We start from the raw sequence: 57,671 nt of genomic DNA, 5'->3' as shown, positions 1-57,671 counted from the left end.
GACTTGGCATCGAGCTGCCGCATGAGCAGGGCATCAACGAATGGGTCAACCTCGGCATGACCTTCCGCTACTTCTTCGTGCGCAAGACGATGTTCATGAAATACTCGCAAGGCATCATCGTGTGCCCCGGCGGCTTCGGCACGCTCGACGAGACCTTCGAGGCGCTCACACTCGTGCAGACGCACAAGGTGGCGCGCATCCCGATCGCGCTGTACGACACGGCGTATTGGAAAGGCCTGTTCGATTGGATCAACGGCACCGTCAAGGACCGCGGCCTGATCTCGACGCTCGACCCGTCGCTCGTGACGATCACCGACGACGTCGACGAGGCCGTCGCCGTCGCCACGTCGCAGATCGACTGACGTATGCGCGCATGCCGCAGCCGATGATAGAGACGATTGATAGATACGATCGATAGAGAACATCGATAGAGAGCCGCCCCCGCGTTGCAATGGTCGCGGGGGCGGCTCTCTATCGATGTTCTACACCAGCATCTGCGCTGTGCCGTTCAGCGCAGCACGGCGATGAACACGCCGTCGCCGGTCGGCGTCATCGCGCTCGTGAAACGCTCGTCATCCTCGATCCGTTCGAGCAGTTCGCGCATGAGCACCGCTTTCTCGCCGCGGTCGGCCGGATTCGTCAGGCCGCCCTTGGCGTGCGGCGCGCGCATCGCGAGCGCGTCGGTGAACACGATGGCGCCGCCGCGGCGCAGCAGTCGCGGCGCCTGTTCGAGGACCGGCATGTAGTTCGAGGCGTCGCCGGCCACGACGATGAGGTCGTAGTCGTTGCCGTTGAGCCGCTGGAGGAAGACGGCGGGTGCGGCGTTGACGGCGCGCAGCGTCGTGCGCGTCGTGTCGTCGATCGCGGAAAAGAACGTGCGGATCGCCGCGACGCCGGCCGCCGACGAGTCGACGGCGGTGAGTTTGCCGGCGCCGTCGAGGCCGTCGACGAGCTGCGCGGTCTCGACGAGCGAGCCGGTACCGACGACGATCGCGGACGTGGCCTTCGTCATCCGCGCGAAGGCGGCGAGCAGGAACCCTTCCGAGGCCGGGCACGGCGAGAGTTCGGCCTGCGTCGCCAGCTCGCGCGCCCGGCGCACGGACTGCGGCTCGCGCGCCGCCTCGTGATCCTCGATGCAGACCCACGCCTTGGCGTGGTTGTCGTATGTGCGTTTGTCCATCATCGCCGCGTCACGCCTCACGTTCCCTGACCTGTGCGATGAGCTGCCAGATCTCCTCGCCGACGTCGATGCCCACCGGGCATTCGCGCGAGCAGGCGCGCACCGATTGGCAAGCCTGGATGCCGTCGGCCGTGTCGATCGCCTCGAGCCGCTCATAGGTGGCCTCGTCGCGCGAATCGTCGATGAAGCGCGCCTGGTTGATGAGCGCGGCCGGCCCGACGAAGGCCTCGCCTCCCGCATACACAGGGCATGCGCCCTCGCAGGCGCCGCAGACGATGCACGTCGTCAGCGCCTCGTATTTGGCGAGCTGTTCTGGGCTTTGCAGGTATTCGAGCACGTCGACCTTGCCGTCCTCGGTCGTCGCGAGTACGCCGTCGGCGATCAGATATGGCTTGAGGCGTTTGATCTGTTCGAGCATCGGGTCGATGTCGGCGATGAGGTCGCGGTCGACGGCGAATCCGGGCAGCGGCGCCAGTTCGATGACGCCGAGGCCGGCCGCCGCATTGTTCGCTGTGTCTTCCGCCGTCTCGACGTCCGTCGTTTCGGCGTCGGCCGTCTCGGACACGGTGCGGCGGAAGCCTTCGGCGTCGACGACGCGTTCGGGCTGCGCCCAGTCGGCGATCTTCGCCTTGCACAGCAGCGTCGGCGTGCCGTTGACGGCGGCCGCGTCCGATCCGCACATGCCATGGCCGCACGAGTAGCGGAACATGAGCGTCGGGTCGACGGTGCGCTTGATGCGCAGCAGGCAGTCGAGGATCGTCTCGTCGCCGCGCACATCGAGCGTGTAGTCCTGCGTCCACTGTTTGCCGCGCGGACGGCGTGCGGTGCGCGCCGGCGAGTCGCCGAACGGCGACGCCTTGCGCGCGAAGGGGCTGGAGCCGCGCGCGCGGTCGCGTTCGCGCGCCGGCTTGGGGGAGAAGCGGTGCACGCGCAGCGTGACCGTCGTCCCGGATGATGCTAATTGAGCCATGCGTTGCCTTTCATGCCTGTTCCACTATAGACGCCGGGCGTTTTCAGTAGGAGCGCGCGCCCGGCTCGATGTCGACGACGTGCACCGGCTGGCGCAGCGGGGCGGCGCCGGCGGCCGTCATCGAATGGTTCAGGCATGTCGCGTCGTCGCGGTCGGGGAAGTCGGTGCGCTTGAGCGATCCGCGCGACTCGTGGCGCGCGTCGGTCGCGGCGATCATCGCCTCGGCGAGCCGTACGAGATGGCGCGCCTCCCAGATCGCCGTGAGCTCCTGGTTGAAGGTGCGCGCATCGGAATGCGGGCGCAGGCGGCGTGCGCGTTCGGCGATCGGGCCGTTGACGACGACCTGCGCGCGCGCGATCGAGCCGGCGTCGCACAGCACGGCGACGCCGCGCTCCATCGTTTCGGACAGGTCATCCATGACACGGTACGCGTTGTCGTCGTCGCCGTCCTTCGCGTCGGCGAGCAGCGTGTCGATGTCGGCGTCGCGCGCCGTCTTCGCCGCGTCGAGCGCGTCGGAGAGCGCCGGGTCTGCAGGCGTGCCGGCGGCGACCGGATCGTCGGCGACGCGCGCGGCGACGGCTTGGCCGGCGCGCGTGCCGAACAGGCATGCGTCAAGCAGCGAGTTGCCGCCGAGGCGGTTCGCGCCGTGCACGCTCACGCATGAGCATTCGCCGGCGGCGTACAGCCCCTCGACGATGTTGCGCCGTTCGCCGTCCCAGACGTAGACCTCGCCGTCGGTTGTCACGGGGATGCCGCCCATCGTGTAGTGGGCGGTCGGCTTGACCGGCACGAGGTCCTTCGTCGGGTCGAGTCCGGCGTAGTCCTCGATCGTCTCGACGACCTGCGGCAGCGCGCGGCGCATGCGTTCAGGGTCGATGCCGGTCATGTCGAGCCAGACGCAGTCCTTCGGGCCGTCTGGGTCGCGCGGGTCGGCGACGCCGCGGCCGGCATCGGTCTCGCTGCGGATTGCGCGGCTGACGACGTCGCGCGCCGCCAGATCGGCGTGGCCGGGCGCATAGGAGGCCATGAAGGCCTCGCCGTCGGCGTTGCGCAGCACGCCACCCTCGCCGCGCGAGGCCTCGGACAGCAGGATGCCGGTGTGAGCCAGTCCGGTCGGATGGAACTGCACGAATTCGATGTCCTCGAGCTGCAGGCCGGCGTCAAGCGCGAGCGCCATGCCGTCGCCGGTCAGGTCGTGGGAGTTCGACGTCGTGCGGAACAGACGGCCGGCACCGCCGGTCGCGAGGATCGTGTTGCGCGCGGCGATGGCGCGGGTGACGCCGGCGTGCGTGTCGAAGGCGATGACGCCGGCGGCGCGCCGGAGCGTCTCGTCGAGCACGAGGTCGGTCACGTACCATTCCTCGGCGAAGTCGACGCCGTAGTGCACGCACTGCTGCCACAGCGTGTGCAGGATCTGGTGGCCGATGCGGTCGGCGGAGTAGGCGGCGCGTTTGACCGGGCGCGCGCCGAAGTCGCTCGTGTGGCCGCCGAAGCGGCGCTGCGCGATGCGTCCGTCGGCGGTGCGCGAGAACGCGACGCCGGAACGTTCGAGGTTGATGACGGTCATCGGGGCGTCCTCAGCGAGCAGTCTCGCCGCGTCCTGGTCGACGAGCCAGTCGCCGCCCTTGACCGTGTCGTAGTAGTGCCAGCGCCATTCGTCCGGTTCCATGTCCGCAAGGCTCGCGGCGATGCCGCCTTCGGCCGAACCGGTGTGCGAGCGCAGCGGCTGCAGCTTCGAGACGACGAGGACCTTCGGTTCGACGCCGGCCTCGCGCAGCGCGCGGGCGGCGTCGCTGCGGTGGAAGCCGAGCGCGGCGGACAGTCCGGCCGCGCCGGCTCCCACGATCACGGCGTCGTATTGTTCTTCGATGTGCTTCGGGGTCATATCCGGTATTGTGTCACAAGGCATTCCGCGCCCGCGAGGCCGGCGTCCTACGGCTCGGGCGGCGTGGCTCGGGCCGTAGGCGCATGGCGCGGATGGCAGTATTCGTCAACGGCGCGCGCATCGGCCAGCAGGATCGCCCGGTGGTCGCGGATGAGTGCGTTGCATCCGGCGTTCGACGGGTTCGTCACGTCGCCGGGCACCGCGTAGAGGCGCCGGTTGAGCTCGTTCGCCCAGTTCGCCGTGTTGAGCGCGCCCGAACGCAGCCGCGCCTGTGTGACGGCGACCGACGACGCCATCGCGGCGATGAGCCGGTTGCGCAGCAGGAAACGGTGCGCCAGCGGAGGCGTGTCGGGGCACAGTTCGCTGATGAAGGCACCGCCGGCCTCGAGGATCGCCGCGAACAGCCGTTCATTGCACGAGGGGCCGATGTGCCCCAGACCGCCGGCGAAGACGGCGACGGTGCGTCCGCACCTGCCGGCGCACGACGACCCGGCCGCACGCACGGCGGCCCAATGGGCGGCCGCGTCGACGCCCATCGCGCCGCCCGAGACGACGGTGTGCCCGGCCAAGCACGCCTCCTCGGCGACCGCCGACGTCACCTCGCGCCCGTAGTCGTTCATGCCGCGCGAACCGACGACGGCGAGCGGCTCGGCGCATGCCGTGAGCGCGCCCGCGTCGCCGCGCACCCACAGGCACACCGGCGGCGCGTAGTCGGAACGCACGTCCAGATCGGAGAAACCGCCCGGCCACGCCTCGTCGCCGGGTGTGAGCAGTGTGTAGGCGCCGTCCGCCGTCAGCCATGCGCGCAGCGAGTCGGGATTCGCGCTCGGCAGCGACGCGAGGCGCGCATGCCAGCGTTCCACGGCCTGCACGAAGCGTTCGCGCGTGCGCGGCCGCAGCGTGCACCCCCAACGGGCGATGCCGAGCGCGAGGTCGCGTTCGAGGATCCGCATGCCTTCGTCGCGCCCCGGCTGCGGCATGTCCTGCATCGACATGACGAGGGACGTCAGGACGGCGCGCGCGTCGTCGGCGCCCTTGAGCAGCGCGGCCATCATGATGTCCGCGTCGTCGATGCACAGCGTGAGCAGGCAGCGGGCGAGCGCGTCATCGGCTTCGCCGGCCATCTTCAGCATCGCGTCGCTCATGTCAGCTCCTTCGTGCGCAGCGCGATCGCCTCGGTCATGTCGTTCGCATCCGGACGGCCATGGCCGGCGAGGTCGGCGAGCGTCCACGCCAGACGCATCGAACGGTCGGCGCCACGCAGACTCAACCGCTGCGCGCCGAGCGCCTCGTTGACGACGTCGAGGGCCTCCGTCGGCGTATGCGCGCGCAGCCACGTGCCCGACGCCTGCGCGTTGCAGCCCCATCCGGTCTCGGCGAACCGCCTGCGGGCGATATCGCGCGCCGCGACGACGCGTGCGCGCACCGCCTCGCTCGTCTCGCCGCGGGCCGTCGGCGCGACGCCGATGCGTGAGATCGGGTTGACCGGCACCTGGATGTCGATGCGGTCGAGGATCGGCCCGGACAGGCGCGCGAAGTAGCGGATGCGGTCGCGCTCGCGGCATGTGCAGCGTTCGCCGGTGCCGTAGCCGTAGCCGCACGGGCACGGGTTGGCGGCCATGACGAGCTGGAACGAGGCCGGGTAGATGGCCGTGCCCTTCGATCTGGAGACGGCGACGACGCCCGATTCGAGCGGTTCGCGCAGCGTCTGCAGCGCGCGCGGCGCGAATTCGGGGGCCTCGTCCATGAACAGGACGCCGCGGTGGGCGCGCGTGACGGCGCCGGGCTTGCCGATGCCGCTGCCGCCACCGACGAGCGCGGGTACCGTGGCCGTGTGGTGCGGCGCCTCGAAGGGCGGCACATCGGTGATGCCGTACGCGCCGAGCGTGCCGCACAGCGAGCGGATCGACGCGACCTCGAACTGGTCGCGTTCGTCGAGCGGCGCCATGATGCCGGGCATGCGCGAGGCAAGCATCGTCTTGCCGGTGCCGGGAGGGCCGACCATGAGCACATGATGACCGCCGGCCGCGGCCACCTCGAGTGCGCGCTTCGCCGGCTGCTGGCCGACGACCTCGGCCATGTCGCCGACCGGCATCGCCATCGTGCCCAGGTCGGCGCGGCCGTCGGCGATGCCGGGATCCTCGTCGCGCAGCGTGTACGCCGCATGTGCGCCGAACATCTCCATCAGTTCGCCGACATGGGAGACGTAGCGCGGCTCGACGCCGTCGACAAGTTCGGCCTCGTCGCGGTTCGCGCGCGGCACGATGACGTGGCGCAGCCCGGCGTCGCGAGCATGCAGCAGTATCGGCAGCAGCCCGTCGATGGCGTGCACGCTGCCGTCGAGGTTGACCTCGCCGAGCACAACGACACCGACCATGCAGTCGTGCGGGACGACGCCGCTCGCGCTGAGCACGGCGGCGGCGATCGCCAGATCGTGCGACGATCCGCGCTTGGGCAGCGAGGCGGGGGACATGTTGACGGTCACGCGCGTCTGCGGCCATGTGAAGCCGCTCGCCGCGCAGCCCGACTTGACGCGTTCGCGCGCCTCGCTCAGCGACGCGTCGGGCAGTCCGATGATCGAGAAGTACGGCAGTCCGGGCGAGATGAAGGCCTGCAGCTGGATCGTGAAGGCCTTGAGTCCGATGAGCCCGACCGACAGGGCGTTGCCGATGACCATCAGAACGCCCCTGGGATGTGGCGCACGTCGACGTCGTCGCCGGACACGCTCAGCGCGATCACGTCGAAGCGGATGGCGACGTGCGGAACCTTCGCGCCGCGCGTCGCGAGCCACTGCCCGGCCGCGCGGCGCAGATTGACCTGCTTGGCCGGGTGGACGGCCTCCTCGGGGGCGCCGAAGCGGCGTGTGCGCCGCGTCTTGACCTCGACGAACAGGATCGTGCGGTTCGGCGTGACGGCGATGACGTCGATCTCGCCGTAGCGGGTGCGGTAGTTCATGCCGATGACGCGCATGCCCCGGCATTCGAGCCATGCCCGCGCGGTCTCCTCGCCGGTGGTGCCGAGCTCGCGGGCCGACATGCTTGGCATCGCGAGGCGGGCGAGACAGGCGTGCAGCCGCGCGGCCGCCTCGCCGTCGCCGTCGGCGAACTCGTCGCCGATGAGGTCGCCACCGATGAGGTCATCACTGCTGAGGTCGTCGCCGGTCCCGAAGTTGGCGGCCTCGCCTCTCGCCGTCTTCGTCATCGGCGTGGTAGCCGGCGCGGCGCCGAACGCCGGCGCATCCCATATGTCCTCGTCGTGCTCGAACACGGTCCATGCGTCGCTTTCGGCGGTTCCGGTCCCCGTCCCGGCAGTCCATGTCCCGGTTTCGTCCATCGTGGTCTTCTCCATGTCATCCTCCTTGCGGCCGGCGCCGCGATTGCATGCGCGGCGTCACGAACGGTCGCGTCCATCGAAGCAGCGGATGGGGCGGCTGTGGATGACACGCCGGAAGGGTGTGTCGAATGTGGATGGAGCCGCCCGTTGTCCACAACGGGTCACCGCCGCTGTGGACAACGGATGGCCGAAGGCGGCGAAACGGCCTTGTGGCGCCGATGCGCGCCCGAGACGACGAAGGGGCCGTGTCCGGCACATCGGTCGGACACGGCCCCTGCAAGGCCTCTGGAGGAGGCGATCGCCGCCGGCGAAACCGGCGGGGGAGAAAAATCAGTCGACGAGGCTCGTCAGCTCGCCGAGGCTCAGCTCGAAGCTCACGCCGCGCTCCTCGTAATGCGGCTGGAAGCGCGTCTGCTCCATCGCGTTGTGCACGAACTCGCCGGCGAGACGGGCCGCGGCGGCCAGATCGAGGCCGGCCATGACGCCGCCGATCATCGCAGACGCGAAGGCGTCGCCGGTGCCATGGCACATGAACGGCAGCTTCTCGTGCACGCATTCGGTCATCGAATCGAGCCCGGCCTCGCGGTTCGCGACGAAGTTGCGGATGCGGCCGTCGTCATGGTCGATGCCCTTGAGCACGACGTTCTTCGCGCCCAGATCGAACAGGCGGCCGATGATCGCGCGCACCTGTTCGTCGGTGATGTCCTGGCCCGGATAGTCGCGCCCCGTCAGGATCGACGCCTCGGTGAGGTTCGGCATGAGCAGGTCGGCGCCTTCGACGAGCGCGCCCATCGCCTCGCACAGCTCGGCCGTGTACGTCGGATACATCTCGCCGGCATCGCCCATGACCGGGTCGACGAAACGCAGCGCCTTCGGATACTCGCGGTACAGGCGTTCGATGATCGCCACCTGGTCAGGCGAGCCGAGGAAGCCCGAATAGACGCCGTCGAGGTCGACGCCCTCCTTGCCCCACGCGTCGAGATAGGCGCCGAGCATATCGGTCGTGTCCTCCATCGTGAAGACCTTGTAGCGCGTATGCGCCGAGAACAGTGCGGTCGGCACCGGGCACACGTCGCAGCCGGCGGCCGACAGGATCGGGATCGCGGCGGTCAGCGAGCATTTGCCGTAGCCGCACATGTCGTGCACGGCGGCGATGCGGGGGATGTATTCACGGTTGCGGTTGTACAGGGTGATCTCGGTCATGGCGTCCTTCCTTGATGCGTGGCGTGCCGATCGGTCGTTCGTACGCCACTGTAGGACGACGGATCGCGTTTCGCATGTCGCGTACGGTCGTCGGGCCGCGGTTACGGCGTGTCGCGCAGGGCGGCTCGGGGCATCTGGCACACCACCCGTGCTCGTATGCCGCGCCGTGATAGACGGGTATAGGAAACGGCGATAACGCGGCGCTTGCACCGGCCTCGCGCCGCCCCGTACAGTCGGCCGTGGGCGGCGATTCTCGCCGCGGACGACCACCAATCACCACGACAACCACAACCACACAACAACGACCACAGACCACAACGACCCCGCGCACCCGGCGGGGAGCAAAGGACGGATACGATGACCGACGAGAGGAACCCACGCCAGCATTTCGAGACGCTGCAGCTGCACGCGGGGCAGGAGAGCGCCGACCCGGCAAGCGACGCGCGCGCCGTGCCGATCTACCAGACGACGAGCTACGTCTTCCACGACTTCGACCATGCTGCCGCGCGCTTCGGACTGGCCGACCCGGGCAACATCTACGGAAGGCTGACGAATTCGACGCAGGCCGTCCTCGAGGAGCGCATCGCCGCGCTCGAAGGCGGCACGGCGGCGCTCGCGGTCGCCTCGGGCGCCGCCGCCGTCGACTACGCGGTGCGCAACATCACGCAGTCCGGCGACCACATCGTCGCCGCGAAGAACATCTACGGCGGCACCTACAACCTGCTGCGGCACACGCTCGAACGAGACGGCATCCACACGACCTTCGTCGACCTCGACCCCGCCGCCTTCGAGGATGCGATCGGGGAGGACACGAAGCTCGTCTACTTCGAGACCTTCGGCAACCCGAACGCCGACTTCCCTGACTTCGAGGCGATCGCCGAGGTCGCGCACCGCCACGGGCTGCCGGTCGTCGTCGACAACACCTTCGCGACGCCCTACCTGTTCCGCCCGCTCGAGCACGGCGCCGACATCGTCGTCGAATCGGCGACGAAGTTCATCGGCGGCCACGGCACGACGCTCGGCGGCGTCATCATCGAAGGCGGCGACTTCGACTGGTCGGCCACTCCTGGCAAATTCCCGACGCTGACCGAACCCGACCCCTCCTACCACGGGCTCAACTTCCACGAGGCGCTCGGCCCGGCCGCATTCGTCACGCGCATCCGCGCGATCCTGCTGCGCGACACCGGTGCTACGCTTTCGCCGCTGTCCGCCTTCCTGCTGCTGCAGGGCACGGAGACGCTGTCGCTGCGCGTCGAACGCCACGTCGCCAACGCGCTCGACGTCATCGACTACCTCAAGACGGTCCCCGAGGTCGTCTCGATCTCCCACCCGTCGATCGAGGGGCGCGCCGACCACGAACGCTACGCAAAGACCTTCCCGAACGGCGCATGCCCGATCTTCACCTTCGACATCAGGGGAGGACGCGACGCGGCGCGCGTGTTCATCGACAACCTCCACCTGTTCTCGCTGCTGGCGAACGTCGCCGACGTCAAGAGCCTCGTCATCCATCCGGCCTCGACGACGCACGCACAGGAGTCCGAGGCCGAGCTCGCCGACCAGGGCATCCATCAGGGCACGATCCGCCTGTCGATCGGCACCGAGCACATCGACGACATCATCGCCGACCTCGACGGCGCCTTCCGGGCGGTGCGTGGGAGCGGCTACGCGGACTGAGCCTCCACAGCGACGACCACATGGGCGACCCCGCGGCGCATCCGCCGCGGGGTCGCCCATGGCGGCGTGTACGGCCTGTTATGCTGGATTAGGCGCACCCCCGCCGTTTGTCTGAAGCAGTGGATACGTTCACCTGTGGTGGACCGCTTCCCCGGACGCGAACGGCCGGGGCGCCGTGTCCGTTCCTGCTATCCCGATGGAGTATGGTGTGGCCGACATTATCACCGTGATGAATCTTGGATGGGCGTACGCGCCCGCGTCCGAAGGGGACGACGCGCGCACCGCGCTGCACGACGTGAGCTGCTACGTGCCGCGCGGCGGCGTCATCGGCGTGCTCGGACCGAGCGGCTCGGGCAAATCGACCTTCGCGAAGGCGCTCGTCGGACTCGTCCCGCACTGCACGGCGGGCACGCTCACCGGCTATGCGCGCATCGCCGACATGAACGTCAAAAGCACATCGGTGTCCAATCTTTCGCTGCGCGTCGGCTACGTCGGACAGGACCCGTGGGGGCAGACCGTGGGCGAGACGGTCGAGGAGGAGATTGCGTTCCCGCTCGAGAACCGCGGCGTGGCGCCCGACGAGATTCGCGCGCGCGTCGACGAGGTCCTCGCGATGCTGCACATCGAGGCGCTGCGCCACCGGCTGACGGCGACACTGTCCGCCGGCGAGCTCGAACGCGTCACGATTGGCTCGGCGATCGCCGCCGGCCCCGACGTGCTCATCCTCGATGAACCATCGAACACGCTCGACGCGCAAGGCTGCGCCGACCTGTTCGCGATCGTTGAACGCATGCGAGAGAACGACCATATGACGACGCTCGTCGTCGAACAGCGCACACGCGAGCTCGCGCGCCACGCCACCGGCGTCTTCCTGATGGTCGGAGGCGAGATCATCCGCCGCACCGGCGCCGACATCTTCGAACGCGAGGGCGCGCTGCTCGAATCGGTCGGCGTCGACGTGCCGCGCGGCGAGGCGCCCACGCTCACGCTCGCCGACGACGAGCCGACGGCCGCGCGACAGACCGCCGTCGTCTTCGACCACGTCGCTCTGCGCCATCAGGGTTCGGCGCCCGACGAGCCGCCCGCACTCGAGGACGTCACCTTCGCCGTCGAACGCGGATCCTTCGTCGGCGTCGTCGGCGCGAACGGCTCGGGCAAGTCGGCGCTGTTGCGGCTGCTCGACGCGCAGCTGCGCCCACAAGCGGGCCGCGTCACCGTCGCCGGCGTCGACGTCGCGCAGCGGCGCACACAGCAGATGGCCAGACTCGTCTCCTACGTCGGTCAGGACCCGTCCGCGACGCTGCTCGGCGGCACTGTACGCGAGGAGATCGCATGCGGCGCACGCGTCGGCGGCATCCGCGAAACGGACGCGAACGCGCGCGTCAACGAGATGATCCGGCTGTTCGACCTCTACGGCGTCGAGGACACGCCCGTTGCGCGGCTTTCGAGCGGGCAGCGGCGCGCCACGGCGCTCGCCGCCGCGCTCGCGTCGCGCACGCCGGTCATCGCCCTCGACGAACCGCTCGCAGGCTTCGACGTGCGGCTGCGCACGCGCGTGCTCGACGCGCTCGCCGAAGCCTGCGAGCGCGGCACGACGGTTGTCATGGCAAGCGTCGACGTGGCCGCCGTCGACGAATACTGCACGCATGCGGCACGGCTCGACGCCGGACGCCTCGTCGGCTACGGCCGCGTCGCGCACGGCGAGTCAACGCAAGGAGGCGCACGATGATGAACGGACGGTTCTGCACGCCGGGCGACGGCTGGCTGCATCGGCTCGACACGCGCGTGAAGATGCTCATCTCGATCCTGCTCGTCGTGCTGTGCGCATGGTGGGGCAACTGGGTCTTTCTCGCCGCTGTGCTCGTGCTCGAACAGCTCATGTTCGTCGCCGACCGCACGCCGGCGCGCTCCGTCGGCGGCGTGTGGGCCGTGTTCGCGCCGGTCGCCGCGCTCGTTGTGATCGTCATGGCGCTGTGTCTGAACGACTACGGCGACACGACGCTGTGGCAGTTCGGTTGGTGGCGCGTGAGCGCGCAGTCGCTGACGCTGTGCGGCGTCGTCGCATTGAGGATCATCGACATCGTCTTCGCGTTGATGCTCACCGTGCTGACGACGAGCAGACGCGACTGGATCCGCGCGTTGAGCGCATTGCGCGTGCCGTATCCGGCGGCGAGCCGCTTCGTCGACCGGCTCAACTGGCTGCCGCGCTGGCGGCAGGCGGTGCGTGAGGCGCGCCGCCGTCAGGACGTGCGCGGCGTGGCCCGCACGCCGCTGTCGCGCCTGCGCCGCTGGTTGATCGCGCACGACCTGATGGAGCGCTACGACGACCACGCCGTCATCGCCGAACGGCTGCGCGGCGTGTACATCGACCGCGGCGCGGTGCGGCGCACGCTGATGCGGCCGGCGCATATGCGGCCCGTCGATTGGCTTGTGGCATGCGCCGCCGTGGCGCTTGCGGCTGGAGTCGTCGCGATGATCATGGTCGGCTGGTGACGCGCGTCCGGCACGGTCGCGTTCGTTCACTGTTTCACTGTTCACGGTGCGGGCATCATCCTTACGGATGATGCCCGCACCGCTTTTCCGTCGCTCGGCCGATGCCGCCGACGCCGCGGGACGCCTAGCGTGGATGCCATCGAAACCACAAACGGCGCGGAGCAACCGCGCCGGCGAAAGGAAACGAAGATGGGCACTGCAACCACACAGATGACGCCGAACACCACGGCACGGCCTTTCACGGCCGCCTCGCCGCGCACGGCGATCGAGGCGATTGACCTCGTCAAGGACTACGGCGAGGGCAGCAGCGTCGTCCACGCGCTGCGCGGCGTCAACGTCGCCTTCGAACAGGGCCGCTTCACGGCAATCATGGGACCGTCCGGCTCGGGCAAGTCGACGCTCATGCACACGATGTCCGGACTCGACGGCGCGAGTAGCGGCCGCGTCATGTTCGAAGGGCACGACCTGACGAAGCTCGGCGACAAGCAGCTGACGATGCTGCGCCGCACACGCATCGGTTTCGTCTTCCAGAGCTTCAACCTGCTGCCGATGTTCACGGCCGAACAGAACATCCTGATGCCGCTCACGCTCGCCGGCGCGAAGCCGGACCGCCAGTGGTTCGACCTGCTCGTGCGCACACTTGGCATTCAGGACCGCCTCGCGCACCGGCCCAACGAGCTTTCGGGCGGCCAGCAGCAGCGTGTCGCGATCGCCCGCGCACTCATCACGAAGCCTGCGCTCGTCTTCGCCGACGAGCCGACGGGCGCGCTCGATTCGGTCTCGAGCGCCGAGGTGCTGAGCTTCCTCAAGAGCTCCGTCAAGGAACTCGGCCAGACGATCATCATGGTCACCCATGATCCGGTCGCCGCGTCCTACGCGGACCGTGCGATCGTCTTCGCCGACGGCAACATCGTCGCGGACGTCGACGATCCGACGGCGGCGCAGATGAGCGAACTGCTCATGCGGGAGCGTGAACAGGCGACGCGCGGAGGCGGGACGGTGCCTTTGCCGGTCCACAAGGCGCTGCGCACGCAGCAGCCCATGCGCTGAGACGCCACCGGGACGTCCATCGGAACACAAGGGAGGATATGACGATGCTATCGGTGACGATGCAGATGATGAAAAAGAACATGAGGATGCTCATCCCTGCGGGGATCGCGATTCTCATCGGCACGGCGTTCATCACGGCGACACTGCTATTCACGAACGCGCTCAACATTTCGCTCGTTGATCAGACGACGGGCAAATACGGCCAATCTAACTATGCGGTCAGCCTCGACGACGCGACGTTGCGCAGCGATGGGGAAGTGCCGTCGCTCACCGGTGCCGAGGTCGAGCGGATCGGCGGGATCGACGGTGTCGAAAGCGCCCGCCTCGACGTCAACACGAACATCATGCTGACCGAAGGCGATGCGCATGCGAGCGGCTACGGCATCCTCGGCGCCGAAGACGGCAGGATATTGCCGGTCAAGGCGTCACAAGGCCGTTTGCCGTCGTCGATGACCGATGATGAGATCGCGATCCCGGCCAAGACGGCCGACCAGCTTGACGCGCATGTCGGGGACACGGTCACCGTGCGCGGCACCTATGTCGACAGGCCCGTCGACATCACCGCGAGGATCGTCGGACTGACGACCGATCCGCACAACGTGTACGGGTACTACGGCGGCGCATCGGTGCTCTCCGCGGCGCTCATGACCAAGCTGTTGTCCGATCCGTCGTATGACGACCTGAACGGCTATGGCGCGTTCCTGTACGTCGACCCGGCCGATGCGTCCACAGTCGCCGGGAAGATCAAGGCGCAGCTGCCCGAACACTACCGGCTTATGACGCGCGAGCAGCTCAACGAGCAGGCGATCAAACAACTCAGCGATAGCGGCGGCGACGTCACGAAGCAGTTCCTGCTCGCGTTCGGTGTGCTTGCGATGGTCGTCGCGGCGCTTGTCATCGCGAACACATTCCAGGTGCTCGTCGCACAACGGCGCAAGACGCTCGCATTGCTGCGCACGATCGGCGCGACGAAACGCCAGCTGTACATCTCGGTCCTTGAGGAGGCCGGTATGCTCGGCTTCGTCGCCTCGGCGCTCGGCGTCGGCGCGGGCATCGGCCTCATGGCGATCGCCGCGCAGACGACGCGCCACCTCGACAACGGTCTCGGTATGCTCACGCTTGATGTCACATGGCAGTCGGTCGTCTATCCGATCGTCTTCGGCATCATTGTGACCGTGCTCGCCTCGGTTGGCTCGGCGCGCGCCGCGACGAACGTCACGCCGCTTGAGGCGATGCGTCCGATCGAGCTGAGCGAGAACAGGAAGTCGCGCACAGGCAGGGCGGTCTTCGGCGTGCTGCTGCTCGCCGGTGGCATCGCCGCGATGGTCGCATCGATCCCCATGGCCAAGCAATCCTCCGATTCGGCAAGCCAGATGGCGCTCCTGCTCGCCGTGCTCGGCTGTGGACTTGCGTTCATCGGCCTCGCGTTGACGGCGATCTTCTGGATGCCGAAGCTCATGAAGGCCGCGGGCGCGTTCGTCTCGCTCTTCGGGCCGTCCGCGAAGCTCGCGGACGCGAACATCCAGAAGAACCCGCGCCGCATCTCGGCGACCGGCACCGCGCTGCTCATCGGCGTCACGCTCATCTCGACGCTCGCGACGGGCGCCGCCGCCGCGAAGGCGACGATGAACAAAGCGCTCGATACACGTTATTCGGTCGACATCGTCGTGACCAGCGACGACCTCGTGCAGTCCGATACGCGCAAGGCCGCGGCCGAGCAGGGCATCGCGGCGTCGCTTGAGGCGCCGACGGCGATGGCCGTGTTCACCGATGGCAACGGCAACAAGGTGAGCACGCAGGTCATCGGCATCCCGGACGTCGCCTCGCTGCAGCGCGTGTTCAACATGAAGCTCGACAACCCGGTCCCGACACTTGGCGACGGTGACGTGATCCTGCCCGACGCGAACATCCAGACCGGCAAGTCCTTCGGCATCAAGGACGGCAAGGTCGAGATGACCGGCTACACGGTCCCCGAGGAGGGCGACGGCGAGCCGGACGGTGACGTCATCTACGGCAAGACGGTGACGCTGCGCGCTGAACAATACGGCTTCCACCGCGTCTCGCAAGGCGCCGAGGCCGTCGCGTTCGTCAACCGCGCGCTCTTCGAGAACGGCACGTTCACACAGACCGGCGACATCGCGATGTTCAAGGTCAAGCCCGAACAGGGCCAATCACTGTCCAACGTCGTCGAAGCCATCCAGAAGGACTATGCGGGATCGCCCACCGCGGTCTTCACCGGACCGGTCGCCGAACGCAGCCAATGGGAATCGATGGTCAACATGATGCTCATGCTGCTCGTCGCGCTGCTCGCCGTCGCCGTCGTCATCGCCGTGATCGGCGTCGCGAACACGCTGAGCCTGTCGGTCATCGAACGCACCCGCGAATCGGCGACGCTGCGCGCGATCGGCATGACGAAGGGACAGCTCAAGCGCTCGCTCGCGATCGAGGCGATGCTCATCTCGGTCGTCACGAGCATCGTCGGCATGGTCGTCGGCACGTTGTTCGGATGGCTCGGCATCTACATCGTGATGAGCTCGATCGCCGACGTCGTCTACGTCGTCGACTGGGCCACCTACGGCATCATCCTCGCGATCGCTGTCGTCTGCTCGCTGCTGGCGAGCGTGTTCCCGGCGCGGCGCGCCGTGAAGACACCGCCGGTCGAGGCGCTCGCCGAATCCTGATTGTGGCCGGCGCGGCGGCACCTTCCCTCTCCTCGCATCCACGCCGCGCCGGCCATCGTCATCGGTACGCTGATGACGGATTGCCCCTCCGCCCCGCATCGCGGGGCGGAGGGGCAATCGTATGCGCAGGGGCGTGCGCGGACGCTACACCAGATGGTTCTCGTAGGCGAAGACGACGGCCTGCACGCGGTCGCGCGCGTTGATCTTCTGCAGGATGTGCGCGACATGCGTCTTGACGGTCGGCAGCGAGATGAACAGCCTGTCGGCGATCTCCTGGTTGGACAGGCCGTGCGCGATTTCGACGAGGACCTCGCGTTCGCGTTCCGTGAGCGTCGCGAGTTCTGGGTCCACATAGTCGTCCGCCGCGCGCTCGGCCTCGGTCTGCGCGCGGGTGATGCCACCCTCCATCATCTTCTCGATGAGCCGTTTCGTCGCCGTCGGCGCGATGATCGCGTTGCCCTGGTAGACGGTGCGGATCGAGTTGAGCAGCGTCTCCGGTTCGGTGTCCTTGAGCAGGAAGCCGGAAGCGCCCGCGTTGATCGCCGACATCACGTATTCGTCAAGGTCGAAGGTCGTCAGGATGATGACGCGCGTATGGCGTTCGCCTTCCTCGTTCGCATGCGCGTATGCGGTGATGCGCGCCGTCGCCGTCAGACCGTCCATACCCGGCATGCGCACGTCCATCAGGACGATGTCGGGATGCAGTTCCTCGACGAGCTCAACGGCCTTTCCGCCATCGGAGGCCTGTCCGACGACCTGCATGTCGGGTTGTGAATTGATGACCATCGTGAATCCGACGCGGATGAGTTCCTGATCGTCGGCGATCACGATGCGGATTCTGCCATTGTCTGCCATGCCGTCCAGTCTAGCCGGACGGGTGCGCCGCGCTCAGCGCCGCGCGCGGTCGGATCCGTCCGTCCTTCTGAGCTGCTCGTTGAGCGGCCGCGCTGGTGTGAGGTTCGGTGTCCGGTCATGGTCGCCCTCATCGCTGAACCCGGTTTCGCGCAGTACGCTGAGCAGTTCGCGCATATGGGCGAGCGCCGTGCGTCCTTGTGCGCCGATCTGCGCGAACGCGTCGGTGATGAACTCGGGCGATGGTGTTCTGCCATGTGCGAGTTCGTCGTCGATCGTCGACAGTTCCGTCGTGGTCTGCTCGATGACCGCGTTGAGTGTATCGCTCACTTCCGAGCGGATGTTCGCGCTGATGCGGTCGCGTTCGTGGTTCGCCGCGATGATGCGCTGTTTGTCGCGTTCGGCTTCGAGCGCCTCGGCGCGCGCCTGGAGCACCTGTGGATTCGTCCCGCCGAGTTTCGTCCACGCGCCGAGTGCGTACGCCATGATGCAGAAGAACAATGCGAACGCGCCGTATTGGATGAACACGGCATCGGGGGAGCCGTAGAACCCCGCGTCGATCAGCTGCTGCGGCGTATGTGAGAGCCATGCGAACAGGCTCCGGTATCCTGCGACGTTCATCGCGCATCGCGCAGCGAACACCGTGCATCCGAGCGTGAAGAGCGGTACGACCCATTTCCAGCTGGCCGGTTTGCCGTAGAGAGCGACCGCGTATATCGCGAAGAGCACATAGAGGTCGGCCGTATAGAAGCCGGGGAGTGCGAGCAGTTGCAGCAGGCAGATGGCCGCGACGGTCACGGCGACGGCGCGTGGGAAACGCCTGCGCAGCATGAGCGGTGCGACGATGCACCATGTCACGAACACGCCGAGCGCACGCATCCGCGGGGAATTGTCCGGCGTGCCCAGGAACATGACCGGTTCCGCCAACGAGGTGAAGCATCCGAGGAGTGTGAACATGATGACGTCCATGAGCACATAGTGGCGTTGCGTCCAGCGCGACATCCTCGAGATCCAGTTGCGTGGACTATCGTCCTCGACCTGTTCGAACGGTTTCGAACGCAGTTTGTCGCCGAGTTTGACGAAGAACGGCCATACGATGCGTTCGTCGGACGCATGCCGCTGCGGTGGTGCTGTGACGCCGCTCGCTGTGATGTCGCCGTCTGTGACATCGTCTACGGTGCCGTCCGCGTCGTGCGAGACGCCGTCGCTGCCGGACGTCGCATCCGCCGCATGCACGGTGGTGTACCCGGTGTCGGCGTGCATCGCCTCCGATGCGGGCACGGACGTCTCGGATCCGCCGGTCTCCCCGTGTCCTCCTCGTCCGAGCGGGACGCTCGCATGCACGTTGAAGCCGCCGGAGAGCCGGGGTCCGGAGGCGACGGCGCCGCCGACCGCCTCGATGCGTTCGCGCATGCCGAGCAGGCCATAGCCGGGCTTGTGCCCGTCCAATGACGATGCCGCGCCACGGCCGTCGTCATCGATGTCGATCGTCAACGTGTGCACGTCCCAACGGACCGTCACCGTCACGTCGACATGCGCCCCCGCATACTTGCGGATGTTCGTGAGCGCCTCCTGCACGACGTGGTACATCGCGACGCTCGACTGCTCGCTGAGCGCGGACGGGCGTTCCTGTCCGATTGTGCGCACCGTGAGTGTCATATCGGGGGAGACGGCGCGCGCCTGGTCGATGAGCGCATCGATGTCCGTGATGTCCGCGTGCGGCGAGCCGCCGAAGACACCGAGCAGCCGTTTCATATCGTGCAACGCGCGTTCGGATTCGCGGCGGATCGTCTCCATCGTCTCGCGCGCGAGCTTCGCGTCGTCGCGCGCGGCGTAGCGGCCGCCGTCCGATTGGATGATGATGATCGACAACGTGTGCGCGACGATGTCGTGCATGTCCCTCGCGATGCGTGCGCGTTCCGCCGACGCCGCGATCTGCCGTTCCTCCTGCTCGCGTGCGACGATCGCGTTGTTGCGTTCGTTGAGCAGTACGACCGTCTGTTGGCGTGCACGCTGCCAGAACGCGACGATGATGGCCATAGCGAGCGGCAGCGAGATTGACACGAGCACGATGACGAACGCCTCACCGAACATGCGTCCGCATACGGCCTGATGGTCCGGGGAGAGGGCCGGGCACGCGAAATACGCGTTGAGATCATCCGCGCTGCGTGATGGGTGCAACGGCCCGAAGACCTGCACCCACGCGTTGACGAGCGACGTGACCACATCGAGGACACCCGCGGTGATGAGGTACCGGCGCACATCGGCGCGTTCGCCATGGACGATCGCCGCGCACAGCATCGGCACGGCCATGAAATCGGCGATGACGAGAGAAGGGCCGAACACCAGCTGGATGACGACGGTCACGATGAACCAACGTGCGGACGTGCGCGGGCGCACACGGTGCAATAGGTACGGCGCGGTCAGCAGCACGCTCCAGACGGTCGAGCACAGCGGCGCCCACCCCGACGACGACGGATAGTCGAGGAACAACCCTGCGCCATCGCATATGAACCCCGCGGACATCGAGAACCACAACAGCGTCAACAACGCCGTCTCAAGACAGTCGACGAGGAGCGCACGGTGCGCGCGGAACCACGGCACCGCGCGCGTGCGCAGCGAATCGAAGGACATGCGGCCCAGCGTAGCGTGCGCGCACACCGAGGGCAATCATCCGCATGGACGAGACCGGTCCATGTCCGCACTGCGGGCTGAGATGAGGACATGCACGCCACCGCATCGGCATACCCGGGGCGGGACGCACAAGCCAACGATACAGCCAAGGAAGGAAGCGCGTATGGGACTGCTCGCCGAATACTATCTGCCGGGACTGCACGTCGCGGAACATGCGATCGACGTTCCGCTCGACTGGAACGGGCACGAACCCGGCCGCGGTTTCGATGGCGCGCACATCAAGCTGTTCTACCGCGTGCTCACCGCGCCCGACCACATCCACGACGACCTGCCGCCGCTGCTGTTCCTGCAGGGAGGCCCCGGTGGGGCCGGCCCGCGCCCGCTCGACCCCGACTCCGACGGCTGGATCGGCGAAGCCGTCAGGCACTTCCGCGTCGTGCTGCCCGACCAGCGCGGCACCGGACGCTCCTCGCACATCGACTCCAACGTCATCGGCGCGATGGACGGCGAGACCGGCGCCGATTACCTCGCGCACTTCCTCGCCGACTCGATCGTGCGCGACTTCGAACACCTGCGCCGCACCGAGTTCGCCGGCAGCCTGTGGACGACGCTCGGCCAGAGCTACGGCGGCTTCCTGACGCTCACCTACCTGTCGCTGTTCCCGACGGCGCTCGCGGCCGCCTTCACGACCGGCGGCATCCCGCACGTGCCCGCCGACGCGACCGAGGTCTACCTGCACACCTTCCCGCGCATGCGGCGCAAGACCGAACAGTTCACCGACCGCTATCCGCTCGACCGCGCACGCCTCGACACGCTCGCCGACAAGCTCACCGACGAACACGTCACATTGCCCAACGGTGACCCCTTCACCATCGAACGACTGCAGACGCTCGGCTCGTCCTTCGGCATGAAGCCAAGCTTCGAACGCGTGCACTGGCTGCTCGACAAGGCTTTCGCCGCCAGCGACGGCAGCGCCTCGGAGACGTCGCCGCTGACCGACGAATTCCTCGCCGACGTCGTGACGGCCACGTCGACGAACGCGCTGTACTGGCCGCTGCAGGAGTTCATCTACGCGAACGGCGAACTCGAACGGCCGATCGACTGGGCGGCGCAGCGCGTGCGCGACACGCTGCCGGAGTTCTCGACCGAGGCGCGGCCGCTGCTGCTGACCGGCGAGGCCGTCTTCCCGTGGATGTTCGAGCAGGAACGCGCGCTTAGGCCGTTCCGCCCGGCCGTCGAGACGTTGATGGGGCGCACGCGCTTCGGCACGATCTACGACGAAGCCCAGCTCGCGCGCAACACGGTGCCGCTGCAGGCGGCCGTCTACTTCGACGACATGTACGTCGACTCGTCGCTGAGCCTCGACACGCTCGCGCGCATCGGCAACGCGCACTGGTGGGTGACGAACGAGTTCGAACACGACGGTGTGCACGGCGCCAAAGTCTTCCGCCACCTGTTCCGGGAGGCGCTCGACCGCGGCGACTTGCGCAAGCTGTTCTGAAATCGCATGAACTATCCTCGGCGTCCGGCGCCGTGTCCGCGGCGCGGCATGCGCGCGCACGCCCGCAACATGGATGCGCTAGCGTGGACGGCGAACAATGACGGCGCGCCGAGGGCGCACGGCAAGGAAGGAAGAACATGACGGACGCGTGCACGGTCGGATTCATCGGATTCGGCAACATGGGACAGGCGATCGCGCGGGGACTTGTCGAGGCGGGCACGCTCGACGGCTCGCAGATCGTGGCCTGCGCGGCCCATTGGGACAAGCTCGTCGCGTCGACCGGCGCGATCGGCGCGAAGGCGCTGCACGACGCGAAGGAGGTCGTCGACGCCGCCGACGTCATCGTCGTGGCGATCAAGCCGTACCAGATCGAGACGGTCATCAAGCCGCTCGTCGCCGACCTCGCCGGCTCCGACAAGTTCGTCGTGTCGATCGCCGCCGGATGGACGCTCGACCGCTTCGAGACGATGATGGGGGAGATGAGCGCGCTCATCCACCTGCAGTGCACGATCCCGAACACGCCGATGGCGGTCGGCAAGGGCGTGCTCGTCACGGAGACCGACAACACGCTCACCGACGCGCAGCGCGACGAATTCGAACGGATCTTCGGATCGATCGCGCTCATCGAACGCGTCGACGGCGCGCACATGGACATCGCGATGTGCATCGCCGGCTGCGCGCCCGCCTTCACCGACATGTACCTCGAGGCGCTCGGCGACGCCGGCGTCAAGTACGGGCTGCAGCGCGCGACCGCCTACCGGCTCGCCGCGAAGATGATCGAGGGCGTCGGCGCGCTGTATCTGGCCACCGGCACGCATCCGGGCGCGATGAAGGACGCCGTGTGCTCGCCGGGAGGCACGACGATCAAGGGCGTCGCTTCGCTTGAGGAGAGCGCGTTCCGCGGCGCGGTCGTCCGCGCCGTCGACGCGATCGAACAGGGCTGAGCGGCGGCCGCCGCCCACGGTCCGCGTTGACGAGCCGCAACGCTACAGTGGGCGGTATGTCTCTTACCATCGGAATCGTCGGACTGCCGAACGTCGGCAAGTCCACCATGTTCAATGCCCTCACCCGCAACAACGTGCTCGCCGAGAACTACCCCTTCGCGACGATCGAGCCGAACACCGGCATCGTGCCGCTGCCCGACGACCGCCTGCCGGTGCTCGCCAAGCTCGTGCACACCGAGAAGATCGTGCCGGCGACCGTCACCTTCGTCGACATCGCCGGCATCGTCAAGGGCGCATCGGAAGGCGAGGGACTGGGCAACAAGTTCCTCGCGAACATCCGCGAGGCGGACGCGATCTGCGAGGTCGTGCGCGCCTTCGAGGACGACGACATCGTCCATGTCAACGGACACATCGACCCGGCCGACGACATCGACACGATCAACACCGAGCTGATCCTCGCCGACCTGCAGACGATCGACAACGCGCTGCCGAAGCTCGAGAAGGACCTGCGCGGCAGGAAGATCGAGCCGGCATACATGGAGGCCGTCAAGCAGGCGAAGACGATCCTCGAGTCGGGACGCACGATCGACCAGGCGGCGCAGGCCGGCGAGATCGACAAGGACGACCTGTACGACCTGCATCTGCTCACCGCCAAGCCGTTCATCTACGTGTTCAACGTCGACGACACCGAGCTGATGAACGACGAGTTCAAGAAGAAGCTCGCCGATTCGGTCGCGCCGGCACCGGCGATTTTCCTCAACGCGCAGTTCGAGGCCGAGCTCACCGAGCTCGACGAGGCAGACGCCCGCGAGATGCTCGAGGACGCCGGGCTCAAGGAATCGGGTCTCGACCAGCTCGCGCGAGTCGGCTTCGATATCCTCGGCCTGCAGACCTTCCTGACGGCGGGTGAGAAGGAGGTGCGCGCCTGGCAGATCCACAAGGGCTGGACCGCGCCGCAGGCCGCAGGCGTCATCCACACCGATTTCGAGAAGGGCTTCATCAAGGCCGAGGTCGTCTCCTACGACGACTTCGTGGCCGCCGACGGCTCGATGCCGAAGATCAAGGAGGAAGGCAAACTTCGCCTCGAAGGCAAGGACTACGTGATGCAGGACGGCGACATCGTCGAATTCAAGTTCAACGTCTGAGCGAGCGTAGCGCCATCATACGAAAACGGCGGCATTCCAACGGTTCGTGGGTTGCGAACCATACGGAATCCGCCGTTTTCGCGTCTTTCGTTTCAGCCGTCGATGGCGTCGTGGGCGCGCGCGGCTGTGACCATCGTCAGCATCATGACCGACGGTTCGAGCGCCCGGACCATGTGCGGCAGACGCGTGGGGAGGTAGATGAGGTCGCCGGGGACGGCCTCGCGCTCCTCGTCGCCGCCCCTGACGAGCAGGCGTCCGCTGAGCGGCTGCACGAACACCGGCATCGCCGCCGTATGCTCGCTCAGCTCCTGACCTGCGTCGAAGGAGAACAGCACAACGTTGCCGCCCTCGGTGCGCATGAGGGTGCGCGACACCGTCGCCTCCGGCTGGACGCTCACCATCCGCGCGACGTCGTCAAGCACCTGCATCCGTGTTTCATCATCGGTCATCGTCATCGCTCCTTGCCCGTGTATCATGTCCGCCTGGTGCCGCCGCGCCGCCCGGCCTGCCCGCCGGTCGCGGTCGCGACGCATGACCACAGTGTAGCGTCGCGACCGTGACGCGCAAAGGCCCCGCGCATCGCTCAATGCGAAACGCGGGGCCGTGGTGCCGGATACGCGCAGACGGGCGGAGCGTCTGCGCGCGGCGTGATCACTCGGCCTGCTCGCCGCCGGCTTTGAGGCCGGTGCCGTCGCCGCTGGGCGCCTGCTGCGGCGGGAAGGGGTTGACCGGCTCGGCGGGCTGCGGCGTCTCGTTCGACTTTGATCCTTCGCGCTTGGCGGCCTGCTTGGCCGCGTCGCCCTTCGCGCAGCCGCAGCCGCATCCCGAGGTCTCGCCGGCCGCGTTCGCGCTGCCCCGGAAGTCGAGGTCGCCGTCCGAGGAGGCGCCCGGCGTCGCCCCGCCGTCCGTTGCGCCGGTGTTCATGTTGTCCGAATTGATGTTGGTGTTGGTTGTTGCAGTAGTCATGTCGGCTGCCTTTCTGTTCGTTGTCTCCCACTGTACGGGGCGTACATATGAGGGGCGTGTGCGAATGCTGCCAATATCATGGGGATGCGTTCAGGAGATCATCAGTCTTCGCGGTGTGCGATCAATCGAACCATGACATGGAGGGCGACATGTCATGGTTCGGCCGTTGCGCTTATCGAGAGAGCCGGTACGCGAACCGCTGCATGCGCGCAAGCACCTGCTCGCTCTCCTCGAGCCAGGTCATGCACACCGGGAACACATGGCCGAGCGTGCGCGTGGATGGCACCTTCTCGTCATGCAGTTCGAAATCGCAGCCGTGAACGGACAGCGAGGTCGCCAATGCGAGCGTTTCGGCCTCGATGAAATCGTCGCTGCTCGTCTGCAGGTAGAGCGGGGGCAGCGGGCACCGGGAGACGAGGGCGGCGGGGGACAGGAAGGGCTGCGCCGCGTCCAGTCCGGCGAAGAAACGGGCGCCCAGCGTAGCGGTCAGGCGTTCGCGCATCGGGGAGGCGCCCGTGACGTCGTAGACGCCGCTGATGAGCGCGCCGCCCGCGATCGGCAGCTCCGACGGCCGGGGAGCGCCGAAGGCCTGTGCGGCGTCGGCATCGCGTTCGATCGCCATCGTCAGCAGTGCGAGGCATGCGCCCGCCGAATCGCCCGTGAGGAACACGGCGTCGGGGTTGACCGGGAACCGGTCGAGATTCGCCCGGATCCAGCGCAGCGCGTCCTGGATGTCGGCGAGCTGGCCGCGCAGGTCGGTCTGCGGCGCCGGACGGTAGTTGAGGGAGAATACAGCGAAGCCCAGAGCCGCCAGATGCGTGCAGAAGTTGCGGTTGAGCTCCTTGTACCCGTAGCAGAAGCCTCCGCCGTGGACGTCGATGTACACCGGCAGCGTCGCACCGCCGCTAACGATTGCAGCATGGGGCAGATAGAGGTCGAGTAGATGGCCGCGGACCTGACCGTGGGCGCGGTCGTAGCCGCCGTCGGCGCGGTAGGGCACGTCGGCGATCACGTCGACCGATTCGGGATCGTGCCAGTAGGCCGCGCGCGGATAGTCGAACTCGGCCGTGTCGAGTCGTAAACGGCGGATTTTCGCGGCCTGTTCGGCGCCCACGGAACGCAGATCGTCGTCGATCTCGGTCCAGTAGCGTGCTATCGGCGCGATCGCGCAGTCGAGGTCGTCGCGTTCCATCGTCAGGGTGTCCAGGTCGGGGCATGTGAGCGAATAGGGCGTTGACATCGTATTCATCATGTTTGTCCTTTCCCTGCGTTCGGGCATACGTCTTTCATTATCGCACAGTTTCGGCGATTTTCCAACGTTTTGCGGCCCAAGAGCCCGTGCTCGCCGCCATGGGGGCCCATTCGCTGACGACGCAATCGGCGGATTCTGGGGTGTGGGCGGGGTACTACTGGGAGACATGAAAGAATTCTGTGAGAAATGGGGCAAGCGCATTGCCACCAAGGAGATGTTGCTCATCGTCATCGTCACGCTCGCGGCCACCGTCGTCGGCATGTGGGCGGCGCAGTTCCCGGGTCTGCAGATCCTCGGCGCGCTCATCATCGCGCTGTTGATCGGCATGGTCGTCCAGTTCCCGATTCGCGCGTGGTACACGAAGAACGATCCGCAGCGTCAGGCGCGTGTCAAGGACGCGGCCGGACTCATTGCGAACAAGTTCCTTCGTCTGGGCATCATCCTGCTCGGTTTTAAGCTCAATCTGCAGCTGCTGTTCACGACGGGCGCGAAGTGCCTGCCGCTCGCCGTCGTCATCGTCACCGTCACCGTGCTGCTCACCTACGGCATCTGCCGCTGGATGGGCGTCGATCCGCTGATGGCCATCCTCGTGGCCTGCGGCACCGGCATCTGCGGTGCGGCTGCCGTCATGGGCGTCTCCGGTTCGATCAAGGTCTCCCCCAAGCGTGAGGAGGAGAAGGAGAACGACGAGGTCACCGCAATCGCGATCGTCGCGATCATGGGCACGATCTTCGCGCTGCTCGAGATCGCGCTGCTGCCGCTCTTCGGCCTCACGCAGGCCCAGGAGGGCTTCGTCGCCGGCGGCTCGCTGCATGAGATCGCGCACGCGGTCGCCGCGGGCGAGGGCCTCGACGATCCGCAGCTCGCCGCGCAGCAGGGCGTCGTCGACGCCGCGACGATGGCGAACATCATCAAGCTGTCGCGTGTGCTCATGCTCGTCTTCGTCGCGATCATCGTCGCGGTGTGGTGGGACAAGAAGCACAGCGAGGTCCCGTCGGACGGCGGCAAGCGCAAGGTCGCCTTCCCGTGGTTCATGCTCGGTTTCATCGCGACGGCCGCAATCGGCACGCTCATGCTCAAGGCGTGGCCGGCCACCACCGGTTTCGTCAACGTGCTCGGCAACGACGTCGCGAAGATCTTCCTCGGCATGGCGATGGCCGCCTTGGGCATCAACGTCAACTTCAAGGCGCTCAAGAAGGGCGTCAAGCCCTTCGTCGCCTCGCTCATCGCGTCGATCGTCCTCGTCGCGCTGTGCATCGGCCTCGCGCTGCTGTTCTTCCCCGCGAAGTGACGGCCGGCTGACCGACCGCCCTAGCCGTCTTCACCACGCGTCGCCCGCGTCCCGTTTCCCGGGGCGCGGGCGACGCCGTTTTTCCGTCCCACGCGAAGAGCCGCGCCCCGTGTCGGACGGTTATGACGCCGCATCGTCTGTTCGTGACATGGGGGTCCTACAATGACGATGGCGTCCGCGCGGGACCCTGCGCCGCCGCGTGCCGCCGAGAGCAGTCCTGAGAAGTCAAGGAGACCTTTATGACCAACCTTTCGATGGCGGGCATGTTCCACTGGAAACTGCACGGCAACGGCAAGACGCTCGGCCCCGGCGAGGTCGTCGATCCGAACGAGCGCCTCACCTGGCCCCGCACGATCGAGATCGGTGCACAGCACGTCGTGGCGATGTTCGGCGCCACGTTCCTCGTGCCGATCCTGACGCATTTCGACCCCTCCACGACGCTGTTCTTCACGGCGTTCTCGACGGCGCTGTTCCTGCTCATCAACAAGAACATCCTGCCGTCCTACCTCGGTTCCTCCTTCGGCTTCATCGCCCCGATCACGGCCGTCTACAGCGCCGGCAAGGGCATCGCCGTCGCCAGCTTCGGCATCCTGTGCACAGGTCTGTTGCTCGCGCTCATCGGCGTGGCGGTGCAAGTGGCTGGCGCCGTGTGGATCGACCGCATCATGCCGCCGGTCGTCAACGGCGCAATCGTCGCGATCATCGGTTTCAACCTCGCGCCGACCGTGTGGACGAACTTCCAGACCGCGCCGGATACGGCGCTTGTCACGCTGTTCGCCGTCGTCCTCGTCGCCGTGCTGTTCAAGGGGCTGCTCGGCCGCCTCAACATCCTCATCGGCGTCCTCATCGGCTACGCGTACGCGTGCGTGCGCGGCCAGGTCGACTTCGCGGCGATTGAAAGCGCCGCATGGGTCGGCTTCCCGCGCTTCCACCTGCCGCACGTCGATTTCTCGGTGCTGCCGATGTTCCTGCCGGTCGTCCTCGTGCTCATCGCCGAGAACGTCGGCCACGTCAAATCGGTCGCCGCGATGACCGGCCACGACTACGACAACCAGATCGGCACCGCGCTCATCGCCGACGGCCTGGGCACGACGGTCGCCGGCTTCGGCGGCGGCTCCGGCACGACGACCTACGGCGAGAACATCGGCGTCATGGCCGCGACGAAGGTGTATTCGACGGCGGCCTACTGGTGCGCCGCCGGCTTCGCGTTCATCCTATCGTTGTGCCCGAAGTTCGGCGAGGTCATCAACTCAATTCCCGCCGGCGTCCTCGGCGGTGTCACGACGCTGCTGTACGGCATGATCGGCATGATCGGCGTGCAGATCTGGGTCGACAACAAGGTCGATTTCAGCAAGCCGCTCAACATCATGACGGCCTCGATCGTCATGATCATCGGCATCGCCAACTTCCAGTTCGCGATCTCGGATGTGCAGTTCAACGGCATCGCGATCGGCTCAATCGCCGTGCTCGTGCTCTACCACGGCCTCAAGGCGATCGGCCGGGCGACCGGCGCGATTCCGAAGACGCCGTCCGCCGACGACGCCGCGCCGTCCTCGGCACCTGCGGGCGACGACGAGGCGGCGCAGTGGACGTCCCTGAAGGACGGGACGAGTCCGCAACGGTCTTCCGACTTGACCGTCAGGTAAGGTGTTCGATCCGGAAACGGCGTGGGGCCGCGCGACGTCATTTGCGACGTCGCGCGGCCCCACGCCGTTTCCGGCGCTCAGCGTCGGCGCGCCCCGAAGGTATCCCACGGGGCGTGTAGCGGGGTGCCGCTAGACTGTTTGAGTTTGCGCACCCTGCGCCGACATCTGACTAGGAAGGCCACCGTGCCCGCTTCACCTGTTTTATCCGATATCAAGCATCCCGAATCCGTCTTCGACGCCGACGAACAGGATGCCATGACCTTCGCCGAGCTCGGCGTCGACGGCCCGATCGTGCATCTGCTGGCCGACGAGGGCAAACGCACCGCGTTCCCGATCCAGCAGGACACGCTGCCCGATTCGCTCGCCGGCCGCGACGTGCTCGGCCGCGGCCGCACCGGCTCAGGCAAGACGCTCGCGTTCGCGATACCGCTCGTCACGCGCGTCGCCACGTCCTTCGACGACGACCGCGAGCACGGCCGCCGCGAACCGCGCGGCGCCAAGCCGCATCCGCGCGGCCTCGTGCTTGCGCCGACGCGCGAGCTCGCCAACCAGATCAACGACGTCGTCGCGCCGCTCGCCGCGCTGTACGGGATGACGACGACGACCGTCTACGGCGGTGTGCGCTACGCGCGGCAGTTCAGAGACCTCAACGACGGCGCGCAGATCGTCGTCGCCTGCCCGGGTCGTCTCGAGGATCTCATCGAGCAGGGCGCGCTCACGCTCGATGACGTGCGCGTCGTCGTCCTCGATGAAGCCGACGAGATGGCCGACATGGGCTTCCTGCCGCCGATCAAGCGACTGCTCGCGCAGATTCCGCGCGACGCGCAGCATATGCTGTTCTCGGCGACGCTCGACCACGGCGTCGACGCCGTCGTCGACGAGTTCCTCGACGATCCGAAGGTGCACAGCGTCGATGAGGCGACCGATCACGCCGACCTGATGACGCATCATGTGTTCCTGACGACGAAGGCCGATAAGAACGAGCTCGTGCGCACGCTCGCGGGCGGCAAGGGCCGGCGCATCCTGTTCACGCGCACGAAGTTCCAGGCGAAGAAGCTTGCGAAGGCGCTCACGCAGCAGGGCATTCCGGCCGCGGAGCTGCACGGCAACCTCAGCCAGAACCAGCGCGACCGCAATCTGCAGGCCTTCGAATCGGGGGCGACGAACGTGCTCGTCGCGACCGACGTCGCCGCGCGCGGCATTGACGTCAGCGGCGTCGAACTCGTCATTCAGGTCGATCCGCCGGACGATCCCAAGTCGTTCCTGCATCGCTCGGGACGTACGGCGCGCGCAGGCAAGGCCGGCGACGTCGTCACGATCATCACGCCGGACCAGAAGCGCTACGTGCGCGGGCTGCTGCACCGCGCAGGACTGGCGATCAAGCCGATCGAGGTCCGTCCGGATTCGCCGCAGGTCGCCGAACTCGTCGGTGAGACGGCGCCGCTCGTCGAAGGCTGGGAGTTGCCCGAGCTTGAACGCCGCCGCACCTCGCGTCCCCGCGGACGCAAGTCCGAACGCCGCGAGGCGCGTCAGTCGCGCAGCGCGAAGGCCCGGCGCAACCAGAACCGCACCCGCGAGCGCAACCGCGAGCTGCAGCGGCAGATCGACGATGAACGCCGCGAATTCGCGCAGCGTTTCCTCGGCGACGTGCACAGCGTGCGCGGCGAGGAGACGGACGGCGCCGCGTCGGCCTCCCGCGACGCGAAGCCGCGCCGCGACCGCCGTCAGGACGATCGCCGTCGTGAGGAGCGGCGTCGTGATGATCGACGTGAGGACCGTCATGACGATCGCCGCGAGCGCAGCCGTCATGACGACGAGCGTCGCGGCGGCAAACGTATCCACCGTCGCGAACAGCGCATCGTGCGTGACGAGCGCGGCGAGGACGCCAAGCGGCAGGAACGCCGCGAGGAGGCGCGCCGCGCTCGTCGCTACGAGAACGCCGATCAGGCGAAGGCGGCCAAGCGCGGAGGGTCGAAGCACCGCAACGGCGCCACGAGGAAGCGCGCCAATGGCAAGCGTCGTTCGACGCCGTTCCGCACGCGCTGAGCGCACGGCCACTGATTGACGGCCACTGATTGATGAGGGGCGCTCATCCGCAGGATTGTTCCGCGGATGGACGCCCCTCGTCTCGTCAGTATTGTGTTGGATGTGGTATTGATTGTGTTGGATGTGGTATTGCGTTGAATATGCGCGCCGTTCAGCGACGGTCGTCGTCGGTCTGGCACGCCGGATCGCCGCCGTTGAGCTTCGCAGCGAGGGCGGCGGCGAGCACGCGCGGGACGAGACGCACGCCGAAGGACGTCATCTTCGCGAGCGCGCCCTGATAGGCGAGCGTGCTGCCGGCCTGCATCTTCGCGTAGGCGAAGGCGGCGGTGCGTTCGGGCGTCGACGGCTTGAACAGCGGCAGCGTGTAGAAGTTCTTGCCCTTCATGTGCGCGGCCGCCTCGAAGCCGGTGGTCACCGGCCCGGGGCATACCGTCGTCACCGTCACGCCGGTGCTGCGCAGCTCGTAGGAGACGGCCTCGCCGAGCGAGCGCACGAAGGCCTTCGTCGCGTAGTACATCGCCATGTAGGGGCCGGGTGTCGTCGCCGCGACGGACGCGATGTTGAGGATGCGTCCGTGACCGCGTGCGCGCATGTCGGCGCCGAACAGGCGCATGAGTTCGGCGAGCGCGACCATATTCACTTGCATCATCGCGCGCATGCGTTCCTCGTCCATGTCGAGGAAGGCGCTCCAGTCGCCGAATCCGGCGTCGTTGATAAGCGTGTCGACGACGATGCCGCGTTCGCGTGCGAAGCGGTGCAGGCGTTGCGCGGCGCCCGGATGCGCCAGATCGATCGTGACGGCGACGACGTGCGCGTCGAGGTCGTGTTCGAGCGTCGTCTTGAGCACGGCAAGCTTGTCCGCGTCGCGCCCGGTGATGACGAGGTCGTCGTCGTGCTGCGCGCACAGCAGCGCGAGTTCCCTGCCGATGCCTCCGGTGGCCCCTGTGATCAGTGTCGTCATGATCGTCCTTCCCGCTCGTGCGGGCGCGCCGTGTGTCGTCGCGCCGTGTGTCGCCGCCCACTGTAGCCCATCCGGGCTGCGGGCGGCGCATGTTCAGCTCGGCGCGCGACGCGCCAGCGCGTGCCGTTTTCGGAATAGGGCGCGCGCCGCCCGCGTTGACCTTCGTGGGCGGACGCCCCCCACCTCTAGGCGCCCGTGGCATTGGTTTTTCAACCATTGGTTTTCAACAAGGAGCGGTCAATGGCTACAGCAGGCATCATCGTCGCGGCGGTGGCGCTCAGCGCGCTGCTGCTGTGGTACTTCTTCGCGCCGCGCCGCGCCGCGCGCGCAAGCGGCGGCGACGACGGCGTACAGCATGTGCGCATCGAGGTCAAGGGCGGCTACGACCCGGCCGAGGTCATTGTGCGCGCCGGCGTGCCGACGCTCATCGACTTCGACCGGCGCGAGGGCGGCGAATGCTCGTCGCATGTCGTCTTCTCCGACCTCGGCATCGACCTCGCGCTGCCGGCGAACGAACACACCGAACTGCGGCTGCCGGCGCTGCCGGCGGGGGAGTACCCCTTCGCCTGCGGCATGAACATGCTCCATGGCATGCTGCGCGTCGAAGGCGAAGGTGAGGGCGACGGCGTCGCGGCCGTGGCCGGCGCGCCGACCACCGTGGACGAAAGCGACAACGTGCTGCGCGGCCGCCAGCAGGCCGAGGATCTCGACCGCGCCCACGAGATCCGCACGTTGACCCAACGTCTCGTCGTCGCCGTCGTGTTCACGGTGCCGCTGCTGTTCGTCGCGATGCTGCCGATGATCCCGGCCGTCGACGCGTGGATGCGCGCGACGGCGCCGTGGATGCTCAGCCCGTGGCTGCAGCTCGTGCTGACGTTGCCGGTCATGTGCTACTGCGGATGGCCGGTGCACCGCACCGGATGGCTCGCGGTCGCGCACCGCGCGCCGGAGATGAACTCGCTCGTCACGCTCGGCACGATCGCCGCGTTCGGCTACAGCCTCGTCGTCACGCTGTGGCCGCAGCTGCTGCCGCCCGCCGCACGCGCGCCGTACTACGAGGCCGTCGGCACGATTATCACGCTGATGATCCTCGGCCAGCTGCTCGAAGCGAAGGCGCGCGCCGGCACCGGCGACGCGATCCGCGAACTCATTGGCCTGCGCCCCGACACGGCGACCGTCATCCGCGACGGTCGTGCGGTGAGCGTGGCGACCTCGGACATCGTCGTCGGCGACATCGTCGAGGCGCACCCCGGCGAACGCCTGCCCGTCGACGGCGTCGTCGTGTCCGGATCGAGCGCCGTCGACGAGTCGATGATCACCGGCGAATCGCTGCCGGTCGCCAAGACGGTCGGCGATCCGGTCATCGGCGCGACGACGAACGCGACCGGCGCGCTGCGCTACCGCGCGACGCGCGTCGGCGCCGACACGACGCTGTCCGGCATTATCCGCCTTGTGCGCGCCGCGCAGACCTCGAAGGCGCCGATCCAGCGTATGGCGGACAAGGTCGCCGGCGTGTTCGTGCCGGCCGTCGTCCTCATCGCGATCTGGACCTTCGTCATCTGGTGGTGCGTCGGCGTGCCGCTGCGCGGCCTGTACGGCCTGATCTGCGCGATCTGCGTGCTCGTCATCGCCTGCCCGTGCGCCCTCGGACTGGCCACGCCGCTGTCGATCACGACGGCCACCGGACGCGGCGCGCGCCACGGCGTGCTCTACCGCAACGCGGAGGCGCTCGAGACGGCCGCGAAGATCGATGTCGTCGTCTTCGACAAGACCGGCACGATCACGCGCGGCGAACCTCATGTCGTGCGCATCGCCGCCCTCGGCGCCGACGGCGCCTTCGACGCGGCGATCGACGACGCGACGCTCGCCGCGATCGCCGGCGCCGAAGCGAAATCGGAGCATCCGCTCGCGCACGCCGTCGTCGAGGCCGCCCATGCGCGCCACCTCGACATCCCCGAATGCCTGACCTTCGTCGCCGTGCCCGGAGGCGGCGTGCGCGCCGACGTGGACGGCCGCGATGTCGTCGTCGGTGCCGACCGTTTCGTCGAGGACGCCGTCGGCTCTGACGGGCTCGAACAGGTGCGCGAGACGATGCGCCTGATCGCGCAGGACGGCGCAACGCCGGTCATCGCCGCCGTCGACGGCCGCACCGTCGCCGTGTTCGCGATCCGCGACACAATCAAGGACGACGCGCGCGCCGCCGTCGACGCGCTGCGTGCGCGCGGCATCGGCGTCGTCATGCTCACCGGCGACAACCGTCTGACGGCCGACGCGATCGCGCGCGAGGCCGGCATCGCGCACACGATCGCCGACGTGCGCCCCGAGGACAAGGAATCGGTCATCCTCGCGCTGCAGCGGCAGGGACGGCATGTGGCGATGGTCGGCGACGGCATCAACGACGCGCCCGCGCTCGCCCGTGCCGACCTTGGCATGGCGATGGGCACCGGTACCGACGTCGCGATCGAATCGGCCGACGTCACGCTGATGAACGGGTCGCTCACGTCGGTTGTCACCGCGCTCGACCTCGCACATGCGACGATGCGCAACATCCGCCAGAACCTCGGATTCGCGCTCGGCTACAACGGTCTGGGCATCCCGGTGGCCGCCGGCGTGCTCTACCCGATCTGGCACGTGCTGCTCAACCCGATGATCGCCGGCGCGGCGATGGCGTTCTCGTCGCTGTCGGTCGTGCTCAACGCGAACAGGCTGCACCGTTTCGCCCCCGGCCGCGCGCACCGCTACACGATGCACGCTGCGCCCATCGATGAATCGACGCTCGAGCCGGTGCACGGCGCCGTATGCCGTGCGCACAATGGGGACGGCACCCGCAAGGGAGACGACAACAAGGACACTGCAACGAAAGGACATGCGATGGCAGACGAAACCGCCGAGGAGATCCTCGAGGACGCGATCGACGAACAGCTCAGGCAGGAGGAGGCGGACGCCGAGGATGTCATCGACCCGGTGTGCGGCATGACGGTCGCCCCGAAGACCGCCGCGGCCAAGCGCGTGTGGCACGGCCGCACGATTTACTTCTGCAATCCGCACTGCGCCGAGGTCTTCGACTCGAACCCGTCGAACTACGTGGACGACTGATCGACACACAGTCACCGCGAAGTGGCACTCAGTAGTCACAGACGACGAACGCGCCGTGGCAATGACCGGACATGTCGGCCGTCCCCCACGGCGCGTTCGCCGTCTTCGGTCCCTTGTTCAGGCGTGCCGACGGCGACGCACAAGCGAGACGATCACGCCGATGACCACGCCGAGCGCCGACGGCACGAGCCAGCCGAGCGCCAGATCGTTGAGCGGCAGCCATCCGCATGCCGTCTCGAGCCACGTCCAGCGTCCGCCGAACGTGGCGACGAGGCCGACGACGCCGTTGGCGACGCTGTCGATCGCCGTGAGCAGCACCGTCCAGAAGTAGACGGCCGGGAAACGGCTCGTGAAGACGGAGTCGAACAGCGACAGCACGACGAGGACGATTGCGATCGGATAGAGCGCCTCAAGCACCGGCACCGACAGGTTGATGATCGCGCTCAGGCCGATGTTCGCGATGACGAGCGCGACGAGCGCGAACACAAGCGTCCAAGCGCGGTAGGAGAGCGCACGCGGGAACTGCTTGTGGAAATACGACGAGCAGGTGGAGATGAGCCCCGCGCACACGTTGAAGCAGGCGACGACGAAGATGACGCCGACGAAGACGGTGCCGGCGTGGCCGAAGACCTGCTCGGTGAGGTTCGTGAGCACCGTCGCGCCGGTGTCCGTCGCGCCGTCGATGCCACGGTAGGAGCCGGAGACGGCGCCGACGAAGCCGAGCATCGCGTAGATGACGACGAGCATGACGCCGGTGGACAGACCGCCGAGGGCGGTCTCGCGACGGTTGCCGCGCTCGTCGCGCACGCCCATCGCGTCGATGTTCGCCGAGATGACGATGCCGAAGTACAGGCCGGCGAGCAGATCCATCGTCTGGTAGCCGTCGAGGAAGCCCTGCATGAGCTGGTCGTGCGCGTACGGGCCGCTCGGCGCGGCGAAGGGCGGATGGTGCACGCACAGGCACGTGACGAACAGGACGGCGATCATGATGAGCAGCAGCGGACCCATGATCTTGCCGAGCACCTGCGACAGGCGGTCGGGATGCTGCGCGACGAGCCACGCGAGCGCGAAGAACACGACCGAATAGATCAGCCGGGCGCCGCCGAGCCCTTCGCCGGCAAAGGGGGCGACGGCCATCTCGAAGGACGTCGACGCGGTGCGCGGGATCGCGAACAGCGGGCCGATCGTGAGCATGATCGCCACGCCAAGCACGAGCGCGAAGCGCGGCGACACGCGTGCGCTGAGGTTGGAGAAGCCGCCGGCGCGCGCGACGACGATGACGCCGAGGATCGGCAGGCCGACGGCGGAGAGGACGAAGCCGAGCATGCCGGGCGCCGTGCGATCGCCGGCGAGCGCGCCCAGATACGGCGGGAAGATGAGGTTGCCGGCGCCGAAGAACATTGAGAAGAACGTGACGCCGACGATGACGCGCTGACGGGTCGTCAGCCGCGGCTCGCGCGCACCCGGCAGCCGTGCGCCGTCGGCTTGCTCGACGTGTTCGGCGATGTCCTGCGCGACCTCGATCGCGTTTTCAGCGGCCGGATCGTCACCGGTCGCGCTCGCGCCGTCGGGCGTCATCGGACGGACGGACGTCGTGGAATGAGAGGACGTCGCCGGAGAAGACGTCGCGGGATGGGAAGCGGGATGGGAATGGGAGTCCGGTGCGCGCATGACGTCGGATCGCCTCCAGAACGGGTAGGGGAATGAACAGGGCTACTCGCGGCCGACTGCAGCCGGCAATCGCCGACGCGGCACGGCCCGCGGTCACTGCACAGTATAGAGGCCGCACGGTGTGCCGGCCCCGCGGCGCCGCGCTCACGGCGAACAGGCGCGCCCCCGCGCCGCGCTCCTACACTGGAAATCGATTCGGCACAAGGAAAGTCGGGCAAACGCAACAGTCGATCTGACGCAACAGTCGATCTGACACAGCACAGTCGGACAAACACAGCACAGCCGGACAGACGTAAACATACAAGGAAATACAAGGAATCGGTCAGGGAAAGGCGGCACATGGGACGGGTGACGGATGTGGGGACGGGCGCGCGGCTGCTGTTCGCGTCGTCGGCGGTGGGGCTGCTGCCGCTCATGCGCCGCGTGTTCGCCCTGCGCGACGGCGCCATCATCGGCTTCGTCCCGAACGCGAGCTTCGCCGAACCCTACGGCTTCGCGAACCGGATGGCGGCGCCGTGGTGGCGCGCGCACGGCCTGAAGGTGCGCTGCGTCGACCTGAACGGGCGGCGCGCGCGGGTGGCCGCGATGCTGCGCGGCTGCGACCTGCTGTATCTGTGCGGCGGCAACAGCTTCCATCTGATGCGCTGTCTGCGCGCCGCCGGCGTCGTGCCGCTCATTCGCGATCTCGTCGCCTCGGGCGTGCCGTATGTGGGCGAATCGGCCGGCGCGGTCGTCGCGGCCCTGGACATCGACTACATCGCGCCGATGGACGTGCGCCGCGAGCCGGCGGCGACGCTGCACGCGGCGAGACGCGCCTCTTCGCCGACGCGGGGGCTCACGCTGACCGATGTGCATGTCGTGCCCCATGTTGGCGGGCGTATGCTCGGCGCGGCAGCGCGAGACATCCTGCGCCTGCACGCCGGCGAGCCGAGCTACGTGCCGCTGCGCAACGACGAGGCGCTGGTCGTCGAGGACGGCCGGATGCGCCGCGTCGGCACGGGCTCGCGCATCGCACGGCTGCTGTAGCCGCCGCGCGAGGCTGCGCCGGTGGCGAGACATCGGTGGGATCAGGAGGCGCGGCGGCGCGGTGCGTTAGACTTGAGTGCGGTATCGTCACATCCACATCGTCACCAGCAATGGAGGAACGCATATGAGCGCAGAAGCAAACGTCGGCGTCGTCGGACTTGCCGCGATGGGCGCAAGCCTGGCACGCAACCTCGCACGCCACGGCAACCGGGTCGCCGTCTACAACAGGCACTATGCCCGCACCGAGCATCTCATCGACAACTACGGTGACGAGGGGCAGTTCTATCCGGCGAAAACCGTCAAGGAGTTCGTCGACCTGCTCGAGAAGCCCCGCACTGCAATCATCATGGTCAAGGCCGGCGTGGCGACCGACGCCGTCATCGACGAGCTCGCCGAGTACATGGAACCGGGCGACATCATCGTCGACGGCGGCAACTCGTACTTCAAGGACACGATCCGCCGCGAGAAGGAACTGCGCGCCAAGGGCCTGCACTTCGTCGGCATGGGCGTCTCCGGCGGCGAGGAGGGCGCGCTGCTCGGCCCGTCGATGATGCCCGGCGGCTCCGACGCGTCGTGGGAGCGCCTCAAGCCGATCCTCGAATCGATCGCCGCGAAGGCCGATGACGGCGAACCCTGCGTCATGCACGTCGGCGAAAACGGCGCCGGCCACTTCGTCAAGATGGTGCACAACGGCATCGAATATGCGGACATGCAGCTCATCGCCGAAAGCTATGACATTATGCGCCGGGGCCTGGGCATGACCCCCGACGAGATCGGCGACGTCTTCGAGGCGTGGAACGGCACCGACCTCGACTCCTATCTCATCGAGATCACGGCCGAGGTGCTGCACAAGAAGGATCCGCAGACCGGCAAGCCGCTCGTCGACGTCATCTACGACCATGCGGGTATGAAGGGCACTGGCACGTGGACCGTGCAGACGGCGCTCGAGCTCGGCGTGCCGGTCACCGGCATCGCCGAAGCCGTGTTCGCCCGCGGGCTGTCCGACCAGACGGCGCTGCGTGAGAAGGCGCAGGCCGATCCGTTCCACGGCCCCGACGGCCATATCGAGCTCGGCGTCGAGACGCGCGAGGCCTTCATCGAACGCGTCCGCCAGGCGCTCTACGCGTCGAAGATCGTCGCCTACGCGCAGGGCTTCAACGAGATCTCGCGCGCCGCCGAGACCTATGGCTGGGACATCGACATGGCGCATCTGGCGCGCATTTGGCGCGCCGGTTGCATCATCCGCGCGAAGTTCCTCGACCGCATCTCCGAGGCCTTCGAGGACGGCGCCGCCGACGTCTCGTTGCTGTTCGCCCCCTACTTCAAGCAGGGCATCGAGGCCAGCGAGTCCGATTGGCGCCACGTCGTGGCCACGGCGGCCGAGGTCGGCCTGCCGGCACCGGTCTTCTCCTCCTCGCTCGCGTATTTCGACGGCCTGCGCGCCAAGCGTCTGCCGGCCGCGCTCATCCAGGGCCAGCGCGACCTGTTCGGCGCCCACACCTACCAGCGTGTGGACCAGCCGGGCGCATGGCACATCCTGTGGGCCGAACCTGACCAGAAGGAAGTGAAGATGGCCGACTGATCCGGCCCGTGCGGAATACGACGGATGCAGTGAAGGGCGCAGACCTCGCGATGAGGTCGGCGCCCTTCCTAATATATTCCACTGGAGAATACGCTCGCCATCTTCCGAAGACGGAAAACAGCGAATGTTCAGTCGTGCAGCCGCGCCGTCGATGCCTCGTCGCCGATCCACAGCAGCTGCCTGCGCGCGTCGGCGAAGGAGGCCGGCCAATGCGGGTTGCGCCTGCCGGTGAAGGTGTGCATCATCGCGTCGGCCTTCGCCGCGCGCGAGCCGCAGATCCACAGATAATCGGTCCTGGCGATCATCGGCACCGTGAAGGTCAGGCGCGTCGGCGGCGGCTTGGGGGAGTCGTCGACGCCGGCGACGAGGAGGTCCGTTTTGTCGACGAGAAGCTCCTTGTGATCGGGGAACAGCGACGCGAAATGGCCGTCAGGGCCGACGCCGAACATCATGATGTCCATCGCCGCAGCCTGGCCGAGCTCGCCGACGAGCTCGGACTGGTAGACGGCGGCCGCATGCCGCAGCGCCTCGCATGTCTGTTCCTCGCTCGCGTTCTCGCGTTCGCTTGCGCTGCGCGTATCGGCGGGCATCGCGTGGATCTGCGCGTCGCTCATGCGCCCGTCGGCGACAAGACGGTCGAACAATGCGGCGCGCGCCTGCTTCTCGTTGCGTTCGTCGCTGTCGGCGGGCACGAAGCGTTCATCGCCCCACCAAATGTGCACGCGCCGCCAGTCGACGACGTCGAGCAGCGGCGAGGCGCCGATCGCCTCGAGGATCGTCGTGCCGTCGGTGCCGCCGGTCACGGCGACGTCGACGCGGTCGCGGTCGGGAAGGCCGAGCACCTCGTTCATCGTCAGCAGCGTGCGCGCGGCGACCGCCTCGGCGAACAGACGCTGGTCGGGATAGGTGATGAGTTCGCGTTCGATCATCATGCGTCCTCCTTCATCGCTGCGCCTGCGCGCCGTCTGGGTGGATGCGACGCCAGCCATCGGTGATGACGCGCGCGTAGATCTCGTCGGGGTAGAGACGGCCGAGCTCCTCGCTCAGGCAGTCGCCGAGCGAACGCATCGGCAGCGGGATCGTCTGCGGCGACTGTTCGGGCACGCTGATCGTGACGATGTCGTCATGGTCGTGGCAGCGCACGAGGCTGAGCACGCCGCCGTCCTCGCGCGTCAGGCTCACCGCGCAGATCGCCGTCGCGTCGTCATCGGTCTCGATTGACACGGGGATGTCGAGGCTGACGGCGAGCCATGCGGCGAGCAGGTCCTTGGGCAGGTAGTCGCCTTCGCCGACAACGTTCGCGGCCGTGATGCGCATGTGCGGCGGCTGGTCGAGCATCGCCGCGAGCAGCGCGCGCCAACGCGTCAGTCTCGTCCACGACATGTCGACGTTCTTCGGCGAACGGTTGCGTCGCAGATCCTCGATCGTGCGCATCGGGTTGCCCGAACGCATCGCGTCGGTGATGCGCGACTGCGCCATCGCGCCGACGAGGTCCTTCGACGGGTTGGCGGGCGCCTCGGTCGGCCACCACGCCACGATCGGCGCGTCCGGCACGAGCAGTGGCGTGACAAGCGTGTCGAGATGGTGGATGAGGCCGCCGCGCGGACGCAGCACGATGACCTCGCCGGCGCCCGCGTCGGCGCCGATGCGCACTTCGGCGTCGAGGTAGGTGCGGTCGGTCGTCTCCTCGGTCATGCGCCGTGTGCTCGGCGCGACCGCGATGACGCGGCACGGATGGTCGCGGCTCGCCTCGTTCGCGAGCGTGAGCGTGTTCTCGAGGTGGTCCTCGTCGGTGACGATGAGCAGCGTGAGCACGCGGCCGAGCGCGACCTCGCCGCGTTCCTCGTGCAGTTCGTCGATCTTGTTCGAGATCTCATTGGTCTCGGTGTCCCGCATCGTAATGATCATGGCATCCTCCAACGGTGTCCGTCGCGTGCAAGCATCTCCACGGCTTCCTGCGGCCCCCACGTACCGGCGCGGTAGGGCTGCGGCTGGCCGAGCGTCGACCAGAAGTCCTCGATCGGGTCGAGGATGCGCCACGACAGGTCGACCTCCTTCGTCGTCGGGAACAGCGGCGGGTCGCCGAGCAGCACGTCGAGGATGAGGCGTTCGTAGGCCTCGGGGGAGGATTCGGTGAACGAACGGCCGTAGCTGAAGTCCATTGACACGTCGCGCACCTCCATCGACGTGACGCCCGGCACCTTCGAGCCGAAGCGAATCGTGACGCCCTCGTAGGGCTGCACGCGGATGACGAGCGCGTTCTTGCCGAGCTCCTGCGTCGCCGTCGATTCGAAAGGCAGGTGCGGGGCGCGCTTGAAGACGAGCGCAATCTCGGTGACGCGCCTGCCGAGGCGTTTGCCGGTGCGCAGGTAGAAGGGGACGCCGGCCCAGCGGCGCGTGTCGATGTCGAGACGGATCGCCGCGTAGGTCTCGGTCGTCGAATCGGGGTCGATGCCCTTCTCCTCGAGGTAGCCGCACACCGGCTCCGAACCCTGCCAGCCGGCCGAATACTGGCCGCGCGCGGTGTGGGCGGCCAGGTCGCGCGGCAGCCGCACGGCGGAGAGCACCTTCGTCTTCTCGGCCATCAGGTCGCGCGCCGAGAACGAGACGGGCTCCTCCATCGCCGTGAGCGCCATCAGCTGCAGCAGATGGTTCTGGATGACGTCCCTCGCCGCGCCGATGCCGTCGTAGTAGCCGGCACGTCCGGCCACACCGATGTCCTCGGCCATCGTGATCTGCACGTGGTCGACGTAGTTCGCGTTCCAGATCGGCTCGTACATCGTGTTCGCAAACCGCAGCGCGAGCAGGTTCTGCACCGTCTCCTTGCCCAGATAGTGATCGATGCGGAACACCGAATCGGGGTCGAAGACCTCGGAGATGACCTCGTCGAGCTGCTGAGCGCTCGCCAGATCGTGGCCGAAGGGCTTTTCGATGATGACGCGTCGCCACGCGTCCTCGCCGGACTTCGCCAGACCGCAGTTCGCCAGCTGGCGCGCCACGATTGGGAAGTCGCGCGGCGGCACCGACATGTAGAACGCGTGGTTACCGCGCGTGCCGCGGTCACGGTCGAGTTCGGCGACGGTGTCGCTCAGCCGGGCGAAGGCGTCCGGATCTTCGAAGGTGCCGCGCACGAAGCGGATGCCGCGGGCGAGCTGCTCCCAGGTCGCGTCGTTGAACTGCGTGCGGCAGTGCGCCTGCACGTTCTCCTTGACGAAGTCACGGAAATGGTCCTCGGTCCAGTCGCGCCGCGCGAAGCCGGTCAGGCCGAAGCTCGGCGGCAGCAGGCCGCGGTTTGCGAGGTCATAGATGGCCGGCAGCAGCTTCTTGCGCGACAGGTCGCCGGTCACGCCGAAGATCACGATGCTGCATGGTCCTGCGATGCGGGGAAGGCGCAGATCCCTGGGATCCCTCAACGGGTTGACCCATTCGAGCGGCGCCGCCCCCTGTCCTGTTGTCTGTGTCATGTCTGCCATCCTAACGCCGGCCGCGTCCCTGTCCGCGCACCGGTGCTCGATTTTCCACGCTCGGGGCAACGGATGTGGTCTATGCATGCGATCGCATGCGCGCCCTGATGCGTGCGGCGATCGAACGGCCCGCGCCGGCCGCGGCCGGCCGCAGCGGGCAGCTTGCGCAGACGATTGAATCGGGGGACGGCTCGCACGCGCCGATCGAGCAGGCGGCCGTCAGGTCGACGACGTCGATCATGCCGCGCGTGCGCGCATGTTCGACGATCTGTTCGACGAAGTCGCGCGGCAGGCCGCGTTCATCGGCGCAGCGCGCGACGCTTTTGCCGGCCTTGAGATCGGCGACGACGTCGTCGACGACATGCGTGCGCGTGCCCTGCTTGCGTCTGTCGTCCGCGCGTCGTGCATCGCGCGCGTCGGCGCCCCCGGTGCGCCTGAAGCCGCTCACAGCAGCCACCTGAGCGTCTGGAACGCGACGACGGCGAGGATGTAGGCGACGATGAGGCCGAGTCCGATCGACTCCATCGCGATGCGCGTCGAATACTGCCGTTTGAGTTCGGCGACCGTCGCCAGGCACGGCGTGTACGCGAGCGTGAACAGCATGAACGCGATCGCGGCGGCGCGCCCGTGGCCGTGCGAGCTTTCGTCGAAGGAGGCGCGCATCGCGGCGCCGAGCGAGCCTTCGCCCTGCTGCTGCTCGTCCTCGTCGCCGGTGTCGATGCTGTAGGACTGCGCCATCGACGCGACGACGACCTCCTTGGCGACGAATCCGGTCATCAGCGCCGCCGAGGCATGCCAGTCGTCGAAGCCGGCGGGCGCGAAGACCGGGGCGACGCGGTCGGCGACGACGCCGTAGACGGAATCATGCACGTCGTCGACCTTCGCGAAGGAGCCGGCCGTGGCCGTCGCCGGGATCGCCTGCAGCAGCCACATGACGACGAGCATCGAGACGATGATCGTGCTCGCGCCGCGCACGAACCCCCACAGCCGCATGAGCACGCCGCGCGCGAGCGTCACGAGGCGCGGCACTTGATAGGGCGGCAGGCTCATCGCGAAGGGTTCGGAACGCATGTCGGTGAAACGCACGCGTCGCAGCAGGATGCCGACGAGCAGGATGAGCACGATCGAGCACACGTACATCAGAAAGACGACGAGGCCGGCCTGCTCGCGGAAGAACGCGTAGGCGAGCACAAGGTAGACGCTCAGGCGCGCCGTGCAGCTCGAGAACGGCACGAGCATGCCGACGAGGACGCGTTGACGCGAATCAGGCAGCGTGCGCGTGGCGGCGAGCGCCGGCAGGTTGCAGCCGAAGCCGATGACGATCGGCAGGAATGCGCGGCCGTCGAGGCCCATGCAGCGCATCGTGCGGTCCATGACGAAGGCGGCGCGCGCGAGGTATCCGGAATCCTCGAGCAAGCTCAGCAGGATGAACATGATGCCCATCGGCGGAATGAACGTGCCGATCGTGACGATGCCGTCGACGATGCCGTCGACGACGAGCGAATGGAACCACGAATCGGCGGCGCCGGGGCCGAAGAGCGCGAAGAGCCAGTCGACGCCGGAGACGAGCCAGCCGCGCACGGTGCCGTCGATCCAGTCCTGCGCGGGGCCGGCGAGCGTCGTCGTCGCCTCGAACACGCCGAGCATGAGCAGCAGGAAGGCGACGACGCCGAACACCGGGTTGAGCAGCACGCGGTCGATGCGGTCGGAGACGGTGACGCGATCGCGCGCATGCATGTCGAGCTGTGCGAGCACGTCGGCGGCCCAGTCGAAGCGCGCATCAGCGCCGCCCTCGACCCAGTCGCGCACGTCGACGTCGCCGACATGCACCTGCGTCAGGCCGTGCGGCATCGGCGTGCCGGACAGATGCACGCCGACGGCGTCCATCAGCGCCGCCGCGCCGGCGCCGGTGCGTCCGTTGACCTCGACGACCGGCACGCCGTCGAGCGCGCGCGACAGCTGGGCCGGGTCGACGCGCGCGCCCTGCCGGGCGGCGAGATCGTTCATCGTCAGCGCGACGACGGTCGGGTGCCCCAGTTCGAGGACCGTGGCGAGGAAGTAGAGCGCGCGCGAGATGTTCGTCGCGTCGACGACGGTGACGACCATGTCCGGCTCGCCGTCGCCGCCCAGTCCCATGACCGCCTTCGCAGCAACCTCCTCGTCCGGCGAGAGCGGCAGCAGCGAATAGGTGCCCGGCGTGTCGATGAGGTCCCAGCGCGCGCTGTCGTGCGTGTAGACGCCCTCCTCGAGCAGCACCGTCGTGCCGGGCGCGTTCATGACGCGTGTCTTCGCGCCGAGGATCGCGTTGAACAGCGACGACTTGCCGACGTTCGGGTTGCCGATGAAGACGATGCGCGGCATGCCGTCGTGCGCCACGCGCCGGCCGCCGACGTCGCAGCAGGGGCGTGCGCCGCGGCGGGCGGCGCCGGTGCCATGGTCGTCGTGGCGGCGCGCGGGCAGCAGCGCCGCCAGTCCGCGTGGGTGGTCGTGATGGTCTGAGGTCATGGTCGGTCCTTGGATGTGGTTCAGGAGGAGAAAGAGGACGGAGACCGTCGCGCGCCGGTCAGTCGGCGGCGGGCGTGACGGCGATGAGCGAGGCGGTGCGCCCGTCGAGCGCGATGCGCTCGGTGCCCTTCGCGACGACGCGGCCGCCGAAGTTCGCGCGCTGCACGACGCGGATGACGGTGCCGGCGCGCAGCCCCAGCTCGAGCATGCGGAAGCGGTGGCGTTCGTCGACGCCGACGGCCGTGATCGCCATGTCCTCGTTCGGCGGGCAGTTCTCGACGGTCAGTGGGGAAATGGTCAGTGGGGAAGAGGTGTCCATAAGCGCACATTGTTATGACGATCGTGGGGAAAGTCAATAGTTCCGAGACGGAAAACGGGACGGAAGCGACAAGGGCCCCGCACGCCGTCCACGGCGTGCGGGGCCCGGAGAGGCTCCGACGAGGCGGAATCAGTCCGCGCCGGGCGTGCGGCAGGTCTGCCCGAGGCCGCGGCTGAGCGCGACGACGTCGAGCAGACGGTCGATCTCGCCGTCCGGCAGGTCGGTGTGCTCCCTGGCCGCCTCACGCACCGTGATGCCCTCGGCCATCGCGTCCTTCGCGAGCCCCATCGCACGCTCGTAGCCGACCGCGTCGTTGAGCGCCGCCGCGATCGACGGCGACTGCTCGGCGTGCAGACGTCCGCGTTCGACGTTGACGCGGATGCCGTCGACGCATTTCGTGCGGAACATGTCCATCGCGTTGATCGCGAGCGTCATGCCGGTGAGGATCTCGTGGATGATCACCGGATCGAAGGCGTTGAGCTGCAGCTGGCCTTCGGCGGCCGCCCAGTTGACGGTCACATCCATGCCGAAGATGACGAAGCAGCACTGGTCGACGCATTCGGGGATGACCGGGTTCACCTTGCCCGGCATGATCGACGAACCCGCCTGACGCGCCGGCACCTTGAGGTCCTCGAAGCCGCAGCGCGGGCCCGAGTTGAGCAGCCGCAGGTCGTCGGCGGCCTTCTTCAGATGAATCGCGAGGTTCTTCAGACAGGCGCTCGCGGCGATGTAGGCGCTCATGTCGGTGACCGAGGCGACCGGATCGGTCGCGGCGTGCACCGGCAGTCCGGTCAGCCGTGCGAGCGTACGCGTCGCCCGTTCGCGGAAACGCAGGTCCGCGCACACGCCGGTGCCGATCGCCGTCGCGCCGAGGTTGAGGTCGCACAGCTGGTCGACGAGCGCATCCATCGCCTGCAGGTCGAACTTGAGGAACGACGCCCAGGCGTGGAACTCCTGGCCGAAGGTCATCGGGACGGCGTCCTGCAGCTGCGTGCGTCCGATCGTCACATCGTCGGCGTGGCGGTCGGCCAGCGCGTGGAACGCGTCGCGCAGGCGCCGCGCGGCGGCGGCGAGCGGCGTCAGGCCGCCGCAGATCGCGAGCTTGCAGGCGGCCGGGTAGGTGTCGTTCGTCGACTGCGAACGGTTGACGTCGTCGTTGGGATGGATGTACGCGTAGTCGCCGCGCGGACGCCCGCAGATCTCGAGCGCGCGGTTGGCGATGACCTCGTTCATGTTCATGTTCAGGCTCGTGCCGGCGCCGCCCTGCAGCACGTCGACGGGGAACTGGTCGGCGAGTGCGCCGTCCTCGATCTCCTCGCAGGCCTGTTCGATCGCCTTCGCCTTGCGCGCGTCGAGCAGCCCGAGCTCCGCGTTCGCGATCGCGCAGGCGCGCTTGACGATGGCGTAGGCGCGGATGAGCGCTTCGTGCGCGGAGTCGGGGATGCCGCTGACCGTGAAGTTCTCGAGCGCGCGCTGCGTGTGGATGCCCCAGTACACGCCTTCGGGCACTTTGAGCTCGCCGATGCAGTCGTGCTCGACGCGCGTCGGCACCTCCCGCGCGGCCGTCGCACCCATGTCCTTGCCGGCTCCGTCGTTGGCTTCGTCCCGTCGTCCGCCCATCGTCCGCGCTCCTTACGTCGTCTTTTTACGGCCATCCATTCTAGATTCGCGCATGTGGACGCGCCAAGGACGATATTGCTTACAGCCGATTGCCCGCGCGTCGCAACATGCGCGCGCTTCAATGGGGGCTATGGACAACTTTGAGACCAATCAGAACGTGCATTTCACCTCATCCAAGCCGATTTACGACTTCTACGTGGCCGGACCCTACGAGACGGCCGAGCAGGTCGAGAGCATGGAGCGCCTCGAGCGCGTGCTCAAGAGCCGCGGCAAGAACCTGTATCTGCCGCGCTTCGCGATGGATGTCAACGTCGACGGCCCGCAGGCCGTCTTCGAGGACCGCATCCGCGCGATCGGCAACTGCGCTGCGCTCATCGCGAACTTCGATGACAAGGACCCGGGCACGATCTTCGCGATGGGATACGCTTACGCGCTCGGCAAGCCGGTGTACGCGTACTGCGAGGGCATCCTGCCGAACGCCCGCATCAGCCTGATGGTCGACCAGGCGGCCACCGCCGTGCTCGACGGCCCCGCCGATCTCGAGAGTCTGCTCGATTCGGGCCGCGTCAAGCCGCTCAAGCTCGACCAGTGCTGAGATAGCCGCTGAGATATTCCGGGCCGGTCCGCGCCGTCCCGGAATATCATCGTGTGCGATGACGAACAAGGACGACGCCCCCACGCTATGAGCCGCCGTGCGCCGATGTGATCGAGCGCGCCCAGACGGCGCGCGGCGACGCCGACCTCATCCTGTACATGGAGCACGGCGACATCATCGAGCACGGCACGCACGACGAGCTGCTTGCCCAGGGCGGCGCCTACGCGCGTCTCTACGAGTCGCAGTTCGCGTGAGGATGATGATGTCAGTGTGGTCGGTGAGTTCATCCATGAGCGAAATCTGACCATATACTGAAACGCCGAAGATGTCGTAATCCACGGTCCCTACTGTGTTGCCCGCGCCGGCCGTCCCACGGACGGGCCGGCGCACATTATGAGAGAGGCATCCCAAGAAGGAGACACGATGGACACCGCGGCTTCGGCGGCATCACAACCCGCGCCACAGACGGCGTACACACCCGAGGAGGAGCGGCGCGTCATCCGCAATACGCGCGGGCTTCCGATCGGCATTAGGCCGAAGATGGTCTGGACATGGCCCAAGGCGATCATCTGGGCGCTCGTCGCGATCACCTGCGCGATCGGCTGGTCGGTGCTCGCGCTCGCGCGCGGCGAGAGGATCAGCGCCGTCTGGTTCCTCGTCGTCGCGCTGTGCTCGTACGCGATCGCCTACCGCTTCTACGCGTACTACATCCAGATCAAGATCATGCGCACCAACGACGCGAACGCGACGCCGGCCGAACGCGTCCACGACGGCGCGAACTTCGAACGCGCCGACCGTCGCGTCCTGTTCGGCCAGCATTTCGCCGCGATCTCCGGCGCCGGCCCGCTCGTCGGCCCGATCCTTGCCGCGCAGATGGGCTACCTGCCGAGCGTGCTGTGGATCATCCTCGGCGTCATCTTCGCCGGCGCCGTCCAGGACATGCTGATGCTGTGGATCTCGGCGAAGCGCCGCGGCCGCTCCTTCGGCCAGATGGCGACCGACGAGATGGGCAAGGTCGGCGGCGTCATCATCTCCGTCTTCCTCGTCGTCGTCACCGCAATCGCAATGGCCTTCCTCGCGCTCGTCGCGATCAAGGCGATGGCGAGCTCGCCGTGGGCCGTGTTCTCCCTCGGCATGACGATCCCGATCGCGCTGATCATGGGCTGCTACGAGCGCTTCCTGCGCCCGGGCCGCGTCATCGAGACGACGGCGCTCGGCTTCGTGCTGCTCGTCGCCGCGATCGTCGGTGGCGGCATGATCGCCTCCAACCCGACGCTCGCGCCGATCTTCACACTCGACGCCAAGCAGCTCGTCGTCGCGCTCGTCGTCTACTCCTTCGCCGCCGCCGCGCTGCCGCACTGGCTGCTCGTCACGCCGCGCGACTACCTGTCGACGCTGATGAAGATCGGCACGCTCGCGCTGCTCGTCGTCGGCATCGTCATCGCGAACCCGCAGGTGGACATGCCGGGCATCAGCACGCTCGCGGCCCGCTCGGACGGCCCCACGTTCTCCGGCAACCTGTTCCCGTTCCTGTTCATCACGATCGCGTGCGGCGCGCTCTCCGGCTTCCACGGCGCCGTATCCTCCGGCCTGACGCCGAAGGCCGTCGAGAAGGAGAACCAGATCCGCATGATCGGCTACGGTTCGATGCTCGTCGAATCGTTCACCGCGATCATCGCGCTCATCGCCGCGATCACGATCAGCCAAGGCGTCTACTTCTCGCTCAACATGAGCGCGCCGCAGATCGAAGCCGCCGCCGGCTCCGCGTATTCAGCCTCCGCCTCGCCCGAGCAGAACGCGGTCGCCGCTGTGGGAAACATGGACGTCAAGGACATCGAAGGCAACCAGATGCAGGTGACATGGCAGTCGCACGGCACCACCTACAAAGGCGCCGAGGCACTGACCCAGGCCGCGCATGACGTGGGCGAGGAGAGCATCGTCTCGCGCACCGGCGGCGCGACGACCTTCGCGATCGGCATGGCGAACTTCCTCAAGTCGTATCTGGGCGGCGAGGGGACGATGGCGTTCTGGTACCACTTCGCGATCATGTTCGAGGCGCTGTTCATCCTGACGACCGTCGACAACGGCACGCGCGTCGCGCGCTACCAGATCGGCGACCTGCTCGGCAACGTGCGCAGGCTGCGCCGCTTCGCCGACCCCACATGGCGCCCCGGCAACCTCATCACGACCTTCATCGCCACCGCCGCATGGGGCACGATGCTCTACATGGGCGTCGCCGACGCCAACGGCGGCATCAACGCGATGGTGCCGATCTTCGGCATCTCCAACCAGCTGCTCGCCGCCGGCTGCCTGATGCTCGTCACCGTCTGCGTCGTCAAGGCCGGCCTGACGAAGTACGCGTGGATACCGGCCGTCCCGCTCGTCTGGGATGTCGCCGTCACCTTCACCGCCGACTTCCAGAAGATCTTCGACCCGCAGCTCGGCTACTTCGCGGCCGCCTCCGCATGGCGCGCGAAGATCGACTCCGGCGCGCTCGACCCGGCTGCGCTCGCCGCCGCGCACGCCTCGTTGTCGAACGCGTACCTCGACGGCGCGCTGTCGGTGTTCTTCCTCGTCATGATGACGGCATTCCTCGCCGTCGGCTTCAAGGTGTGCGTCGCCACCGTGCGCTCGCGCCGCTACGGCGTCGAGTTCACGAGCGAGGAACCCTTCGTCGAATCGTCGTGGTTCGCACCCTCCGGACTGTTCGCCACGAAGCTCGAACGCAAGGCGCGCGCCGAATATGAGCTGATGACCGGCACGGCCGCGCGCGCCGACGAACGCCGCGACGAGGATCTCGACGATGACGCCGAGGCGCGTCCGTTGGCCGGTGTGGCGGTTGGGGTACCGGCATGACGGGCGCCCCGGCCGCGTGGGCCGCACGGTTGTGGCGCGGCGTCGTCTGGTATCTGCGTGAGCTGAGTGGCGAGGCGCGCTACGACCACTACGTCGAACGGATGCGCCGCGAGCACCCCGACCGTACGCCGCTGGGTGAACGCGAGTTCCTGCGCGAGCGCGAACGCCACGAGCGCGAGCATCCGAACACGAGCTGCTGCTGCTAGCGCGGTCGCCGTACACACCGAATATGCGCAAAGGCGCGGGAGACCTGATTGGTCTTCCGCGCCTTTGCGCATATTCGTATAGCTATCCATCAAGCCGGCGGCGTCCGTGGCCGTATCTGCCGCCCGTTCTGCGGCCGTCAGCGGATGAGGCCCAGACGGATCTTCATCGCGACGACGCGCGTCGCCGACGCGGCGATCTTGTCGGCGAAGGCCGCGTCCGAGGACGCCCGCGCGCGCAAGCCGGAAAGGATCGGCGCCGTGTACGACGGGTCGTTGATGCAGGCGACGTCGCCGCCGGCCTCGACGAGCCGTACGCCCAGCTGCGTCGGATCGACGTCGCCGACGGCGCTCGCCGACAGCGAATCGGAGATGACGACGCCGTCGTAGCCGCCGCGCCCGCGCAGCAGATCGGTGACGATCGTCCGCGAGAACGCCGCCGGCACGCCCGGGTCGAGCTTCGTGTACGAGGCGAGCGACATCATGACCATCGCCGGACGGCCGCTCCTGATCGCCTGCGTGAACGCGGCCACCTCGGGGCCGTCAGCGTCGGTCGTCGTGTCGACGATGCCGTCGGCCGTGAAATCGGTGTTGCCGGTGACTGAGCCGAGGCCGGGGTAGTGCTTGACGGCCGTTGCGACGCCGGCGCCGCGCATGCCTTCGATGAACGCGGTCGCATGGCGCGCGTCGCCGTCCGCGTCGAGGCCGAAGTCGCGGTCGAGTGCGCCGATCGGCGCGTTCGAGGCACGGTCGATCGTCACCGTGTCGACCGACGGGGCGAGGTCGACGTCGACGCCGGCGGCGTGCAGCTGGCCGCCCCAGCGCCGGCTGTCCTCCCTGAGCGCGTCCGTCGAGAGGCGCCCCTGTTCGAAGGCGCTCGGCATCGTCTCGAAGCCGGGACCCTGCAGATGCTGCACGAGGCCACCCTCCTGATCGGTGGCGACGAGGATCGGCGTGCCGTCGCCGGCGTAGCCGCGCAGCGCGTCGGTCGCCTGACGCACACCGTCAACGCCGTTCGACCAGTTGCCCATGAGGATGACCGAGCCGACATGGTCGTCGCCGATGAGCGAGGCGAGCGCCGACGGGTCGGTGCCGGCTGCGAGCGGCGCCATGACGAGCTGCGCGGCGCGCTCGTCGGGGCTCATCGCGTCGACGATCCGCTGCGCGCGCACGACGGCGTCGTCCTTGCCATCCTTGTTCGCGTCGCCGTCCTTCGTTGCATCGTCTTTGTTCGCGGCGTTGTCCTTTGTCGCATCATCCTTGGCTGGCGTGCCGTCCTTGTTCGCGGCTGCCGTCTGATGCTGCGTGGGCGTGGTGGAGGAGGGGCTCGTCGCGCTCGCCGACGCGGAGGCCTCGATGCGGGCGCGGTGGCGTGCGCCGGCGACGGCGGCGGCCGACAACGCGAGCGCGAGCGCGACGACCGCCGTGACGACGATTGCCATGATGCGTCCGGCGCGTCCCCGGACCTCGTCCCTGCCGTGCCTGCCGTTGCGCTGTGCCATGTGCATGCCCCCTTCCGCCCGCAAGTGTCGCGCGCCGTGTGTCTGTAATGAAACGATGTATGCCCTGAACGCCGTATGTCCCTTGACGATGTCGCGCGCCGGCGCCCGAAGCGGCCGGCGCGTTCCATGAGCCCAGTCTAGCAAGCGGCCCGGCACGTCCCCGGCGCACCCGGCCGCCGCGCGGGCGGGACATGTCGCACACCTTTCACGCATCCTTCACGCATCGGCCTGTGGTTCTTCGTCATGATTCTGTAGACTGGTCGAATGTCTTTCTTCGATTTCGGCCCCATGTTCGGGCAAGGGCCGCATAAGCGCCCCCATCGTTCCGACGCCGCCAACGACGATCCGATCGTGATCAACATCGAGACCGACGGCGAGGACGCCCACGCCGCCTCGGGCACGCCGCCGACCGCACCGCCGCGCATCACGCGCCGCGCGCCGTCAGGAGGCTCGAACCGCGGCTATAAGATCCTCATCGGCGTCGTGCTCGCGCTCGCCGTCGTCGTCGGCCTGTTCTTCGCGATCGCGTCCTTCGCGACCGACGTCATGTGGTACGACCAGCTCGGCTTCTCGAGCGTCGTCTGGACGCTGCTCGGCACGCGCGTCGGCGTGTGGATCGTCTACGCGCTGCTCATGGTGCTCGTCACCTACATCGCCGCGACGCTCGCGATCCGCGCACGTCCCGACTTCGCCGACGGATCGACGATCCGCATCAACGGCGACACGATCGAGATCGGCCGCGGCGTCTCCTCGAAGAACGCCCGGCGCGTCGCCGTCGGCGTCTCGCTCGTCGCGGGGCTGCTCTTCGGTTCGCGGTTCAACTCGAACTGGTCGCAGATCCTGCTCATGTTCCACGCCAAGCGCTTCGGCGTTGCCGATCCGCAGTTCGGCATCGACAACGGTTTCTACGTCTTCGTGCTGCCGGGCCTGTCGCTGCTGCTGTCCGCGCTGTCGGTGCTGCTGTTCGTCGCGCTCGTCTTCTCGATCGTCACGCATGTGGCGATGGGCGGCATCCGCTTCACGATGCCGAAGCACGGACGCAGCATCTTCTCGATGACGCGTCGCGCGCGCCGCCAGATCGCGATCTGGCTGATGGCGTGGATGTGCTCGTGGGCCGTCAACCAGGCGCTGTCCGTCTTCTCGACGCTCACCGCCGAAGGCGACCGCATCACCGGCGCGACCTACACGGCGGTCAACGCGTCGATCCCGATCACCTTCATCCTCGCCGCCGTCACCGCGATCGCCGGCGTCGTGCTCGGCGTGTGGCTCATGCGTTCGCCGGCGCTCACCGACGCCGCCTCGGCGAAGACGGCGCCGCTGACGAGCGCGTGGAAGGAGTGGCGCGTCCCGGCGATCACCATCGCATCCTGCCTCGTGCTGTCGCTGCTGCTGTCGTCGCTGTGGCCGGCGCTGCTGCAGCGCTTCCGCGTCAACCCGAACGCCCAGGAGATGGAATCGACGTACATCCAGCGCAACATCGACGCGACGCGCGCCGCCTACGGGCTCGGCAACGTCAAGACTGAGGAATACAAGGCCACGACGAAGGCCGAGGCCGGCGCGCTGCAGCAGGACACCGAGACGACGGCGCAGATCCGTCTGCTCGACCCGCAGATCGTCTCGCCGACCTTCAAGCAGCTGCAGCAGATGAAGCAGTACTACACCTTCGCGGACACGCTGGCGGTCGACAAGTACGACATCGACGGCGTCAACCAGGACACCGTCATCGCCGCGCGCGAGATGGACCTGTCCGGCAACGACAACCGCAACTGGGTCAACGACCACACCGTGTACACACACGGCTACGGCATCGTCGCCGCCTACGGCAACCGCGTGACGCGCGACGGCCAGCCGGAGTTCTTCGAATACGGCATCCCCACGCAGGGATACCTGACCGACACGCAGCACTACGAGCCGCGCATCTACTTCTCGCCGAACGCGCCCGAATACTCGATCGTCGGCGCGCCGGAGGGCACGAAGTCGTGGGAGTTCGACTATCCGACCTCCGGCGCCGAGGGCGCGACGACGACCTTCGACGGCGACGGCGGCCCCAGGCTCGGCAACATCATGGCGCGCCTGTTGTACTCGATCCGCTTCGGCTCCGACCAGATCCTGTTCTCCGACCGCGTCAACGCCGATTCGCAGATCCTCTACGACCGTTCGCCCAAGGAGCGCGTCGCGAAGGTCGCGCCGTACCTCACGCTCGACGGACGCGTCTACCCGGCCGTCGTCGATGGGCGCGTCAAGTGGATCATCGACGGCTACACGACCTCTGACCGCTACCCGTATTCGCAGATGACCGATCTGGCGTCAGCGACCGAGGATTCGACGACGGTCTCGTCGTCGTCGGTGGCCGGACTGAGCTCGAAGCGCGCGAACTACATCCGCAACTCGGTCAAGGCGACCGTCGACGCCTACGACGGTTCGGTGGACCTGTACACGTGGGACGAGTCCGACCCGGTGCTCAAGGCGTGGCAGTCGATCTTCCCGGCGAACTACCATCCGATGTCCGAGATCTCGGGCGACCTGATGGCGCATATGCGCTATCCGGAAGGCATCTTCAAGGTGCAGCGCCAACTGCTCGCGAAGTACCATGTGACGCAGGCGAGCCAGTTCTTCTCCGGCGAGGACTTCTGGCAGACGCCGGTCGACCCGACCGAGTCGAAGGCGCAGCAGGCGCACGACGTGCTGCAGCCACCGTACTATCTTACGCTCAAGACCGGCGGTTCGAAGGAGCCGGTGTTCTCGCTGACGAGCACCTACATCCCGGCGGGCGCGAGCACGCGCGAGATCCTCACCGGCTTCCTGTCGGTCGATTCGGACGCGGGACGCACGAAGGGCGTCAAGGGACCCGACTACGGCACGATCAGGCTGCAGGAGCTGCCGAAGGATTCGAACGTGCCGGGCCCGGGTCAGGCGCAGAACAACTTCAACGCCGACGCGGACGTCTCCAAGGAGCTTAACCTGCTCGAATCGGGTTCGACGCAGATCGAACGCGGCAACCTGCTCACGCTGCCGCTCGGCGGCGGCCTCGTCTACGTCGAGCCGGTGTACGTGAAGTCCTCCGGCCAGACGAGCTACCCGTTGCTCAAGAAGGTCCTCGTCGCCTTCGGCGACAAGGTCGGTTTCGCCGACACGCTCGACGCGGCGCTCGATCAGGTCTTCGGCGGCGATTCGGGAGCATCGGCCGGCGACGCGGACAACACGGCGTCTCCGGGCGGCTCCGACGCCGCGAAGCCCGGTCAGGATGCCGGTTCCTCGTCGGGGTCGTCGGATTCGTCGGGGTCGTCCGGCACGACGCAGGACCCGGCCCTCAAGTCGGCACTCGACGACGCTGCGAAGGCGCTTAAGGATTCGGACAAGGCGATGAAGTCCGGCGACTGGAGCGCGTATGGCGAGGCGCAGAAGCGCCTCGAGGAGGCGATCGGCAAGGCGATCGAGCTCGAAGGCTGACACTGAGCGGCATCAGCCACAACAAACACAACCGGGGCGTCCCCGCCCGGTGCATGCATGGGCAGCACCGGGCGGGGACGCCCCGGTTTGCGTCGCTCGGCGAAGCGCACGGCGGCGAATTCCGCGACGTGGCTATGCTATGACGTTATGACCACTTACAGCTACAGGCAGGCCACCGACGAGGATGTGAGCGTCGTCACCGACGTCTACAACGAAGCCATCGTCGAGGGAGGATCCACGACCGACCTCGTACCGGTCGGCTACGAGGAGCGCAACGCGTGGATCGACAAGCACCGCGATCCCTACGCGGTGTTCGTCATCACCGCCACCGACGAGGACGGCACGCGCCGCGACGTCGGCTTCGCGGCGATCTCGGCGTTCTACCACCGTCCCGGCTACGACGGCGTGTGCAGCCTCGCCTACTATATCGCCGACGACGCGCGCGGCAGGGGAGCGGGTTCCTTCGCGATGCGCATGCTGCTTGACGAATGCGCGGCGCGTGGCATGCGGCGCGCCTGCACGACGATCTTCGCCGACAATTCGGCCTCCACGGGCCTGTGCGAACGCTTCGGCTTCACCCGCTACGGCTGGATGCCCGACGTGGCCTACGATTCGCGGCACACGCTGCACGGGATGAGCTACTGGTACATCGACCTCTGAGGCGCGGCGACCGGACGATCTGACGGCGATCCAACAGAAGACAATACGAAACACAAGAACACAACGGAAAAGAGCGACACATGGCATCGGACTACTGGCTCATCGCAGGACTGGGCAACCCGGGCGCGAAATACCGCAACACGCGGCACAACATCGGCTTCATGACCGTCAACCTCCTCGCCGAACGCTGGAGCGTGCGCTTCGCCAATCACAAGGGGCTCGCCGACCTCGGCAAGGGCGTGATGACGATGGGCGACAAGCGCCAGAAGTTCTTCCTGTGCAAGCCGCTGACCTACATGAACGATTCGGGGCAGGCCGTCCAGTCGGTGCGCGAGTACTATCACATCGACGTCGACCGCATCATCGTCATCCACGACGACATGGATCTCGAATTCGGCCGCATCAAGCTCAAGTCGGGCGGCTCGGCCGGCGGACACAACGGCATCAAATCCATCGACCGATGCCTGCACACGCCCGACTACGCGCGCGTGCGCATGGGCGTCGGCCACGCGAGCCGCTCCGGCGACGCGCACGACAACACGATCAACTGGGTGCTCGGCGAATTCAACGCCGCGCAGAGGAAGCAGCTGCCCGAATTCCTCGCCGACGGTGCCGACGCGGCCGAGACGATCGTCTTCGACGGGCTGACGAAAGCGCAGGACCGCTTCAATGGCCGCTGACGACACCGCAACCACCACCGTTGGCGCACGCGGCACGATCGGCGGTGCGCTGACGGAACTGCGCGCACGCCTCGAAGCCGACCCCGCCTTCCACGATTTGGCGCACGGCCTGATCGAAGCGGACGCCGAGGCGGGCGAGCCGATCCTGTCCATCGGCGCGCCCGACGGCATCCGTCCGGCGCTCGCCTCCGCACGCGCCACGCTGTCGCCGATCGTCGTCGTCGTGCCGTCGGGACGCGAGGCCGAGGAACTCGTCGACGACATCCGCTCGTGGTACGACGGCGACCCGGCCGCCGTCGCCCAGCTCGAAGCATGGGAGACGCTGCCGCACGAACGCCTCTCGCCGCGCGCCGACACCGTCGCCAACCGTATGGAGGTCTTCCGCAGGCTGTGCCATCCCGAGGCGGGCAGCGCAATGTTCGGCCCCATCCGCATCCTCGTCATGCCGGTACGTTCGCTGATCCAGCCGGTCGTCGCCGGCATCGGCGACGTCAAGCCGCTCGTCTTCGCGCTCGGCGAGCGGATCGCGCTCGACGAGGCCGCGGCCGCGCTCGTGCGCAACGCCTACACGCGCGTCGACCTCGTCATGGACCGCGGCGAATTCGCCGTGCGCGGCGGACTCATCGACGTCTTTCCGCCGACGATGCCGCATCCGGTGCGCATCGAGTTCTTCGGCGATGACATCGACTCGATCCGCGAATTCCACGCCTCTGACCAGCGCACCTACGGCCCGCA

General features: G+C 67.7%; 45 protein-coding genes (2 of these 45 cut by a window edge). 23 read left to right on the top strand and 22 right to left on the bottom strand.

The genetic code is table 11. From position 1 onward, the window contains the following. A protein-coding gene (locus G606_RS0105200) for a TIGR00730 family Rossman fold protein (RefSeq protein WP_423734391.1) crosses the window boundary here: on the top strand, positions 1-362 show its 3' end. The gene continues 514 nt to the left of window position 1, outside the view; the window shows 362 of its 876 coding nt (coding positions 515-876); its start codon lies off the left edge, out of view; the stop codon is at positions 360-362. A 146-nt stretch (positions 363-508) separates the two neighbouring features. On the opposite strand, the gene G606_RS0105195 is transcribed toward G606_RS0105200, so the two are convergent. The 7 genes from G606_RS0105195 to G606_RS0105165 all read right to left on the bottom strand — a co-directional run bounded on the left by G606_RS0105195 (position 509) and on the right by G606_RS0105165 (position 8,571). Next, entirely contained in the window at positions 509-1,180 is a 672-nt protein-coding gene (locus G606_RS0105195; protein ID WP_026645057.1) for an O-methyltransferase, read from the bottom strand. Between the two features lie 10 nt (positions 1,181-1,190). Next, the gene (locus tag G606_RS0105190) at positions 1,191-2,150 is read right to left on the bottom strand and encodes a succinate dehydrogenase/fumarate reductase iron-sulfur subunit (RefSeq protein WP_026645056.1); all 960 of its coding nucleotides are present in this window, start codon (positions 2,148-2,150) and stop codon (positions 1,191-1,193) included. Positions 2,151-2,193: 43 nt separating this feature from the next. Next, positions 2,194-4,035, bottom strand: a complete 1,842-nt coding sequence (locus G606_RS0105185) for an FAD-binding protein (protein WP_026645055.1) — start codon at positions 4,033-4,035, stop codon at positions 2,194-2,196. A 47-nt stretch (positions 4,036-4,082) separates the two neighbouring features. Continuing rightward, entirely contained in the window at positions 4,083-5,180 is a 1,098-nt protein-coding gene (locus G606_RS10030; protein WP_231371428.1) for a DNA-processing protein DprA, read from the bottom strand. Then, positions 5,177-6,712, bottom strand: coding sequence for a YifB family Mg chelatase-like AAA ATPase (locus G606_RS0105175; RefSeq protein WP_026645054.1), 1,536 nt, complete (start codon positions 6,710-6,712; stop codon positions 5,177-5,179). Before G606_RS0105175 ends, G606_RS10030 begins: the two co-directional genes overlap by 4 nt. Beyond that, on the bottom strand, positions 6,712-7,383 hold the full coding sequence (locus G606_RS10710; protein ID WP_051198588.1) for a YraN family protein: 672 nt from the start codon (positions 7,381-7,383) through the stop codon (positions 6,712-6,714). The genes G606_RS0105175 and G606_RS10710 overlap by 1 nt, the downstream gene beginning before the upstream one ends. A gap of 315 nt (positions 7,384-7,698) precedes the next feature. Continuing rightward, a complete protein-coding gene (locus G606_RS0105165) occupies positions 7,699-8,571 on the bottom strand; it encodes a pyridoxamine kinase (RefSeq protein WP_026645052.1) in 873 nt (290 codons plus the stop codon). 357 nt (positions 8,572-8,928) lie between these two features. On the opposite strand from G606_RS0105165, the gene G606_RS0105160 reads away from it, so the two are divergent. From G606_RS0105160 to G606_RS0105140, 5 genes are all read left to right on the top strand, one after another. Then, entirely contained in the window at positions 8,929-10,245 is a 1,317-nt protein-coding gene (locus G606_RS0105160; protein WP_026645051.1) for an O-acetylhomoserine aminocarboxypropyltransferase/cysteine synthase family protein, read from the top strand. A 208-nt stretch (positions 10,246-10,453) separates the two neighbouring features. Next, entirely contained in the window at positions 10,454-11,974 is a 1,521-nt protein-coding gene (locus G606_RS10025; protein ID WP_231371427.1) for an ABC transporter ATP-binding protein, read from the top strand. Beyond that, entirely contained in the window at positions 11,971-12,738 is a 768-nt protein-coding gene (locus G606_RS10955) for an energy-coupling factor transporter transmembrane component T family protein (RefSeq protein WP_081664047.1), read from the top strand. The genes G606_RS10025 and G606_RS10955 overlap by 4 nt, the downstream gene beginning before the upstream one ends. A gap of 210 nt (positions 12,739-12,948) precedes the next feature. Next, on the top strand, positions 12,949-13,788 hold the full coding sequence (locus tag G606_RS0105145) for an ABC transporter ATP-binding protein (RefSeq protein WP_051198584.1): 840 nt from the start codon (positions 12,949-12,951) through the stop codon (positions 13,786-13,788). Positions 13,789-13,832: 44 nt separating this feature from the next. After that, positions 13,833-16,469 carry an FtsX-like permease family protein gene (locus G606_RS0105140; RefSeq protein ID WP_026645049.1) on the top strand — a complete coding sequence of 879 codons (2,637 nt, stop codon included), beginning with the start codon at positions 13,833-13,835 and terminating at the stop codon, positions 16,467-16,469. A gap of 144 nt (positions 16,470-16,613) precedes the next feature. Here G606_RS0105140 and G606_RS0105135 read toward each other — a convergent pair whose 3' ends face one another. Both G606_RS0105135 and G606_RS0105130 read right to left on the bottom strand, forming a co-directional pair. Beyond that, the gene (locus G606_RS0105135; protein ID WP_026645048.1) at positions 16,614-17,324 is read right to left on the bottom strand and encodes a response regulator; all 711 of its coding nucleotides are present in this window, start codon (positions 17,322-17,324) and stop codon (positions 16,614-16,616) included. Between the two features lie 33 nt (positions 17,325-17,357). Continuing rightward, positions 17,358-19,955, bottom strand: a complete 2,598-nt coding sequence (locus tag G606_RS0105130; RefSeq protein WP_081664089.1) for a sensor histidine kinase — start codon at positions 19,953-19,955, stop codon at positions 17,358-17,360. Between the two features lie 163 nt (positions 19,956-20,118). On the opposite strand from G606_RS0105130, the gene G606_RS0105125 reads away from it, so the two are divergent. The 3 genes from G606_RS0105125 to ychF all read left to right on the top strand — a co-directional run bounded on the left by G606_RS0105125 (position 20,119) and on the right by ychF (position 23,545). Then, complete coding sequence (locus tag G606_RS0105125; protein WP_026645046.1) at positions 20,119-21,456, top strand: alpha/beta fold hydrolase; 1,338 nt, start codon at positions 20,119-20,121, stop codon at positions 21,454-21,456. A 137-nt stretch (positions 21,457-21,593) separates the two neighbouring features. Continuing rightward, a complete protein-coding gene (proC, locus tag G606_RS0105120) occupies positions 21,594-22,400 on the top strand; it encodes a pyrroline-5-carboxylate reductase (protein ID WP_026645045.1) in 807 nt (268 codons plus the stop codon). 56 nt (positions 22,401-22,456) lie between these two features. Beyond that, the gene (ychF, locus tag G606_RS0105115) at positions 22,457-23,545 is read left to right on the top strand and encodes a redox-regulated ATPase YchF (protein ID WP_026645044.1); all 1,089 of its coding nucleotides are present in this window, start codon (positions 22,457-22,459) and stop codon (positions 23,543-23,545) included. 92 nt (positions 23,546-23,637) lie between these two features. Here the strand turns inward: ychF and G606_RS0105110 are convergent, their stop codons facing one another. From G606_RS0105110 to G606_RS0105100, 3 genes are all read right to left on the bottom strand, one after another. Next, positions 23,638-23,994, bottom strand: a complete 357-nt coding sequence (locus G606_RS0105110) for a cupin domain-containing protein (RefSeq protein ID WP_026645043.1) — start codon at positions 23,992-23,994, stop codon at positions 23,638-23,640. Positions 23,995-24,196: 202 nt separating this feature from the next. Next, the gene (locus G606_RS0105105) at positions 24,197-24,511 is read right to left on the bottom strand and encodes a hypothetical protein (RefSeq protein WP_231371425.1); all 315 of its coding nucleotides are present in this window, start codon (positions 24,509-24,511) and stop codon (positions 24,197-24,199) included. 172 nt (positions 24,512-24,683) lie between these two features. Beyond that, complete coding sequence (locus G606_RS0105100) at positions 24,684-25,763, bottom strand: alpha/beta hydrolase (RefSeq protein ID WP_051198582.1); 1,080 nt, start codon at positions 25,761-25,763, stop codon at positions 24,684-24,686. Positions 25,764-25,929: 166 nt separating this feature from the next. On the opposite strand from G606_RS0105100, the gene G606_RS0105095 reads away from it, so the two are divergent. The 3 genes from G606_RS0105095 (at position 25,930) to G606_RS0105085 (ending at position 30,746) form a co-directional block, all read left to right on the top strand. Beyond that, a complete protein-coding gene (locus tag G606_RS0105095; RefSeq protein WP_026645040.1) occupies positions 25,930-27,054 on the top strand; it encodes a YeiH family protein in 1,125 nt (374 codons plus the stop codon). A 263-nt stretch (positions 27,055-27,317) separates the two neighbouring features. Then, the gene (locus G606_RS10015) at positions 27,318-28,700 is read left to right on the top strand and encodes a uracil-xanthine permease family protein (protein ID WP_442852244.1); all 1,383 of its coding nucleotides are present in this window, start codon (positions 27,318-27,320) and stop codon (positions 28,698-28,700) included. A gap of 255 nt (positions 28,701-28,955) precedes the next feature. Then, positions 28,956-30,746, top strand: coding sequence for a DEAD/DEAH box helicase (locus tag G606_RS0105085; protein WP_081664085.1), 1,791 nt, complete (start codon positions 28,956-28,958; stop codon positions 30,744-30,746). Between the two features lie 151 nt (positions 30,747-30,897). Here the strand turns inward: G606_RS0105085 and G606_RS0105080 are convergent, their stop codons facing one another. Continuing rightward, positions 30,898-31,707, bottom strand: coding sequence for an SDR family NAD(P)-dependent oxidoreductase (locus G606_RS0105080; RefSeq protein ID WP_026645038.1), 810 nt, complete (start codon positions 31,705-31,707; stop codon positions 30,898-30,900). A gap of 240 nt (positions 31,708-31,947) precedes the next feature. On the opposite strand from G606_RS0105080, the gene G606_RS0105075 reads away from it, so the two are divergent. Next, on the top strand, positions 31,948-34,803 hold the full coding sequence (locus tag G606_RS0105075; protein WP_026645037.1) for a heavy metal translocating P-type ATPase: 2,856 nt from the start codon (positions 31,948-31,950) through the stop codon (positions 34,801-34,803). A gap of 117 nt (positions 34,804-34,920) precedes the next feature. Here the strand turns inward: G606_RS0105075 and brnQ are convergent, their stop codons facing one another. Continuing rightward, positions 34,921-36,381 (bottom strand): branched-chain amino acid transport system II carrier protein, encoded by a 1,461-nt coding sequence (gene brnQ / locus G606_RS0105070; protein ID WP_081664044.1) that lies wholly within the window; start codon positions 36,379-36,381, stop codon positions 34,921-34,923. 432 nt (positions 36,382-36,813) lie between these two features. On the opposite strand from brnQ, the gene G606_RS10010 reads away from it, so the two are divergent. Together G606_RS10010 and gndA are read left to right on the top strand one after the other, a co-directional pair. Further along, a complete protein-coding gene (locus G606_RS10010) occupies positions 36,814-37,500 on the top strand; it encodes a Type 1 glutamine amidotransferase-like domain-containing protein (RefSeq protein ID WP_051198578.1) in 687 nt (228 codons plus the stop codon). Positions 37,501-37,624: 124 nt separating this feature from the next. Then, a complete protein-coding gene (gndA, locus tag G606_RS0105060; protein WP_026645035.1) occupies positions 37,625-39,082 on the top strand; it encodes an NADP-dependent phosphogluconate dehydrogenase in 1,458 nt (485 codons plus the stop codon). Between the two features lie 128 nt (positions 39,083-39,210). Here the strand turns inward: gndA and pgl are convergent, their stop codons facing one another. The 7 genes from pgl to G606_RS0105025 form a co-directional block, all read right to left on the bottom strand. Further along, the gene (gene pgl, locus G606_RS0105055) at positions 39,211-40,011 is read right to left on the bottom strand and encodes a 6-phosphogluconolactonase (protein WP_034523801.1); all 801 of its coding nucleotides are present in this window, start codon (positions 40,009-40,011) and stop codon (positions 39,211-39,213) included. Positions 40,012-40,024: 13 nt separating this feature from the next. Continuing rightward, positions 40,025-40,990: a glucose-6-phosphate dehydrogenase assembly protein OpcA gene (locus tag G606_RS0105050; RefSeq protein ID WP_026645033.1), complete on the bottom strand. Its 966-nt coding sequence runs from the start codon at positions 40,988-40,990 to the stop codon at positions 40,025-40,027. Continuing rightward, positions 40,987-42,555: a glucose-6-phosphate dehydrogenase gene (zwf, locus tag G606_RS0105045; RefSeq protein WP_034523740.1), complete on the bottom strand. Its 1,569-nt coding sequence runs from the start codon at positions 42,553-42,555 to the stop codon at positions 40,987-40,989. Before zwf ends, G606_RS0105050 begins: the two co-directional genes overlap by 4 nt. A 70-nt stretch (positions 42,556-42,625) precedes the next feature. Further along, the gene (locus G606_RS11415; RefSeq protein WP_231371424.1) at positions 42,626-42,994 is read right to left on the bottom strand and encodes a hypothetical protein; all 369 of its coding nucleotides are present in this window, start codon (positions 42,992-42,994) and stop codon (positions 42,626-42,628) included. Beyond that, positions 42,991-45,051 (bottom strand): ferrous iron transport protein B, encoded by a 2,061-nt coding sequence (feoB, locus tag G606_RS0105035; protein WP_026645030.1) that lies wholly within the window; start codon positions 45,049-45,051, stop codon positions 42,991-42,993. Before feoB ends, G606_RS11415 begins: the two co-directional genes overlap by 4 nt. Before the next feature lie 58 nt (positions 45,052-45,109). Then, positions 45,110-45,370, bottom strand: coding sequence for a FeoA family protein (locus tag G606_RS0105030; RefSeq protein WP_081664042.1), 261 nt, complete (start codon positions 45,368-45,370; stop codon positions 45,110-45,112). A 129-nt stretch (positions 45,371-45,499) separates the two neighbouring features. After that, entirely contained in the window at positions 45,500-46,945 is a 1,446-nt protein-coding gene (locus G606_RS0105025) for an aspartate ammonia-lyase (RefSeq protein ID WP_026645029.1), read from the bottom strand. A 175-nt stretch (positions 46,946-47,120) separates the two neighbouring features. On the opposite strand from G606_RS0105025, the gene G606_RS0105020 reads away from it, so the two are divergent. The 4 genes from G606_RS0105020 (at position 47,121) to G606_RS0105005 (ending at position 50,647) form a co-directional block, all read left to right on the top strand. Beyond that, on the top strand, positions 47,121-47,585 hold the full coding sequence (locus G606_RS0105020) for a nucleoside 2-deoxyribosyltransferase (RefSeq protein ID WP_034523738.1): 465 nt from the start codon (positions 47,121-47,123) through the stop codon (positions 47,583-47,585). Between the two features lie 107 nt (positions 47,586-47,692). Then, positions 47,693-47,839, top strand: a complete 147-nt coding sequence (locus G606_RS10950) for a lipid transporter ATP-binding protein/permease (protein WP_081664039.1) — start codon at positions 47,693-47,695, stop codon at positions 47,837-47,839. Between the two features lie 169 nt (positions 47,840-48,008). Continuing rightward, entirely contained in the window at positions 48,009-50,441 is a 2,433-nt protein-coding gene (locus tag G606_RS10005; protein ID WP_081664037.1) for a carbon starvation CstA family protein, read from the top strand. Further along, on the top strand, positions 50,438-50,647 hold the full coding sequence (locus tag G606_RS0105005) for a CstA-like transporter-associated (seleno)protein (RefSeq protein ID WP_026645027.1): 210 nt from the start codon (positions 50,438-50,440) through the stop codon (positions 50,645-50,647). Before G606_RS10005 ends, G606_RS0105005 begins: the two co-directional genes overlap by 4 nt. A 137-nt stretch (positions 50,648-50,784) precedes the next feature. Here G606_RS0105005 and G606_RS0105000 read toward each other — a convergent pair whose 3' ends face one another. Beyond that, entirely contained in the window at positions 50,785-52,146 is a 1,362-nt protein-coding gene (locus tag G606_RS0105000; protein WP_026645026.1) for a glycoside hydrolase family 3 N-terminal domain-containing protein, read from the bottom strand. Between the two features lie 264 nt (positions 52,147-52,410). On the opposite strand from G606_RS0105000, the gene G606_RS0104995 reads away from it, so the two are divergent. From G606_RS0104995 to mfd, 4 genes are all read left to right on the top strand, one after another. Further along, positions 52,411-55,596 carry a UPF0182 family membrane protein gene (locus G606_RS0104995; RefSeq protein ID WP_026645025.1) on the top strand — a complete coding sequence of 1,062 codons (3,186 nt, stop codon included), beginning with the start codon at positions 52,411-52,413 and terminating at the stop codon, positions 55,594-55,596. 147 nt (positions 55,597-55,743) lie between these two features. After that, positions 55,744-56,256: a GNAT family N-acetyltransferase gene (locus G606_RS0104990; protein WP_026645024.1), complete on the top strand. Its 513-nt coding sequence runs from the start codon at positions 55,744-55,746 to the stop codon at positions 56,254-56,256. Positions 56,257-56,336: 80 nt separating this feature from the next. Next, complete coding sequence (pth, locus tag G606_RS0104985) at positions 56,337-56,936, top strand: aminoacyl-tRNA hydrolase (RefSeq protein WP_026645023.1); 600 nt, start codon at positions 56,337-56,339, stop codon at positions 56,934-56,936. Further along, positions 56,926-57,671, top strand: partial view of a transcription-repair coupling factor gene (gene mfd, locus G606_RS0104980; RefSeq protein ID WP_026645022.1) — the 5' portion only. It continues 2,824 nt past the right edge of the window; the window shows 746 of its 3,570 coding nt (coding positions 1-746); its start codon is at positions 56,926-56,928; its stop codon lies off the right edge, out of view. The genes pth and mfd overlap by 11 nt, the downstream gene beginning before the upstream one ends.

The sequence above is a fragment of the Bifidobacterium sp. AGR2158 genome, assembly GCF_000424225.1.
Taxonomy (GTDB): domain Bacteria; phylum Actinomycetota; class Actinomycetes; order Actinomycetales; family Bifidobacteriaceae; genus Bifidobacterium; species Bifidobacterium anseris.
This window is presented reverse-complemented; position numbering and strand designations above follow the sequence as displayed.

Coding starts and splice junctions, on each gene's coding strand:
- G606_RS0105195 (WP_026645057.1), bottom strand. CDS start 1,180: ATGGACAAACGCACATACGACAACCACGCCAAGGCGTGGGTCTGCATC.
- G606_RS0105190 (WP_026645056.1), bottom strand. CDS start 2,150: ATGGCTCAATTAGCATCATCCGGGACGACGGTCACGCTGCGCGTGCAC.
- G606_RS0105185 (WP_026645055.1), bottom strand. CDS start 4,035: ATGACCCCGAAGCACATCGAAGAACAATACGACGCCGTGATCGTGGGA.
- G606_RS10030 (WP_231371428.1), bottom strand. CDS start 5,180: ATGAGCGACGCGATGCTGAAGATGGCCGGCGAAGCCGATGACGCGCTC.
- G606_RS0105175 (WP_026645054.1), bottom strand. CDS start 6,712: ATGGTCATCGGCAACGCCCTGTCGGTCGGGCTCATCGGACTCAAGGCC.
- G606_RS10710 (WP_051198588.1), bottom strand. CDS start 7,383: ATGGAGAAGACCACGATGGACGAAACCGGGACATGGACTGCCGGGACG.
- G606_RS0105165 (WP_026645052.1), bottom strand. CDS start 8,571: ATGACCGAGATCACCCTGTACAACCGCAACCGTGAATACATCCCCCGC.
- G606_RS0105160 (WP_026645051.1), top strand. CDS start 8,929: ATGACCGACGAGAGGAACCCACGCCAGCATTTCGAGACGCTGCAGCTG.
- G606_RS10955 (WP_081664047.1), top strand. CDS start 11,971: ATGATGAACGGACGGTTCTGCACGCCGGGCGACGGCTGGCTGCATCGG.
- G606_RS0105145 (WP_051198584.1), top strand. CDS start 12,949: ATGACGCCGAACACCACGGCACGGCCTTTCACGGCCGCCTCGCCGCGC.
- G606_RS0105140 (WP_026645049.1), top strand. CDS start 13,833: ATGCTATCGGTGACGATGCAGATGATGAAAAAGAACATGAGGATGCTC.
- G606_RS0105135 (WP_026645048.1), bottom strand. CDS start 17,324: ATGGCAGACAATGGCAGAATCCGCATCGTGATCGCCGACGATCAGGAA.
- G606_RS0105130 (WP_081664089.1), bottom strand. CDS start 19,955: ATGTCCTTCGATTCGCTGCGCACGCGCGCGGTGCCGTGGTTCCGCGCG.
- G606_RS0105125 (WP_026645046.1), top strand. CDS start 20,119: ATGGGACTGCTCGCCGAATACTATCTGCCGGGACTGCACGTCGCGGAA.
- proC (WP_026645045.1), top strand. CDS start 21,594: ATGACGGACGCGTGCACGGTCGGATTCATCGGATTCGGCAACATGGGA.
- ychF (WP_026645044.1), top strand. CDS start 22,457: ATGTCTCTTACCATCGGAATCGTCGGACTGCCGAACGTCGGCAAGTCC.
- G606_RS0105110 (WP_026645043.1), bottom strand. CDS start 23,994: ATGACCGATGATGAAACACGGATGCAGGTGCTTGACGACGTCGCGCGG.
- G606_RS0105105 (WP_231371425.1), bottom strand. CDS start 24,511: ATGACTACTGCAACAACCAACACCAACATCAATTCGGACAACATGAAC.
- G606_RS0105100 (WP_051198582.1), bottom strand. CDS start 25,763: ATGATGAATACGATGTCAACGCCCTATTCGCTCACATGCCCCGACCTG.
- G606_RS0105095 (WP_026645040.1), top strand. CDS start 25,930: ATGAAAGAATTCTGTGAGAAATGGGGCAAGCGCATTGCCACCAAGGAG.
- G606_RS10015 (WP_442852244.1), top strand. CDS start 27,318: ATGTTCCACTGGAAACTGCACGGCAACGGCAAGACGCTCGGCCCCGGC.
- G606_RS0105085 (WP_081664085.1), top strand. CDS start 28,956: ATGACCTTCGCCGAGCTCGGCGTCGACGGCCCGATCGTGCATCTGCTG.
- G606_RS0105080 (WP_026645038.1), bottom strand. CDS start 31,707: ATGACGACACTGATCACAGGGGCCACCGGAGGCATCGGCAGGGAACTC.
- G606_RS0105075 (WP_026645037.1), top strand. CDS start 31,948: ATGGCTACAGCAGGCATCATCGTCGCGGCGGTGGCGCTCAGCGCGCTG.
- brnQ (WP_081664044.1), bottom strand. CDS start 36,381: ATGACGCCCGACGGCGCGAGCGCGACCGGTGACGATCCGGCCGCTGAA.
- G606_RS10010 (WP_051198578.1), top strand. CDS start 36,814: ATGGGACGGGTGACGGATGTGGGGACGGGCGCGCGGCTGCTGTTCGCG.
- gndA (WP_026645035.1), top strand. CDS start 37,625: ATGAGCGCAGAAGCAAACGTCGGCGTCGTCGGACTTGCCGCGATGGGC.
- pgl (WP_034523801.1), bottom strand. CDS start 40,011: ATGATCGAACGCGAACTCATCACCTATCCCGACCAGCGTCTGTTCGCC.
- G606_RS0105050 (WP_026645033.1), bottom strand. CDS start 40,990: ATGATCATTACGATGCGGGACACCGAGACCAATGAGATCTCGAACAAG.
- zwf (WP_034523740.1), bottom strand. CDS start 42,555: ATGGCAGACATGACACAGACAACAGGACAGGGGGCGGCGCCGCTCGAA.
- feoB (WP_026645030.1), bottom strand. CDS start 45,051: ATGACCTCAGACCATCACGACCACCCACGCGGACTGGCGGCGCTGCTG.
- G606_RS0105030 (WP_081664042.1), bottom strand. CDS start 45,370: ATGGACACCTCTTCCCCACTGACCATTTCCCCACTGACCGTCGAGAAC.
- G606_RS0105025 (WP_026645029.1), bottom strand. CDS start 46,945: ATGGGTGCGACGGCCGCGCGGGAGGTGCCGACGCGCGTCGAGCACGAC.
- G606_RS0105020 (WP_034523738.1), top strand. CDS start 47,121: ATGGACAACTTTGAGACCAATCAGAACGTGCATTTCACCTCATCCAAG.
- G606_RS10005 (WP_081664037.1), top strand. CDS start 48,009: ATGGACACCGCGGCTTCGGCGGCATCACAACCCGCGCCACAGACGGCG.
- G606_RS0105005 (WP_026645027.1), top strand. CDS start 50,438: ATGACGGGCGCCCCGGCCGCGTGGGCCGCACGGTTGTGGCGCGGCGTC.
- G606_RS0105000 (WP_026645026.1), bottom strand. CDS start 52,146: ATGGCACAGCGCAACGGCAGGCACGGCAGGGACGAGGTCCGGGGACGC.
- G606_RS0104995 (WP_026645025.1), top strand. CDS start 52,411: ATGTCTTTCTTCGATTTCGGCCCCATGTTCGGGCAAGGGCCGCATAAG.
- G606_RS0104990 (WP_026645024.1), top strand. CDS start 55,744: ATGACCACTTACAGCTACAGGCAGGCCACCGACGAGGATGTGAGCGTC.
- pth (WP_026645023.1), top strand. CDS start 56,337: ATGGCATCGGACTACTGGCTCATCGCAGGACTGGGCAACCCGGGCGCG.